Origin of the sequence: Pseudobutyrivibrio sp. YE44, assembly GCF_900104335.1 — a bacterium.
Classification (GTDB): Bacteria; Bacillota; Clostridia; order Lachnospirales; family Lachnospiraceae; genus Pseudobutyrivibrio.
On the sequence record NZ_FMXT01000004.1, the window covers coordinates 57,672 to 115,342 of the forward strand.

A 57,671-nucleotide genomic window follows, 5' to 3' on the forward strand; every position below is an offset into this window, starting at 1 on the left:
ATAACCTGAATTTGACTTATGTTAAAGTCATCATCCTGTAAATCAGGAACAGTAATTTTAGCATTATATTTTCTTTTACTCTCAATAAAATCCTCTGTGCTTCCGCCAAAATACAGTTTTTTCACATTTACAGCCTTAACCAAAAACTTAAGTATTTCATATTTTGCGCTCATAACATCAACCCCTTATTTCGTGCCCACCAATAAAGTCGAGCCTGAAAGTCCCATCCAAGTAGACTCCCACTTACTCATGAATATTCCATCTGTTGTGTCTATCAGCTGAACATCCTCATAGCCCATATCTTTAAGCTTCTTTTCAAAAGCCTGCATATCTCCATATTTTCCCTTAGACATGATGTCATGAATTGCAAATGTGCCACCTTTTTTCAGAGTTCTAAGAGTTTCTAAAAGAATAGCCTGTCTGTCCTTACTTGGAATGTTGTGATAAACATAATTACTTGTAACTGCGTCAAATGTCTCATTAGCAAAATCAAGCTTGCATGCGTCTCCCTGTATCATTCCCTTTGGCATCCAATTTTTGTAATCTGCTTTCATTTCAAGTCCTCCCATGTAGATATTTCCCATATCATATTAAGAGATGCCGCTCATCTCCCACATTTTTGAATATTTTCCAGCCTTTTCGATAAGCTTTTCGTGAGTTCCAAATTCAGAAATACCCTTGTTATCAATAAGGAATATCTGATTTGCATTTCTTACAGTTTTTAATCTATGTGCAATAACAATCAGCGTCTTTCCTTCAACCAGCTCATTGATTGCTTCCTGAATAGCCTTTTCGTTATCAGCATCAACTGAAGCAGTAGCCTCGTCCAAAATAACAATTGGCGAATCCTTTAAAAGACATCTGGCGATAGATATACGCTGTCTTTCTCCCCCTGAAAGTGATGCACCTCCTTCTCCTAAAACAGTGTCGAATCCGTTTGGAAGCTTTTCGATAAACTCCAAACATCTTGCCTTTCTTGCAGCCTCATATACCTCTTCCTTTGTTGCTGTAGGGCGCCCAAGTGCTATGTTGTTATAAACAGTATCCTGGAACAGATATACTCTTTGGAAAACTACGCTAATATGTTTCATTAAATCCGATATAGGCACATCTCTGATATCCACCCCTCTGATTTTGATGCTGCCTGATTTTACGTCCCATAGTCTTGCAAGAAGGCTGGCAATTGTAGATTTTCCTCCACCTGATGGACCAACTAAAGCTATCATTTCATCCTTCTTAACAGAGAACGAAATATTCTCAATTACATCTTTTTCGTCATAAGCAAAAGTAACATTATCGTATTCAATCTCGTTACCATCATAGTTTTCAGGAATTGTTTTTGTACCATCATCAGCCATTTCCAGCTCGTCAAAAATAGCATCCATTCTGTCTAACGCTGCACTTGTTATTGTTATTCTGGCAATCTGTGCATAGAAAGATTTCATGGCAACAAGTACGTCAAACATAAACATGATGACGCCGAGAAGATATACTCCTGTAAGACTTCCCTGAAGATACAAATAACTTGCCAAACCAAGTATGGCCGTAGTTCCAATTCCATAAGCCAACGCGCATGATAAATCCCATGGAGCATAATCATATTCAAACTTTATGTTCTCTTCGCAACTCTTATCAAAGCTTAAGGAAAGGTCTTTAGATTTTTCCCCGAGCATGTTATATGACTTGATGATTCCAATTCCTTCAGCAAAATCTATTACTGCTTTAGTCTGAGCCTCTACACATTCCTGTCTTACTACCGAATGATCTAGAGTATTTTTTAGCATCCTTCTGCCGATAAAAATCTGAATTGCAACAAAGATTACTGTTAGTATTCCAATCCTGTAATCTATGTAAAACATCATAGCTGTCATAACTGCCTGGGAAACAAGAAATGCCACAAGTTCTCCCATTACAGTCATGCAGTTTTCTTCGATGAAACACATATCAGTAGCTAGAACAGAACTAATCTTTCCAATATTACCTTCCGTAAAATATCCCATTGGAAGCTTTCTTAAATGCTCGCCCAGTTCCAAACGTTTATCCGCAAATACCTTATAACCTGCTGCTGATTGCAGGACATTTGTAATGTGCTCAAATAATGCCTGAAGTAAAACACAAGCTAATATCGCTCCACCAAGCATATAGCACTTTCTTTCATCCATTTTTCCTTCCATAAAGAAATCAATGGTTACGAAACAAATAAACATAGGCAATCGCATAAGTATGCCTTTTATTAATGATGTTAAATATGACCATCGAATTCGTGTTTTATATTTTCCGGTTGATTCAATGAGTCTATGCATTATTTCTATCATGCGATACCTCCAATCTTCCATGAACTTGCAGATACTGATGCCTCCCAAAGCTTTGTGTACTCTGGACAGCTTTCCAGCAATTTCTCGTGCTTGTCTGCTGCAATACATCTGCCTTCTTTCATAACGCAAATCTTATCTGCGTTTTTGATGGTAGATAATCTATGAGCGATTACTAAAACTGTCTTATCCTTAATTATTTCGGCGATAGCAGCATTCATTTTCTCCTCATTTTCTGGATCCATAAACGCTGTTGCCTCGTCTAAAACAATAATTGGTGCGTCCTTTAAAATTGCCCTGGCAAGTGCTATACGCTGACGCTCACCACCTGAAAGCATTTTTCCGGAATCACCAGCCTGTGAATCAAGTCCCTTTGGAAGCTTATCAATGAAATCCATGCACTGCGCCCTACGAGCTGCATCTTCAACCTGAGCTCTTGTAGCTTTAGGATTTCCAATAAGAATGTTTTCATAAAGACTTGTGTTAAATAAGAACTGTTCCTGAGCCACATATGCAACCTGATTGTTAAGTTCTTCAAGCGATATATCTGTAATATCCTGATCTCCAATTTTTATTGAACCACCATCAAGGTCATAGTAGTGAACTAAAAGCTTTGCAAGAGTTGTTTTTCCACTTCCCGACTCTCCTACAAGGGCTGTTGTTGTACCCTGCTTAAAGGAAAGATTAACTCCGTGAATTACTTCATCCTCACTGTAGCCAAAACGAACATCTTTGTATTCCACGTCAAGATTCTTTCCCTTGAATTTTCCATTTTTACTCTTTAACGGTTCGTGGCTAAGAAGTTTTTCAAGCTCATCTATCTTGTAATTTAACTCTGGGAATTTTCCTCCAAGTGTCATTGCTTTTATAATTGATGGACCAACTGCAAATGACATACATAAAACCAAAATAAATTTATCAAGAGTAAGTGTTCCATGAAGAATCATCAAAGAACCTACTGGCATGATAAACATGAAAATACATGGGAAAATACTCATGTAAAGAGCCATCCATGGCCAGCATTCTTTATACCAATCAAGTGTAAAATCTCTGTAGGAAATAACTTTATCTTTGAAGTTCATGTATGATTCGCCATCTCTGTTAAACACTTTGATGACCTCCATACCATTTACATACTCGATGATATTGTTATTCATGTCGGCTGCGGCTTTATAATACAAATCCATTTTTGCCATGCCTCGTTTCATCATCATTCCCATGGAAAGAATTCCCAAGACGATAGGTACAAAAGTGAGCAAAGCAAGTCGCCAGTCAAAAACAAACATCAAAACAAGTATTACCATTGGAATGAAAATATTAGCGATGCCTTCTGGTATTGCGTGGGCCAATAGGATTTCGATTAGTTCGATATCATCGTTGAAAACCTTTTTTATACGGCCTGTTCCAATATCCTCTATATTTCCAAGTGGCTGATTTTCAAGTTTTCCCTGAAGAGCAACCCTAATATTTTTCAATACGTGGTACGCACTGTAATGTGAAAAGCATAGTCCTTTGTTATAAAGATAGGCATATAAAATTTCACATACTAAAATGCCTAAAACCCTTGGAATAATATAGTCAGCTGTAAGTACTTCATGTCTACTGAGTGGCCCTAACAATTGATACAAGATAAAATAAGGTACCACACTTGCCAATACACCAAAGCCTGCCAAAACCGCAGCTATAATGGTGTATTTCTTGTACTCACCAATATATGGCGCTACTTTCTTAAACATAATCCTTTCTCCTTTCGGTTAAGCCATGGCTATATCTTTTTTCTCTAAATGCTTTCTTAAAATCGCATATCCCAGATATACACCAGCTACAGATAACGCAAATACGATAACTGTCGATACCACTCCCATTGCTCCAGAAGTGTATTTAATCATTTCATCCATAGCTTCTGGTGTTTGACCTCTTGAAATCCATTCTTCTCTGTAACTATCAAGGAAGAACCAAGATGGAATGATAGCTCCCCATGCCTGGCCCACATGAAATATTCCTGATGCCAAAGCAACCTTGAATACATGCTGATTGTTATCTTTTGATGCAATAAAGTCCGCTATCAATGCACCTACCATAGATGTCACTAACCAAGGAAGATAACCTGCACCCATGATTGAGAACAGCACCATACATATTGCCTGCATCAGCATGAATTGACCAAACTTTCCAATCTTTCTACTAATGAAGAAGAAAATTGAACCTGTCAAAAGTGCACATATTCCACAGCTAATGGAGTGTCCGAATGGACCAAGTGGCGCTATGATAACCATCGATAACATATAAAAAACCATGTACAGTGCAGATAGCAAAGCTATCATTATTACGTCTTTAATCTTCAACTTTTTCATTACATCTTTCCTCCTGCATATGCATAAAAATTTTATTTAAATTGGATACAGAATCCTTTGTTAGAATAAAATCCTCCTTGATGGTTCCTTCATCCAAAAATACTACCCTGTCCGCAACATGTCTTATGAATTCATAATCATGAGATATTACAAGTACTCCTGATTTTTCCTTCAGCTTTAAGATTTCACCCACAACGCTATGCATTGAATAAACATCAAGCCCACTGGTTGGTTCGTCAAATATTATTAACGGCTTTTCACAAAGTGTAGCCATAGCTATCTGCAATCTTTGCTTCTGTCCACCACTTAAATCAAATGGATGTTTATGTCGATATGGAAGCAAGCCCAAATTTCTAAGACAACTTTTTATGCTGTCCAAATCATTTTTCACAAGTGTTAATTCATTAATTACAGAGGTTCCAAAAAGCTGATAGTCGGGATCTTGCATTATAAAAAATGGTAATTCATTCGTATCAACAACACCCTGTGTAGGCTTATATGTTTTACACAATAGCTTTGCGAGGGTTGTTTTTCCTGCGCCATTGGATCCCACAAGAACAGTTACTTCCCCTTTATGAAATTCAAGATTTATATCTTTCAAAATATCTTTAAAGCTGACATTCTTCAGACTGGCAATGACTTTTTCGTGATTAATGATTTTCCTGCAAGGTATATCAAGTGAGAAAATATCAAAGCTTCTTGTATCATAGTTACAGCTTTTAAACTCGTCCTCCGAATCATATTGCTTTAATTTGCCGTTATCCAAAAACAAGACTCTGTCAATCATCCCATTAAGATAGAAAAATCTGTGGTCTGCCACGATTATCGTATATCCGTTATTCTTCATCTCCTTAATGATTTGCCCTAAAAGCATCGCATTACCATAATCAAGGTTTGCCGATGGCTCATCAAACAGCAGAATCTTTTGATTCATGGTAACTGCTGAAGCTAAGGCTATCATTTGGCGTTCACCACTTGAAAGAGTATAAATATTTCTATTCATAAGCTGATGGATACCAAAAGTTTCCTTTAACTCATCTAAACGTTTTTGCATATCAACTTTTTTGTATCCGTAATTCTCCATTGGAAATACAAGCTCTGCCGTGGTGTTTTCAGTAAAGAACTGGGATCTTGGATTTTGAAAAACAGAACCCATTATTTTGTTAATCTGATGCATCCTTAATTCTGAATAACTGGTTCCAGTAATTGATAGTTCTCCTGATAAATCACCTTCTGTAACAGTTGGTATTAGACCATTCAGACACTTTAATAATGTTGATTTTCCGCATCCACTATTTCCTGTAAGTAGAACAACCTCACCTTCGTTTATCGAAAAATTAATATCAGAAATACCTTCCGAACTTTCCTCATAAGTAAAGGTTAGATTATTAGCTACAAGTGCATTCTTTTCCATAAAAATCCTCCAGCCAATCCAGTCACAAATACCAGTAGCACTGCCGCATCAGACACTCTGATTCTCTCCTCGTAGTAAGAGGTTCGTTTTACAGGCACATCAATCCCCTTCACAAAGCCTGCCGCTGTAACCTCCTCGGCAAGTGCAGCACACCTAAAAAGCTGAGGAACAATAAAGTATTGAAAGCTCTTTATTGGATGCTTTAATGAAAAGCTGATTCCACGTAATCTCATTGATTCCAATATGTAACTGAATTCTCTTTTAAATGTTGGAATATATTTAAGAGTGATTGTCACAGCTATTACCAGAACTCTTGGGATATGGATTGTTTCTAGTGCTGACAACAGCTGTGCAGAATTATATTTACGAACTAAAATAGATGCCAGAGCAAGACATGGGACTGATTGTACTAAAACTATAAGAAAAAGACCTATAAACTGAAGCTTCTCTGAATTTACCGTCATGTAATATATTCCCATCATACTGAAATATATAATGAAAAGAGCAACAAGACTTTTAAACCTCTTCATCAAAATCAAAAGCATACTGGCAAAAACAAAAAGAAACGCTTGCAGATATTTTCCATTTATAAAAATATACATAGATGGTGCTATAATATTTATAAGAATTAAAACTATTGGATTTAACTTCAATGACTTCATAACTAACATAACCCCTTGCATTAGACCGGTCTATCTATCGTTAGGCAAACCTAACTTTCAGATAAAATCTACCTCATATATTTTGATTTGTCAACAAGAATTATAATGTGAACCGATTTCATTTATACAAAAGAGCGCCCTCATAAATGAGGACGCCCCGTCTTTAAGTTTTATTCTACACTCTTAAATTCTTATATCAGTTTTAAATACTTAAACGCATTGTATAATCCATCTTTATCTACATCATCTGTAATATAATCCGCAGCTGCTTTGCAATCCTCGCCGCCAGAACCCATAGCTACTGAATAACCACATGCCTCGAACATCGGAATGTCCACCTTAGCATCACCAAAAGCAATAGTATCTTCTTTTGATGCCCCAAGATGCTTTAGCAAAACATCAACTGCATGCTTTTTTGAAATTCCTTTGACTCCTAAATCGCCAAAGAGTGCTTTCTCACCCGCACCTCCCCAGGTACCAGCTGTTAAATCAGGGAATTCTTCAATTGAATCCAAATGATCCTGATACGTATTTAGGACGAAGGAAACCTTATTTACATCTGAGCGATAAAGTTCTCCGTCAAAAATCATTTCTGGGAAAATCTGGCGAACTGTTATGTTAGCGTCTCTGCCTTTACGAGTTGAATACTCCTGAAGTGCTTGCAAAGCATTCTCTTCAAAATGTTCACTTCCAAAAAGACCATTGTTACTTTCAAGATAAAAATCCAGTTTTCTAGAATGACACCAATCAACAATATGCTTACACTGTTCCGCTGTTATCAACTGATGCATAACAACTGTATTTCCATCTTTTACATAAGAACCATTTCCGCCAATCATTCCATCTAGTCCAATATCCCAGATATTTTGATATACCTCTGCCTCACTTCTGCCAGTGCATATATATACCTTGTGTCCATTTTTTCTAGCTTCTCTTATGGCAACAATAGCACTTTCTGGAAGATTATTTTCATAATCTACTAAAGTGCCGTCTACATCTAAAAATATAACTTTTTTCATATTATTCTCCATTTTATTTCTTATAGATTTTCCTCTCCCCAACGTTTTAATTCGAGGAGAATTGGAATTAATGATTTTGCTTTATCTGTAAGAGAATACTCTACCCTTACAGGCATTTCATCATACTGTACTCGGGAAATCATACCATCTCCCTCCAGCTCCTTTAGCGACTGGGCTAACATAGTGTTTGTGATACCAAAAACAGAACGTCTCAAATCACCATAGCGGACAACCTCATTATTATCAATGACACATAGAATCATAATCTTCCATTTTCCACCAACAATGTTTAAGACCTTCTTTAATCCACAGCTCTCGCCTGCTATGTCTTCACATAATGGTTCCTTCTTTTCTTTAATCATATTCTTTTCCTCGCACTGGTAAGTTTTTTCTCACCAGGTTAATTTATTTTGCGTAGTTGATATATTTTTCTTACCACATATAATAAACGTAGTTCAAAAACAAAGCAAGTATAGGAGTCTGTATGGTTAAGAAAAAAGCTAGTCCAGAAAAGGATAGATGCGTAGCCTGCGGTGTATGCGCACTACAGTGTCCGCGAAAGGCTATCAATATTTATAAGGGTTGCTACGCAGTTGTGGAGCTGAAAAAATGCGTAGGCTGTGGAATATGTTACAAAGCATGTCCTGCTAATGCAATAACAATCAATGAAATAAATCAGGAGGTAACAAATGACTAAGATTAAAGTGAAACATCATTGGTATGAGTACCTTTGGATTTGGTCAATCATATATTTCGCTTTGGGATTTTTTAATATTCTATTTGCATGGCTTGGTATGATTGATTTCATTCTTCCACTGATTTTTGCAATCGTAGGCGGAAATAAATGGTTCTGCAATCACATGTGTGGCCGTGGTCAACTCTTCTGGGTATTTAGGTAGAAATATGAAATGTTCGAGAGGTAAAGGCGCGCCAAAATGGTTATCTTCAAAATGGTTTAGATATGGCTTTTTGGCATTCTTCCTTACAATGTTTGGCACAATGATTTTCCAAACATATCTGGTATTCTCAGGAACAGGAACTCTAAGAAAAGCAATCAAACTTTTTTGGACCTTTAAGGTACCTTGGCAGTGGGCTTACAATGGAAGTATCTTCCCTGACTGGGTAGCACAATTTGGATTTGGTTTCTACAGTCTGATGTTAACCTCTACGTTAATTGGTTTGATTGTTATGGTATTATATAAAGAACGTACTTGGTGTACATTCTGTCCAATGGGGACAATGACGCAAGGAATCTGCAAATTAAAAAATAATAATAAATAGGAGTCTAAAATGGAAAGAAAAGAATTAGCGGTAGAACTTAAGCACAATGGTTACAATTGCTGTCAGGCTGTGCTTTGTTCATTCAAGGATGAGCTTTCTTGCTCTGAAGATGATTTGAAGAAAATAGGAGCTGCATTTGGTGTAGGTATGGGGTGCATGGAAGCTACCTGCGGTGCCCTTTGCGGAGCTCAGATGGTACTTGGCATGAAGAAATATGAAGGTGCACCTATCCTTAGGGACGCTGCAGCTATAGCAAAGGCATTTGAAGGTAAATGCGGTGCTACAATCTGCAAGGACCTTAAGGGGATTGAAACTGGCATCGTTAAATGCGAATGTGATGACTGCGTAAGAAATGCAGTAGAAGTATTAGAACAAGCCTAAGACATTGAGAGCCAGCCAATAAGGCTGGCTCGTTTTTTAGACAACGTTCATCGATAGCTCAATCTCAATCTCATCCTCATCTACCTCTCCCGTCTCTTGAAACCCTAGATTACGGTACAAAGACAAAGCAGACATATTATCTTTGTTGCAGGTCAAGGTAACTCTATTAGAATCCCCGAAAGGTTTTGTGCCTATGTATGACAGAACCAACCATTTCCTCATCATTATAGATTCCAAATGGTTGACACTGGTCTCTGTAAACATAAGCTTGAGCTAAGCTTCGAATTGGATGAGATACAAATTTATCCTGACCTTCTCCAAGCTTAAGATTAAAAGCATCAATAAAATTTTCTTCTGTAATTTTTCTAAGATTAATCATATGATTCCTCCATAAAATGTAATTGCTTAATTAGTAACAAAAGGCTTGTATGAATATCTTAGAAGAATTGGCAAAAAAATACCGTGGCTTAATAAACCACGGTACAATGTAATACTTATTAAACGTATGCCGAGGTCTTCAACAGATATTCAGATGTTTTATTCATTCTTCTATTCATCATAATTGAACACCTCTCTTTCTTTGTAATCTTTGTGTTTATCATACATTTTAGGAACCATTTATGCAATATCTTTATGAATGTGATGCAATCTTCCTTTAAACATATGCAGTACCATTGAAATAGCAATTGCATAAAACACTGTCAGAATTGCTACAGCAAGCTTAGGGCCGAGTTTTTCCAGGTTTCCAATTGTACCAATAGACAACACGATTCCTATAATGCTTGAAAGAGCGCCACTATATAGGGTGGCTTTTATACCATATGTAATGGCATATTCAGATTTTTCTAATTCCTCTGAGTCAGCTTGTAGTTGTTTCCCAAAAGCCAATTTAATACCATTTAAATAATATCCAAACTGCTTAGAAATCCCAAGAATAATGTATTTGATTCCTATAACTGCAAGTAAAGAAGGGATATCAAGAAACCATCCAATCTGCCCTCTACCAAATAGAATAATGGCCATCACAAATGTAATTAGAATAATAATCCCAATAATCATTCCGATTGAAGACAGTTTCTCGTTCTTTCGATAATTTTCATTATTCTTCATAAGCTCTACCATATTCTTTTCCGCCTTTCCATCGTAATCTTCTGCGGATAAGTGTTCGCCTGATAGAAGCTCATTTATATTTATTTCAAGTATTCTACAAAGTTCTGGCATTATAGATGTATCTGGTAGGCCTCTTCCTGTTTCCCATCGAGAAATAGCTTTATCACTTACACCAATGGAATCAGCAAGTTGTTTCTGGGTATATCCTTTTTCTTTTCTGATACTTGAAACAAATTCACCAATTTTCTTCTGATCAAGCATACTTTACACCCTCCACAGTTTTCCTGTTACATTTATACGTTATAATGCCTATGAAAATATTGTAACCTATGAATGCAAGAATTAGGTATGTTTTTGTAAAACCAAACTATATGCATCGTAGAGATGAAACATTCCCATGTATTATTGCTTTGATATTATCCAATAATTGTTATACAAGTAGTGGTCCATTGTGCCTTCAAGCAAAGACTCGCTCTTTTCAAATCCATAACTTGTGAAAGCATCCATACGCTCTATGGCATAAACTGGAACCTTTGAGATTATTTCAGTGCAATCAAACAAGTCATATGCCGGTGGAATAATGATTGAAAGCAATTCATTTATTATTTCAGATTTTTCATAATCACTTCTAACATCCAACCTAAGAACTCCAGCATGATTAAAGTCATCTTCAGCAATTCTATGGAATAGCTCTATTGTCCCAATAACTTCTTCTGTCTTCTTATCTATTATTGCCCAACGAACAAAGAATTTCTGATTGTAGGAATAGAGCCAAAAATCTATGGCATTATCCATTCTTTCTTTGGTAGGATAATAGAAATTGTCACCATGGCAATTATCACTATTGAAAAATGGCAAGGCGTTTTTATCACTATATAATTTCAATAAGTCAGCAAAATCTTCTTTAGTTACAAACCTCAGTAAAAACTTATCATTTTCAAGAATTGGACATTCTTCATATACATTATTCATTTTCTAATCCCCCAAGTATTTTTCATTATTCTACAATATATCAAATGTGGTAATTGTGCAATCGAAGATTTATAGAGCGGATGGCGGGACTTGAACAGTTCTGTCAGTCCAGAAACCCGCTAAGAAAGGAGGTTCTGACACCGTCTCCCGAAAGGGACCCCTAAAGGGACCCCCTCAATCAATCTGAATTTGCTCTAATTAATCATTTCAGCAAATACTTTTCAAATGCTTTATGTGCATCTAGGTGTGTATCTTTAAAAAACAGAAAGCACCAAATGAAAAAGGTCGGAATAGCCATGTAAGGTGATAAAACATATGAAAGAATCGTCCCGCCTAACATTATAGCTGACCATATAAAACATTGATTTCTTATATCGCGAGAAATAGCTGCTTTATCATAAATGGCCTGTTCTTCATCAGGAAAAGAATTAAATCCGGCAACAAATTTTGTTGCTTTTTCTTTGAATATTCCAAACAACAATCCTACTATTGCAAATGGTATAACCAATACTCCACACATATAAGCTCCAATATTCATCATATCCTCCCTACAAATTTGAAGTTGTCTATTTCTTTTTCTTTGGTTCTGGAAGCTCATCATACATAGCATCCAAAAGTTCTTTTAAAAATTCTCTATTATCAACTTCATCCACCAAAAGCATTTCTTTTGCCCCTTCATAAGGGAGTTCCAACGAACCATCTGGCATCATTTCTTTTGCCGCTTTGGCATTCTTCACAAGGAAGCGATCATCATAAATGCCGCCAACAATCTTCCCCTTATAATAAATGATATACTCCCCCATCATTGCTTTATATGATATATCATCCAAATCTGAAAGTTGTTCTAAAATAAAATCTAAGTATTCTTTGCTTGATGCCATATCAATCCCCTCTGCAACCTTGAATTTGCGCGATTAACTTCCGATATTATGCACCAACTCCCTGGCAGATGGAGCGTTTTACTGTAATATATTTTCCCTATTATCTTTTATCGTACTCATGGCAGATGCCTCAATTTCCTCAGTATATTAATCTCCGCAGATGTTACAGGTATATGTACACTATCCAAGGACCAGCTCCGATAAATCTCCGGTTCCCACAACTAAGGCATCGTTCATGTTTGCAGCCGCAATCTGAATAATATGGTTTTCATGCTTCATTTAGTCTCCATTCCTCGCTTCATTCCGGAATTAGCTGCAAAGAAATACATGAAACGCGGAAATTTATATGCACTGGTGTAAATATCTGAAGAATTATCAGATTTGTTTATCCTTTCTCCGAGTGTTACAAGGCTGTCATATACATTCTTTCCCGGGCCATTGCTACCATACTTGATCACAGAACCCATCATTCCGCCACCACCAATGGCAACACCACCACAATATTCTATACCACATGCTTTGCACCAGTCCTTAACCATGCTCATAAGATTTGCAAGCTGCCTGCTTTCATAAAAGCCCATATTTGAAACAACATAGACTTTCTTGTCATAAACGCAATGCTTTTCAAAAAGCTCCATAAGTCTGACCACCTGAGATGGAAGACCGTCGACATATAAGGGCATTCCGAAAACAAGCTTCTCTCCTGTCATCAGAATATCAACAAGCTCGTCTAGCTTATTTTCGTACGAGGTCAAATTAATAATGGTCGCATCATCCACCAGTTGTCCCGCGATCACATCCAAGAACTTTTTAGAATTAGCATTCTCACCGCGAAGACTGCAGTTTATGAGAATTGTCTTTCCCACAACCACTGACTCTTTTTCTTGCCCAACAACTTTCTCCGCCTGACATTCCTCGAAGCTGACATCTTCAGGCTTTGTATTAAGGTTTTTTGCTACGGCCTCCACGTACTTGCAGGCCTTCGCCTTATCTTCCACGGTAAGATCTGCCCCTCTGAACACAAATCGGATTTTCTTATGCTCTTTATATCTGGGTTTGTGATGCATTTCACCTTTATAAATGCGGAAAAAAGGTAGCAAATAGCCGATACTTCTATCCATAACATTCTTTATAAATCCGCTAAATCCACCATAGGTATATTTACTGATAATAAGAACTTCATCAGCCTCATGGATGAGTTTACCCATCTGGTCATAGCCATCCTTGATAACACACTGACCAGGAGTTTTGAGCCAGCATCCAAAACATCCAATGCAAGGCCTTATATTCCCATCATCTGAAATGATTTTCCATCCCTCATAATTAGTTGCTACTTTACTCCATTCTTCATTGTTATAATCATGAATTAAAAGTTTCATTATACTTCCCCATTTTTTTCTCCATAATAAGCTCTACATAGTGCATTTTACTGAAATATAATTTGCCTCTAAAAATTTCGATTTGTTTACATTATTATGCCCTTATAAATGTCTATACATTGTTTTGCTACTATAAAAGAATACAATAATATACTCAAAAATCCAAATATGACTTTTATTTAGGCATATTATATGTTCAAAAAAGAGAGCATCTCATGCTGAGTGCTCTCTAATAAACCTAATCTATTATACTTATAGAAAATAGTTTATGCCGTTAATCAAAAGTATAGCTCGTAGTTTCTCGTAAAATCTTTTGCCAATCGCGTTCGTGCCGCAAAACCCTAACGACATATACTTTCTCCTCCTCATCATCCACAAAATAGAAGATGATTGAAGGTTTGAATACTTTCTTTAAAATGAGCTTCTTTCTATAAAAGATACCAGTTCCACGATTAGATTTAAATTTCCAACTTAAACTAGAAATCACATCATCAATTTCATCATTGAACTGATCAGCTCTTTCTGTACCAAATCGTAGTTCAATATAATCAGAAATGTCAGCCACGTCATAAACAGACTCGCGTGACCATATTACTTCATAGTTATCCATTTGCTGCAACTCCTATATTTACTTTTGCAGCACGGCGTTCTTTTCTAATACGTCTTACTTCTTCCATGGCCTGAGTATGAGTTAGTGTTCTTCCTGCCTCAATATCTTCAAGACCTCTATCTAGCATTCGAAGCAGATTAGGATCAACTTCAGACGCATCCTGAATGGTAATATTTTTATCTATCATTCTACTGCCTCCTTATAATCTATCTTGTATGCATATTATATCAAAAAATCTTGTTTTAGTCATCTGCCGATATATTAAATATATTTCAATTATTCACATCATCCCTGAACAGGTACCTTTGTTAGTTGGTATTTATGAATAATATTGCTATCATTTTAGATATTTTTAACAGTCGTAAAGTAATAGAGGCACAAAGAGTGTCCTTGAATGTACAGCTTTCTTTAGGTATTATAGACGCTGACGGTGTCAGTAAAGAACTAAACTTGATATCAAAGAAAGATAAAATTTTACGCGACAGGCTCGTATTTATGAGCCACACCACAAATGATGGCAAACCAAGATCAATAAGTCATCATGAACCAACACCAAGTAATCCCAAAGATTATTACATCACCAAAATGCCAGATGGTAAAAAGATTAAAGCAACAACCTATGAAGGATTATTAGAAAAGCTTTACGACTATTATACTACTGGCTTGAAGGATTACTCTCTAGAATCGGTTTTCAATGCTGCTCTTCATGAAAAAGCAGTTACTGAGAATCCAAAGGAAAATACTCTTGCTAAAAATAGGGTAGATTTCAAGCACTACATTTCGAAGGAACTTGCGACGAAGGATATTAGAAAGATAACTGATATTTACCTGAAGCAGTACACTCAGGAATGGGTAAACAGAGATCATCCAAAGCAAAAAGCATTTTTTAGCTATAAGGGTGTCCTTAACCTTATATTTGGCTACGCATACGCTCATAAGATTATTCCTACTAATCCTGTGTCTATGATTAAGAATAAGCCTTATATGAAATCCTGCGATACAAGAAAAGCTAAACCAGAAGAAAAAATTCTTTCTCCAGATGAGATTGAAATCATCAAACAAGAAGTCAGATATCGAATGACTAAGAAGAAATGGGGAAGCTATTACATCAATGGCTATGCTGTACTTTTCGCTATTGAGACAGGTGTCCGTGTTGGTGAGCTCTGCGCTGTTAAGTGGGAAGATGTATCAGAAGATTCTATTCACTTCCACGCACAACAGCTTTCAAAAAGAGTTAATGGCAAGAAGGTTTATTACTATGACACATGTACAAAGAATGAGAAGGGCATTTCTCAGGATGATAGAGAGTTTCCGCTTACTAAGAAAATCAAGAGCCTACTTCTTGAAATAAAATATAAGCAGGATGCTCTTGGAATTGATTCAGAATTTATTTTCTGCCATGAAGATGGTGACTGGATTAAAAAGGATGCATACGAGACTTTCCTTAGACGATTATGTAAGTCAAAAGGTTTCCATGTAACCAATAACCATGCTCTTAGAATGTCGCTTAATTCAAATGTACTATTACCAATGGGGATTTCTGTTGCAGATAGAGCAGCAATGTTAGGTCATTCAATTCAGACCAATTTGCAGTTCTACAGCTTTGCAAAGAAAGACTACTTAGAAAATGTTAGAGATATACTGGACTCACAGGACGATAGCAGTGAGGGAACCTTAGGGAACCTCTCAAAATCATCCCTTTTTCCAAAAAAAGAAAGCCCAGAAGCATTGATTTCTCAATGTTTCTAGGCCTCTTAATACAATGCGGAAGGCGGGACTTGAACCCGCACGCTCGCAATGAGCACAAGATCCTTAGTCTTGCTCGTCTGCCAGTTCCGACACTTCCGCAAGAACTTATTAAGTTCTGTTTGTCTCAACGACAAGACATAATATATCAGAGAAACCGGCATGCGTCAACGGTTTTTGACCAATTAAAGCGTCGAACTTTAGCGCGGTAAATCAGAAAATTCTGACAGCTTATTAAGACTATCAAAATCATAATAAACTGTCAGAAAACCACCTACTCTACTATGGCATTATACAGTAAATATTGATGCCATGGTTCGTAACATGAGCCCTTCAAATGAACACCATCCCCTGATAAGGATGCATCAAGATTTCCTTCCCCATCATCAATTGCATCATTGATATTTAAGAAGAAAACATGCTGACCGTCTGCAAGTGGAACCACCTCCATGTTTCTCACATTAATGCTTCCATTATTGTATATAGGGTCACCCTCACTCTTCTCCTTAGTTACAAACATGATGCTATTTATATAAATAATCGCATCAGGATTAATTGCTCGTATCCTATCGATTACATCTTTATAGGCCGCTGCATAGCTTTCGTTGGTACCTCGACCAAGCTCGTTAATTCCAACCTCCATATAGACCTTGGAGAACTGGACCTCAGAAAGAGCATCAAATATAGTAAGCTTCCTGCCGTCCTCCATCTCTACCCACTCCTTCTCTTGGATGTCATAGATTGAAAGGGACTTCTTAGCAAAGAAAGTAGCTCTGGAATCAAGGGCTTCACAATACATTGAAAGACCAAGCATTCTTGAATCACCAATAAACACAGCATCGTTAAAGTAATCATCTGTAACTTGAGTAAAGCTTTTAGGCCTAGGTACTTCTGGTGTCTCTTCCTTTGAATCTCCTTGAGCTTCCTCCGAAGCATTATCCTCTTTTTTCTCATCTTTACTAGCAGACTTTGTTGCTTCCTTTACCTCTGGTGCCTTGTACTCTGACCAAGGATACACCCCCGAAGCTGCCGCCTTTAAAAGTGGTGCAACCATAGGTTCTTTTACAACACTAGTGGAGTAATCCGCATACTTAGTCGGCCTAAACCAAAAGCTGCATACTGATAATCCTATTGCACTTATTAATATCAATATCAAAAATAGAAGATGTCTAAATTTCATATTCCATCCCTCTAAAAACGTAAATACATAAATGGATTTCCTGCTGAATTTGCAAGACTAAATACAGCAAACCAAAACATTGCAAATAAGATAATAGTTGTAATCACATTATCCTTGTGCTTTCTATATAAAGTCTGGATTCCAGGAATCACTAAAATCAATCCTAAAATAAGATATGGTAAATAAGCTGGCACAAAAAGGAAAACGTCTTTATTGTTTACAGCGATACCATTATTTATAACTGGAAACAGTCGTAGGAAATAAGTTCCAATTTTTCTAACTGAATGTGTAGCAAAAATAACCCAGGTACAAGGAATAATCACAAGAACATTTATCCTACCAACAATCTTGTATAAAGGCTGGCACTTTGAAATGAGAAATTTCTCCAAAGCAATAATGAAGAAAATCACCATAGCCCAAATTATATAATTAAAATTTGCACCGTGCCAAAAGCCAGTTACAAGCCAAACCACCAAAAGATTTAGAAAGGTTCTAAAGCCACCCTTTCTGCTACCTCCAAGCGGAATGTAAATATAATCCTTAAACCAGCTTCCAAGAGTTGCATGCCAACGTCTGTAAAAATCTGAAATAGATACAGCATTATATGGCTGAATAAAGTTTTCAATGAAAGGAAAACCAAGCATAACACCAACACCTGCAGCCATAAGTGAATAGCCCCAGAAATCGAAGTACAAATTCATTGAATAGGTGTATGCACCAATCCATGCCATTGGAGTGGAAATACTTTCATATCCAATAGTTTTAAGCTCTTCCCAAAGAACCGCTAAATGATCAGCTATGATAACCTTCATAAAAAGACCAATTGCAAAATATTTTAAACCATCTCCTACATGGCTGAAAACATTATAAAGCTTAGAGCCTATTGATGGTGCCTGAATAACAGATGCACTACCTTCCTCTCCACCTTCTGATTTTACAGAAGTCTCAGTTGCATTTTCCAGATTAGCAATTTCTTGATTTACTTGTGATATATCAGATTTTAATTTTTCAACTAATTCTTCATCATCTTTCTCATCTGAAACAAACTCGACACTTATTGGATGTTTCTCCCACATTTGGTTTGCTGTAACAAAATCATATCGACTGATAGGTCCAGAGATAATCTGTGGAAACATAGTGAAATAAGTGGACATCTTTATGAAGTTCACCTGAGAGATCTTTCCTTTGTATAAATCAACCTGATATGAAATCATTTTGAAAACATAGAAGCTCAATCCAAGTGGAAGCAATATGCTGCTATCTAGACGGCCTGCTATTTTGAAGTCAATAAGCATACCTGCATCAAGGATGATAGCGGCAACCAGAGCAGCTCTGCTCTTCTTTGCAACAGACTTGGCCAAAAAGTAATTAATTATAGAAGCTGCTACCAAAACAGGAAGCATCATATAATCATTTACGGCATAAAAAACAAGGCTTGCCAATAATAGCAAACATGGTCTGCACTTAGCTGGAAAAATATAATATATAATTAAAAAAAGGGGTAACGCCCTGAATATAAAGTTTAAATCAGATAAAGTCATCCTATTCTCCCTATTATTATTTCAGCATAAGTATAACCTATTTAGGCGGTCCATCAAAGACCGCCTTAAGAATATTTTAGCTTTATTTCAAACTTTTTTGATATTTATCGATGACTTGGTACAATTTTTCGTTAGGATCATCCACCATTTTTATTGTAGTATCAAGCTGAAGAAGCTGTTTCTGATTAGCTGAGCGCATTTTCCATTCTGGTAATCCCTCTCCATTTGGATTACCTGTCTTCGCAAAATTAACCCAATACTGTTGCATTATTTCGGAAAGGGCATAATCCTCCTCATCATATAAACCAGGATGACGCCATAGATTTCCATATGCATATGGCAACTCACCTGCATGATAGTTAGACAAGACATTATTGGTCTTTGTAAAGTAGTATTCATAGGTAGGAACCTTCTGTTCAATCAAATAATTATTCCACAGATAATGAGAATAGCTAAACCAAATGGCTGAATAAGCTGTATTCAATGCCCCCTTTGCATCCCCCAAAGCATCAACTATAAAGTGTTGATCACGCTGTGGACTATCTGCCGGAACAAGCTTTGCCATCTCTGCAGCCTCATCCCCTATGGCTTCCGCCAATTTGCTTTCATAGTTTTCCGCAGTAGCCTTTGTGGTGAGCAGAAATGCATCTGCTTCCTTTACGTTAAAACCGTTAAGCAAAGCTTTCTCGTGATTTTCACCTTTTTCATAAGTTAAATATGGTTGTTCAACAATTGCATACCCATCAACTGTCATAGCAGTTTGCTCTGAATCATTTTTCAGAAGCTCCTCGGCTGAAAGATTTCTTAATTCTGCCGAAGACTTCACTCCAAATTGTTTTCTAACTTTCTCCCCTTCTTCTATTGCCTCTTCGTATTTACGAAATGTATGAAAGGGTTCGATTGGAGTGATTCCACTTGATGCTGCAATGGCGTAATTGAACTTGTCCTTTGTAAGAGGTGAAACACAAAAGGCATTAACAGAAGACGCACCAGCAGACTCTCCTGCTATGGTGATTTGGTTAGGGTCACCACCAAAGCTAGCTATGTTATCTCTTACCCAGTTGAGAGCAGCAATCTGATCTAACAGACCATAATTTCCAGTAGTTCCATTAGGTGACTCTTCCTTCAAATCTTCCGCTGCATAATATCCAAATACGTTTAGACGATATGCAAAGTTTACGAAGATAACTCCACGCTTAGCCAAATCCTCCCCTCGATATTCTGTATAGGATGATTGCCCAGTGGAGAGACTTCCACCATGGATATAAAAGATTACCGGCAATGGCTCATCACCTGCATCAGCAGGAGCAAACACATTAAGGTATAAGCAATCCTCACTCATAGCTTCAACATACTCATCCCCAAACTTCACCTGATAATCATGCCAACCTAAGATATGAGATACACTGTCAACTAAAGGATTATTTCTGACCTGCATTGCCATTGGGCCAAACTTGTCACAAGCTCTTATCCCTTCCCAACTTTCAGGATCCGCAGGCTCTTTAAATCTATGTTCGCCCACTGGGGGAGCTGCATAAGGAATTCCAGCATAGACCTTTACAGATTTATCTGCATTATACACACCTGTTAAATCGCCTTGAGCTACATGAACCACTTCTGTCATTTCTGGATTCTTGTTGTCTACAGCAGGAACATTTTTGTATGGTGGTGCGGTTAAAATATAATTCAAAATCAAGATAATCAAAAAGGCGCACCAAAGTATAAGGGGCTTCTTTATTCTTGAATGAGCAAAAAACATTCCAGCCATAGCTATAAGTGCAACGCCCCACCCCAATAATATATTTTTTGATAATTCCAAAAGGATTATATATAGAATTGTTACGATAACTAGAAGGATTGAAAAAGCCATTTGTTCTACCTCGTCTTTCGATTGAAAGCTACTTATTCAAGGATAATATTTCACCTCAAATGGGTTATATATCATCTTACAAAAAAAATATGAAAAAAATGTAATTTAGGTGTTGACTCTAAGTAGATACTCTGATATTATACTTCTTGTCGTCAAGACAAGGAACTACAAGTTCTGAGCGGAAGTGTCGGAACTGGCAGACGAGCAAGACTAAGGATCTTGTGCTCATTGCGAGCGTGCGGGTTCAAGTCCCGCCTTCCGCATCTTTTAAAAGAGAGTAACCAAGTAATTGGTTGCTCTTTTTTGTTATATAAGACTTTAGATTCATTATTTTTTCACAATGATATCCCTATTGCTTCATAATTTAGACATAGAAAATGATGTATACTTCTAGTTACACACCACCTAGGAGGTGCATGGATTCATTTTTGGGAGATTAATGTTTTTCTTTTTGAATAGCTTATATAGGAGGTATTGCTATGAATGAAGAAGGCATTAAGAGAATGGAATCAAAACTTGCTAGAGCTTATAAGGAAGGTCATTATCGTGAGAGTTTAGAGCAGATGCTGGATGAGAAGCCAACGATAATACAAAGTATATCTGAGACATTACATAATATTTTTAGTTAATGAAAATGCTACCCTTTTGGGGTAGCATTTTTTCTGAAGCCTATTAGCATATTTCATTTGAATCTAAGATTATGGTAAATGGTCCGTCGTTCTGAAGGGATACCTTCATATCGGCGCCAAACTCTCCTGTCTCCACTGGAAAGCCTGCTTCGCGACAGCTAGAAATGATGTATTCATACATTTCATTTGCCATATCAGGAGCACCAGCGTCTGTAAAGGATGGTCGATATCCCTTTTTGCAATTTGCATAGAGAGTAAACTGAGAAATCAAAAGCAACGAGCCACCAACGTCTGTAAGCGACAAATTAATCTTGTCATTTTCATCGTCAAAGATGCGCAAGCCCAAAAGCTTCTTAACCATCTTGTCAGCAATTTCTTTTGTATCATCATCTGAAACACCGATTAAAACAAGAAAGCCTTTTCCAATTTGGCCTATTACTTTCCCGTCTACTGCAACTGATGCTTCATTAACACGTTGAATTACGAATTTCATTATTCTTTCTCCTTTGGATTTACAGCTCCATACTTTTCAAGGTTCTCATTCTGACGATCTATTTCAGCCTGATATCTTTCGGAAACACCCTTCCAATATTCATCAAGCTCTTCTTCTCCTCTTCTATCAGGAACTACGTAGTCAGTAACAAGAATCTCACCAAAGAACTTGGACATTTTCTCTGCACCTGAGAGATTTAAATGAAGACCGCCGTCATAAGTATCCTTGCTCCAATCCAATCCCATCTCATCCTGATAATTTAGGAAATTATAGTATGGCAAAGCATTATCCTTAGCATATTTTACAATTTGTTCATCCCACTCAGGATACCAATATGGATACAAGCTAGGGGCTTTAACCAGAATTAACTGAACATCATTATCCTTACAAAGCTTTGTAAGCTTGTCTAAATAGTTGTAGGCATTGTCACCAAAATTGTAATCTGTAAGTGGTCTTCCCTCTGGCACATCCTCTGCTGGCTTTACATCCACACGCAGGTAATAACCGTTGAAGGAAACCTTATCTCTATGGAAAAGATATTTAAAATCATCAGAGTTTAAATCGCTCCAACGACGATGATAGCGTAACAACGGAAATACGTAGTCAACAAAATGCTCTTCCTCTGTCATTGAGGCTTTGATATTGTTCACCTTACTTGAAGACCATTTCATGCCATCAATAGACATACGATTGTATGCCTCACTTTGTGGCTCGTTGTATTTCATGGAAAGAACATTGAAGACAATTATATCAGGATGCTCTCTCTTTACAGTCTCTTCTGCCAAATAATAAGATTGCCAGATAAGCTGCTGGGCACTACCTCGTATATAGGAATTAATTCCATAGTTTTCCCAAAGATAAACTGGAGAAATATTTTCGTATAACTCACAGTCTCCAATGAATACCACGTTATGATCTGTTGGGTCATCGTAGTATTCCTCTATCATTGCACCTTCTAAAACGCCGTTCATGTATTTGGGCTCAAGGAGCTGGTTCGCAAAAGCCAGGCCGGAGATGGCAATGACTATGGATAATAAAATTGATATATATTTTTTCATTTGATTTACACCTCATCCGCCCCTTCGGGGCACCTTCTCCTCAAGGAGAAGGCTTGGATTAGAATTGATTATAAATAAACTGGCTTGCTGAATACCCGATTCCGTAAGCACCAAATATTAAAGTCACCATAAACAGGCCATACCACAGGATAAAACGTACTGGTGCGGCCTTTTCTGCTATCTTAGCTCGAACTGAGCCAGAGCGCTGTATCAAGCTGACAGCAACAAGTAGAAGCATAGCTACAAACACAACTGCGTAGTCATACTCTGTGATTCCCATACCGATAAAGGCATCCCCGTTAAGCTGTGACAAATGTGACTTAGTGAAGATACTTCCAAACATCTTGAAGGTAAGTGGCACATCTCTGTAGCAGTCAAACATACGAAGGCTGGACATGATAAGCACTGTTCTCACAACTCTGAAAAGCTTCCAGCCAAAGGTATCTTCCACCTTAACCTTACTGTGGAACCAGCGATAAAATGGCTCAAGCTCCTGAGAAATCATAATAACAACAAAGTTGCCAAGTCCCCAGACAATGAAATTCCAGCTTGCTCCATGCCAAATACCTGTTGTAAACCAAACAATAAAGCTTGAAAGATATACTGGTACTCTCTTACCAAGGTTGTTACCAAGACGAGCACGGCTTTTCTTTGAAAGCTTCATCATAAACTGGCTGGCACTGATTGGATAGAAAATATAGTCAGTAAACCATGTTCCCATGGTGATATGCCATCTGTTCCAGTATTCTTTGATGTTCTTTGAGAAGTATGGACGAATAAAGTTTTCAGTAACCTTAATTCCCATAGTCTCAGCCACACCAATAGTGATATCAATTCCACCTGTGAAATCCGCATAAAGCTCTAAGGCGTAAAACATTGCACCAGCAAAGGCGTAAAATCCATTGTAGGTATCTGGGTCGCCAATGATTGCCTGAACGGCCACAAGAATTCTATCTGCAATAACAAGCTTCTTGAAAAATCCCCAAAGGATTCTCTGTAAGCCGAAGGATACAGTACGCCACTGGAATCTATGCTCTTCGAATAGAGTCTGGCTCAAATCAGCATAGCGGCTGATTGGTCCCTGCACCAGCTGTGGGAAGAAGGATACAAAAAGTGCAAACTTGAAAAGATTATTCTGTGCCTTAAATTTCCCGTTGTAAACATCAATCAGATATCCCATAGACTGGAAGGTATAAAAAGAAATACCCATAGGAATAATCACATCAACAAAAGAGATTGTGCCCTTATTTCCAATAGCACCTAAAATATTGTTGACATTGGATATAGTGAAGTTAGTGTACTTAGTCACTGCAAGAATGCCCAAGTTACACAACAGGCAAGCTAGAAAAATTTTCTTTTCTACAGCATGCTCCTTAGCCTTCAAGGCCTTGCGCTCATCCTTTTCGTATTCTTTTTTATGCTCTTTGAACCACAGCTCAAAGGCTTCCTTTTTATCTGATATTTCCTTTGCAGCAAAAAATGTGGTAACTGTTGTGATAAAAATAAAGATAAGATATCTAGGATCTGCTATAAAATAAAAAGTGTAACTTGCAAGAAGCAGGAAGGGCCACTGAGCCCTTCCTGGCAATAGATAATACACTATAAATACTATGAGCAAAAATCCTAGGAATTCATAGCTTGTAAATAGCATTTAATTAATCCTCATCGTCTAATTTTGCTTTGATAAGTGCATAGATTGTCTCTGCTGAATCGAAATTCTCTGGTGTAAGCTCTGCAGCACCAATGGTAACATCAAATTCCTCGTTAATCTCTGAGATAAGAGAAACAATATCAAAGGAATCAAGGATGCCGCCTGTTACGAGGCCTTTCTCCGTAGTAAAGTCAACTTCAGGGTGTAAATCCTTAAGTATTTCAATTAATTCATTCATGATTATATCCTCCTTATTTATATGAGCTGATAGGCTACAAATAAATATACTGTTTTTTGAGAGTATAGTGAAAACGATGAAAAAAACAGTATTATTTGTTTGTAGCCGTAACCAGCGGATTATCTATTGGTATACATCTTGGATAATGTTACACGGTCAATTTTTCCATTTGCTGTGAAAGGCATCTCGTCCAGGCGGTTCACCTTATTCGGCAACATGTAGCGTGGAAGCTTTGTTTTTAATGCCTTGATTAGGTCGCCTTCTGTAATGTCGCCTACGTAGTAAAGAACGATTTTGCCCTGTTCCTTGGCATAGATACATCCGGAAAGCTTTATCTCTGGTACGAGATTCACGTTTGCTTCGATTTCTCCAAGCTCAATTCGGTGTCCCATATGCTTGATTTGGAAATCTTTTCTTGAATGGAACACAAGCTCACCGTGTTCATTAATATGACCAATATCGCCTGTTCGATATATGATTTCAGGATAAGCTGTATTCAATGGATTCTGAACATATGCTTCGCTGGTCTTTTCTGGGTTGTTGTAGTAGCCAAGTGTAACAGAGGTTCCTCGGATACAAATCTCTCCCTGTTCTCCATCCTTTGCTAAGGTGTTGTCTTCCTTTAACAATAGAATCTCGGTGTTTTTAAATGGGAAGCCTACAGGGATAACCTCATCATCTGCAAACTCACGCTCAACAGGATAATAACAGCACATTCCTGTGCCCTCTGTTGGACCATAAAGATTGAAGAACTTAGCCTCAGGCACTGCTGCTCTCCAAAGCCTAAACTGCTTGATAGGGAAAACCTCGCTACCGAAAGCGATAGTTCGTAAGGTATGAGGCACTACCGTATCAAAGGTCGCAAAAGCACTAATCATTGTAAGTGCTGAAACCACCCAACAAACAGTGTTGATATTGTGCTCATTTATATATTCCACCAGCTTGATTGGGAACATAAAATATGAATGTGGAATCAGGTAGGTGGTGGCACCAAACTTTAATGTTGGATAAAGTTCCTTAAGGCAGGCGTCAAAATAAAGTGGTGTCTGGTTTCCAAATATTGTGTCTTCGTTGAAACCAAGTGTTTCTGAAAGCTGCTCAATATAATCGATTACCGAGCGGTGACAAGCGCAAACCCCCTTTGGAACTCCTGTGGAACCTGATGTAAATACGATATAGATTGGATCTGTATCTATGGCTTTCTTTCGAACCTGCGCCAGTGCATCCTCATCAGCCTTTGTATTTGATATATCTGAAAACAAGACTATGTCTGCCTTATAATCAAAGCCTTCCGCAATAGCCTTTGTGCTATCATCACAAATAATCACTCTTGGCTTGCAGTTATCAAGAATCAGATTTATACGTGTGGCAGGCATCTCGCTATCAATAGGAACATAATAGCAGCCTGCATTAATTACACCAAAGAAAGTAGCTATGGTGTTTGGACTCTTTTTCATGAACACAATAACTGGCTCACGATGACAACTTCTGTTTAAAAGGCCTGTTCCTACAGAGTCCATTATTCTTTTTACATCTGCAAAGGTAAGTTGAACTTCATCATCTGCATATGCGATTTGGTCGGGAACCCTAGAAAGGCTCCCATCTAAATAATCTAGTACATTGTTTTGCATTTTACACCTCATCCGGCCTTTCAGGCCACCTTCTCCTCAAGGAGAAGGCTTATATTGTAATCAAATTCTCGCATTCTATTCGTGGCTTTGCGCATTTTTTTACGCAATCCGCGGCCAAAACATCAACTATATCAAGGACCTTTGGGCCCACCTGATAATCTCGTTTTACAATTGAAAGCTCTGTGCATCCTAGAATAACTACCTGAGCACCTTCGTCTAGAAGCTGCTGCTTCACTTCCATGAAAGCATCCATATTCACAGGCTTTCCAGCCTTAACATCATCATAAATAATGCTCATAACCTTTTTCTGCCCTATCTCATTAGGATAGATGCAAGCTATATCATGATTCATAAGAACGGAATCAAAAAGATGCATGGAAGCTGTGCCATCTGTAGCCATAATTCCAACTTTTTTGATGCCACGCTCCTTAAGATACTCTGCCGCCTCCTTTATTCCATTGCTAACAGGAATAAATACATTTTCTGCAAGCTGATCGTGAAAATAGTGAGCAGTAATGCATGGCATTGCTATGTAATCCACATTCTGTCTTTCCAAGGATTGAGCCAGCTCTAAAATCTTTGGAAACGGACTTTCCTGACTCTGCCCTAAAATAAAACCTGTTCTATCAGGAATAGATGGACAGTTGTATATAATCATTTCGATATTTTCTTGGTCTGTTTTTGCATCGGTGAGTTCAATAATTCTGCGCATAAAATACGCAGTAGCCATAGGCCCTAACCCACCAATTATACCTAGTTTTTTAATCATATTCCTATTCTCCACTAGTTAAAATAGGTGTATTTTTCGCGATCGTAGTTGTGAGAACGATAATGCTCGTTTGAATAAGCCATTAAGTCCTCATCTGTAATATAAAATCCCTTAAAGCTTTTGTCATGACGTGGTGTGCAGTCAAAGTGACGCCATCCCTCTCCACAGTCAATAACACTCCAGAAATGATGTCTAGTTGCTGTAGGAATTATTTCTATATCCTCGTTTTTAATACCGGCTCTGGTAAGAAGAGCCTTTCCAACTGCAAAATAGTTGTAGCAATCACCGTGACGATTTGTAAGGCCATCATATGCACCCTTTAACCAATCATCTCTGTCGGTGCTTTCACTATATCCGATATTTCCCTGAATCCAAACATATATAGCGTGAGCCTTGTCATAATCAGACATATCCGGCTTAATAATATCTGCTAGGATTTCGTCAGCTAAGGCATAAACCTGATCCTCAGTGTAAAGCTGCTCAATAACGGTAATTTTACCTTCTGCCAAATCCATGTTTCCCATTGAATCTTCCGCAGTATAAATAACCGTGTATTCACCTGGAGTATTTAAATCCACATGGCTACTGTCTACCTGAACCTGAATATCTGAATCAACATTGTCTGTAACCACTACCCCAGACTTAAAGCTAGCGCTCTGGCCAACATATACTATCTTATCCAGCTGACCTTCTATAACTGGAGGGATGATATCGTATTCCTCCACAAGATTCAAAGTGGCATTCTTTACTGTTTTGTTTCCAGAACCATCTTCTGCCACAATTTCCACAGGAATCTTTCCATAATTGTCAAAACTAAGAGCAGTCTGGAAATATACTGTCACATCTCCAGAGGCATCACTTACTTCTTCCACAAAGTCCTTTGCTCCAGGGATTTCTTCCTTGGTGCGAGTAAGATCTTTAACTGTAAGCTCAGGGGCAATAGTATCATCCACCTCTAAGTTGCACTCATAAGTGAAGGGCTCTGAAACAACCCCCACCTTATAGGTTCCAGCATATTCTGTGGTAATGACAGTATCTGGTGTAAATACAGCTTTTTTAGAAGCATCCCTAAGAAAATCTGTAGCCTTTACATCTCCACCAAGCTCAACCACGCAAGTGCTGTAAACTCTGTGTGAATAGTCATGATAAAAGTAGGCCCCCACACCGGCGCAAGCTAAAAAAATAGCCACTGCCCCTATAGTGAAAAGCCTACTTGTTCTTTTACGTTTATATTTACTTTTATGCCTTTTACGTCTGACGTCTCTATCCATGATTTTATTCTCCCGAGTGCAAAATCACACTCGAAACTAATTTTAACAATCATGAGGGTTGACGTCAAATTTTCAGATATATTTTTCTACTTTAAAAGGGTGTTAAGCAAGCCTCTAAATAGCTGAGCTCCCGTGTTACCTCCGAGAGTTTGTCCGAACTTGCCTCCCAACTGCTTTCCAACCTTTTTACCAACCTCTCGGCCAACAGTTCCGGCCACAGTGGTTCCCACGGATTTAGCAGCACGTTTCTTACGGTTAGCTTCCTTTTCAGCCTCACGCTGAGCTGCCTTTGCTGCAGCTGCTTCTTCCTTGGCCTGCTGCTTTGCTGCGGCTGCCTCCTCCTTGGCTGTAGCCTCAGCCACTGCCTCTTCCTGGTTCTTTCTATCAAGCATTTCATATGCAGAGTCAGGATCAACTGCCACCGCATACTTCGAATACAACATGCTGGATTTTACGGCAGTATCTCGAACTGCATCATCAATACCACCCATCTTTGACTGAGGAGGAAGTATAAACACCTTTTCAACAACGCTAGGTGTACCATCCTCCTGAAGGAAGGATGCAACAGCCTCTCCTGTTCCAAGAGACTCTATTACATCAGCTGTTTTAAAAGCTGGGTTTTCTCTGAAGGATTCTGCTGCTGCTTTGACAGCCTTTTGATCTGATGGTGTATATGCATGAAGAGCATGTTGAACTTTATTGCCAAGCTGTGCCAACACTCCATCTGGAATATCACGAGGATTTTGAGTTACAAAGTAAATGCCAATTCCCTTTGAGCGAATAAGCTTCACTACCTGCTCAATCTTCTCAAGCAATGGCTTTGGAGTGTCTTTGAAAAGAAGATGTGCTTCATCAAAGAAGAATACCATCTTTGGCTTTTCCAAATCACCAACCTCAGGCATGGTTTCAAAAAGCTCTGAAAGCATCCAAAGTAGGAAAGTTGAGTACAAGGTTCCATTATTAATAAGGCTCTGGCTATCGAGAATATGAATCATCCCTTTGCCGCTTGCATCCACGGTAAGCCAATCTCTAATGTCAAGCTCTGGCATACCAAAAAACTGGTCACCACCAGCAATTTCCAATGCCACAACAGCCCTTTGAATAGCTCCAACACTTTGCTTACTAATACTTCCATATTCCGCTGCATAATCTTTGTTGTTTTCAGCGAGTTCATTAAGCATTGCCTTTAAATCCTTGGTATCATACAGATACCATCCGTTGTCATCAGCAATTTTGAAGGCTATAGTGAGAATATCACTTTGAAGCTCATTTAAATCTAAAATACGACTTAGGAGCAATGGGCCCATATCAGAAATTGAAGTTCTCACCTGAATGCCCTTCTTTCCAAACACATCCCAAAGAGTGGTTGGATATCTGTGGTATTCAAAGCCATGCTCAGCAAGGCCAAATCTTTTTATACGCTCTTGCATGTTTTCACTGTCAACACCGGCTTCAAGCATACCGGCAATATCGCCCTTAACATCTGCCAGAAAAACTGGAACTCCCATATCTGAAAAAGACTCTGCTAATACCTTAAGGGTAACTGTTTTTCCAGTGCCTGTTGCACCTGCTATCAATCCGTGACGATTTGACATCTTTGGTAGCATGTACACTGGCTCTCCTGCCTCAGTGTTTGCAATCCAAATCTTACCATCTCTTAACATAATCAATCCTCCTCCATTTTAGTTTTGGAACATTCTAATCTTTCTAGCAAAATCCAAACCATCCTCTGAACGAGAAGCTATGAGAAGTGGTCTGGTTCCCTTAATATTCATAATGTGCTGTAGCACCTTTAATCGAAGGTTATCGTCCATACCTTCAAAAGGCTCATCCAACACAATAAAATCCGCTGGTACAAAAAAAGCTCTAACAATTTCCACCAAACGTTTTTCCACTTCATTAAGCTCAGAAACAGGAATCTCCTGTCTATCTTCTGGTAAAAATCTATTAAGCTCTTCAATGGCACGACCTTTGCTAGCCCATCTATGAGCCTTCTTTACATTCCATATTGCATTCTTTTTGGGATTCAACTGACCTGCCTGAGAAACATAGGCAGACTGAAGGGTTGGATACTTGTAATCTCCCATTCTGCTGACTTTTCCCTGATCAGGCTTCTCCAGTCCCATAAAAATTTTAAGAGCTGTAGTCTTTCCTGAATCCTTAGGGCCAACAAAGGCATAGGATTTTCCATCCTCTATTTCCACATTAAGATTATCAATGACCTTTTTTCCATCGTAAGACTTGCTAATATTTTCTAGTATGATTGTCATTATCTATTCCCCCTCACCTAATAGAGATAGTATAACATAAAAAGGACTAGCTGTTTCAAATAACAGCTAGTCCAATTAATTTTTATTTAGTAAGAATAGTCTTCATAGGTCATACCCGAATCAGCAAGGTGCTCTAGCATATCCTCTAATGGCATTGGCTTTCCAAAGTAGTATCCCTGGCATTTATCACAACCAATTTCCTTTAGAAATTGATAATGCTCTTCACATTCTACACCCTCGCATAATGGTTTGACTCCAAGCTCATTTGCTCCTTGAATCACGTAATTCATAAGAGTCCTTGTCTTTTGATTTTGGAAGCTCTTTAAGAAAACTAAATCTAGTTTTAATACATCAAAATCATACTCTGCTATGGTATTTAAAGATGAGAATCCACTTCCGAAATCATCTACCCAGATTTCAAAGCCAGCTTCTCTGATTTTCTTCACTTCCTCTCGAATGAGACCTGTGTTGTCGTTGAAGGCACTCTCTGTGATTTCTACTTCCATCATATCAATTGGCACATCATAAATCTCGCAGAAATCAGATAAAAGCTTCAAAACACTACATACATCAAAGTCTAGTCTTGAAATATTAACAGATACAGGCACTGTAGGAAGGTCATTATCCAAAAGATACCTGTAATCCTGACATACCTTCTTTACCATAAATTCATCCACCAGATGAATTAAATGGAAGTGCTCCAAGGTCTCAATGAAATCTAGTGGCGACATCATGCCAATGGAAGGATCAACCCAACGTACCAAAGCCTCCATGCCACAAACCTCTTTTGTAGCAACGCGAATAATAGGCTGATAGTAAACCTTTATATAGTCCATTGCGATGGCTTCGTCAATGTGGTCCACTACATACTGCTGTCGACGAAGCTTGTCACGAAGCATTTCATCATAGATACAGTAATTAAGATCATGTCTATTCTTAATGCTGTTGCAAGCAAGTCTGGCATGGTCACAGGCCAAACCTACCTCAGCCCTCTGATCATCCAAGAAATAAATTCCAGCTTTAATTCTTACCTTTTTATTTACATCATCAGAAAGAAGCATCCGTTTATAGACTTCTTCTACTGACTCTATTACTCCTTCCCTTGGAGTACTGGTAAATACAACAAAATGATCATCAGAAAATCTTGCAACTATACCATCAGTAAAAACATCCTTTATAGTGTTGGCCAAATCAACTAGAAGCTCATCTCCCATTTTGAAGCCATGACGTTCATTGTAAAGCTTGAAATTTGGAACATCAAAATGTACAAAGGCTGCCTCGTCCCTCCAATTTTCAGCGCTATTAATCTGAAGCTGAACCCTATGATAGAAGAACGACATAGTAAACAAACCAGTCAATGAATCCACTTCCCGGTTAGCTACCAACACCTCAGCTTCAGCAAAGGAGTTACGACTGGTATTCAAATATTCATTTTGATCCACATCCACAATAAATACGTAGAAGAAGCTTTTACCATTCATCCAGTGAAGCAAATGGCCAAAGTCCTCTAAATATTTAATTGTGCCCTTCTTTGTCTGAATACGATAGCGCACATAATCGTGTCGCTTTTCGCCCAAGAAGGTTTGTGCTTGAATCTGGTTCTCAATTCTGTACAGGTCTTCCTTATAAACCATTCCCTTAAAAGAACCACCAACATATTCCTTTAATTCCTCAAAGGTTTCACAATCAAACATATTGATGACATTAGAATCTGCAAATAAAAGATTCTCCTCACCATCAGCTTCATAGATAAAGAAACCTCCTGGTAGCCCTAGTGGAACTATACCTGCACCAGTATCAAGATATTCTTCCTTTGCCATAGTCGCCCTCCATGTGCCTTAAGCAAAGCGGCTTATGCCTCATCTGAATCAATCTTAAACTTAGCTAACTCATCATTAATAGCAAGAGCAGAATCTGATACAGAATTTGCAACTGTTTCTACGCCTTGGCTTTCTGATGCAATCTGATTTGCACTTTCTGTCAAAGTATAGATTGTAGCTGTAATTTCCTCTGAGCTTGCGGACTGCTCCTCTGAAATAGCAGCAACAGAAGATGCAATATCATTTACCTCGCCCATCATCTGAATCATATTCTTCATCGTATCAGCTGCTGTATTAAGATCATCGTAAATCTTGTTAAAGCTTGTACCAGCTTTTTCTACAGCCTCACCACTTTCGTTAATAGAATCAGTGTTGCGCTGTGATTTCTCAGCCAAATCAGAAATAAGACCTGTAATCTGTTTGATAATATCTCCGATTTCCTTAGCTGCATCCTGAGAATTCTGTGCAAGCTTTCCGATTTCGTCAGCAACTACCGCAAAGCCCTTACCTGCCTCACCTGCACGAGCTGCCTCAATTGAAGCATTTAGTGAAAGAAGGTTTGTCTGCTCTGCAATAGAATCAATCATCTGAACAATATCTGTAATCTGCTGAGCTGAGTCACCAACTGTTGTAACTACCTGGTTCATCTCGCCCATAGACTCAGTAATTCTTTCCATGTTATGCTGCACTGCAGTCATATCTTCCTGGCCAATCTTTGCCTGGTCAACAAGTGCAAGCATTACATCATTGGTTGTATTTCCGTTGTCTGTCAAATCTGAAACAGCATGAGCAAGATGTGTTGCATTTTCTGCAAGCTCTCCTACAGCATTTGAAATATCATCCATAGTCTCTTGAATCTGGCCCATTGATACTGACTGATCTCCAGCCTCAGAACTCATCTTAGATGATGCAGTCTTCGAAGTCTCAGAGTCTTCCTGTAGCTGTTCAGCCTTTCCTTGGATTGAACTGATAGCTCCATTCATAACCCCAACAAACTGATCCATCTGTCTACTGATAAGACCAATCTCATCACCATTATCCTTTGGCATCTTTGTTGTAAAGTCACCACCAGAGATTTTAAGGATACTTGCTGATAAGCCGTTAACAGGCTTTGTAATAACCATATTTACAACTAAAAGGATTACAGCAACAATGACAATAACAAGTAATACCATGGCAATTAAAGATACAGTCATGAAACTATTTGCTTCCTTCATTACGTCATCCACTGATACAGAAGAAATAAGAGTCCATGGTGTACCTGGAATAGCTGCCGTACATACATAATAATCTATACCTGTAGTAGGCTGGTTAATAATAGTAACATCAGAAGCCCCACTATCAATATATGATTTACAATCAATTAAGAATTGACTGCCAGACTCAGAAATGGCCATACCATTTTTGTCAGTTTCAAAATACGAAACAATATATGTATCATCAAGAACGATAGACCCACCAGTTTTCATAGGTGTAAGCTCAGCTACTTGATTTTGTAACTCTGATAGGAAAACATCCACACCACAAACACCAAATTCACCATTTTTAAAATCTACAGCTCTAACGTAGGTAACACACATCTCATTTGTACCTGCATCTATGTAAGGGTCAGTAGCTACAAAGGTCTGATTCTCTTTACCAAGGGCATACCAACCACGTTCTGTTGGCTTCCATGAAGCATCCTGCTTAGTTCCATTTGCAAAGAAATAACTATTATCAGAAAAGCCCACATAAATACCGGTGTTGGCAACTGGCTGATAATCAACAGATGGCTTGCAATATTCAAGATATGCATCATGACCATCCATAGGAACCTGCTCCATGGTGTCACAATACTCGCCAAATTTTGCAGTTAGCATCTTAAAGCCTGAGCCCAATGTCTGAGCATTATCACTACATTCAGCCTGCAAATCCATCAGAGAAACTTCTGTGATAATAGATCTTGCATTAAAGGAAATAAAGATAATAATACCCACAGTACCTAAAACGATAATAGGTACCAAACATAGAAGCAAGGTTACACCTATACTTCTCTTAACCTTCATGTTAGATTCAACCTTCTCTTTCTTTTCTTTTGCCATGTTGCACCCCCATAATAAAAATATCATGTGAACTAAAGTTTATATACCTAGTCACATGATATTTTACAACATTATTTGAGATGAGTCGGAAAATTCACAGATTTTTCCGCAAATTAACAGATTATTCACCAGTGCATAAAAATCCCTTGCCTATTATAAGCAAGGGATTTCTAAACTAATTAGATTTCTTTGATACTATTCTATAAACAAAGGTAAACACAACGCCAACTATTGAGATGCTGGCTGCAATAAGGAAAGCCTGGGTGTATGCACCTGTAGAAGCCTTTGTATTTGCCATAATCTGTGGACCAAAATAGCCTGCAAGCGCGAAACCAATGAACATAATACCATAGTTTACAGAGTTGTTCTTTGGACCAAACTGATCAGCTGTAAATCCTGGGTATACGCCCATAAACGAACCAAAGCTTACGCCTACTACTGAAAGACCTATGAAGAACTGAGTTGTAGAACCTTCACCTGTGAAATATAAGCAAAGAAGACCTGCTGCACCAAGTACGCATGCAAGGCAAAGTGTATTAATTCTACCAATCTTATCTGAAAGTGTACCTGCGACAATTCGTCCAAAGGCATTGAAAAGAGCAAGTACTGAAACTGCTAGAGCAGCTGAAGCTTCACCAATAATCATTATAGCTACCGGCTTAGCCTGCGAGATAACCATCATTCCCGAGAATGCTCCACAAGTAAGAAGAAGGAGCATCACGTAAAATACAGGTGTCGAAAGCATTCCCTTCCAATCAAGATTTTTAGGTGCTGCACCGCCTGCTGCAACTGACGGCTCCCAGCCTGCTGGCTTGTATCCTTCTGGACACTGTTCAAGGAAGATGCAAGAAACAGCAATAAGAACGAGGAATACGATACCTACTACCTTGAAAGCGAAAGTAACGTCTGAACTCTTCATGATAGCTGTAACTATTGGAGGAAGGATAACTGAGCTTAAACCATAAACTGCAGTTGTGATACCACCAATAAGGCCTCTCTTGTCTGGGAAGAACTTAACACAAGTTGAAATTGTGCTACCGTAAGCCATTCCAAGTCCAAGACCACCTATGATACCGTAAGCGAAGATTAAGAAACCAACGCTTGTAGCAAAGCCTGAAAGGAACATTCCAAGGCCCCACATAATACCACCCACAAGGATAACCTTCTTTGGGCCAATCTTGTCATTGAACCAACCACCAGAAATCATTGTGATTGGACCAACTGAATTGGCGATAGTGTATACAATCGCAAGGTCACCAGGTGTAAGCTCCTTACCAGTTAAAGTACTAAGGTGTGCTGCCATCTCCGGTGAAAATACGCTCCATGCATAAATAGAGCCAAGACAGATGTTAATAAAACATGCTGCAATTAAGATAATCCATCTTTTCTTATCTAAATTCATTTTTTCTCTCCTTTTATATATCCAAAGCTGCGTGATATCCCCAGTATACTGCGTTTGTGATTGTTGATACCTTGGCAGCATCTCCGATAACACGTACAAATGGAGCTGCGTCGCGAAGAGCCTCAACAACATCGCTGCGTGAACGCTGTCCAAGAGCACAAATTACGCTTGCGCCTTCAACCATAACTTCCTTGCCATCTTTATCCTCACATACAACACCGTCAGCTGTAACCTTAACAGCTTTGAGTCCTGTGTGGACATCAACGTACTTGTCGATTTCCTTAAGAAGAAGTGGACGATGTCTTACGTTAGCATCTGGAGCAAGAGCATCTCTCATTTCAATAATAGAAACTTTCTTGCCTTCCTGTCCAAGATGTACTGCACACTCGCAACCTGCAAGTCCGCCACCCATAATTACTACGTTATCGCCTACTTTATCCTTCTCCTTATAGTAATTGTTTACGATTACTACGTTGTCTCCATCAAGGCCTGGGATAGGAGGAACAAGTGGTGTAGAGCCAACGGCGATAATAAGAGCATCAGCATTTTCTTTCTCAGCGTATTCCTTTGTAACCTCTGTGTTAAGACGAATCTCAACACCAGCCTTTCTTGCAAGCTTCTCGTATGTGCCTGTAAGCTGATACATCTCATACTTAAATGGAAGTGCCTGCTCACTCTTAAGGATACCGCCAAGCTCAGCTTCCTTCTCGCAAAGGATTACTTCGTGTCCTCTTCGAGCTGCTGTATATGCTGCATAAAGACCACCTGGACCACCACCTGCAACAAGAACCTTCTTCTTAATTGGAGCAGGGGTAACTTCATCACCTTCGATTTCACGACCGATAAGAGGATTTACTGTACAACGACGTGTAGATGTAGCTGCACGCTCTGCCATACATGTGAAGCATCTTAAGCAACGAACAATTTCGTCATCACGATTCTCTGTAACCTTCTGTGGAAGATATGGATCTGCAAGAAGCGCACGGCCCATGTATACAATATCAGCCTTGCCTGATGCAATGATCTCTTCCATCTGCTCTGGATCATTAAGACCACCAAGTGTAGCTACTGGCACCTTTACATGTTTCTTAATCTCTGCTGCAAGGAATACGTTACGTCCGTGTTCCTCAAACATAGAAGGATGTGTGATACCGAAGGTCTTCTGATATGTACCAGCAGAAACATGAAGAATATCAACATAATCCTCAAGCTGCTTTGCGATTTCGATACCATCTTCAATACCGTAACCACCCTCACAGAACTCTGAACCTGACATTCTGAATTCGATTGGGAAACGAGGACCTACCGCCTCACGAATAGCTGTAAGAATTTCCTTTGCAAGTCTGCAACGATTTTCAAGGCTTCCGCCGTACTCATCTGTTCTCTGGTTGAAAAGTGGAGAAAGGAACTGGTTGATAAGCCAACCATGACCACCGTGAACCATAATCATCTCGAAGCCTGCACGCTTTGCCATAGCAGCAACATCGCCATAAGCCTTGACGATTTCATCAATCATATCCTTTGTCATGCCCTGTACTTCTACGCCGTCAGGTCTGACTGTGTCCATAGGGCCCCACTGCTTCATAGTCTTCTGCTTTGTTTTATCTGTCATATATGTTCCTGCAAACATACCTGAGTGTGAAAGCTCAAGGGATGGCATACCACCGTGACGTCTGATGGCATCAGCTGTGTATGTTGCACATGCAAGAGAGTTTAAGATTGCAGGATTAAGTCTATAAGCATGGCTTCCGTCTGATTCGTGAACCATGCACTCTGATACTGTAACAGCACCAGCCCCGCCCTTTGAACGAAGTTCATAAAAGGCTGTAGACTTTGGTCCGATACAACCATCGTTTGTGATATCTGTTCCACCCATAGGTGCTGAGAACATTCTATTTCTGAATGTTACGCCTGCAACTGTGATTGGACTGGTAAGATTAGGATACTTTCTAACCATTTTTTAATTTCCTCCTTTTACGTGAGTGTGTTAAAAAAATAACGTTCTCATTTGTTAACAGTTTAACAGTATTGAAATACTGCTTCTATCAACAAAAAAATGGTGGGTATAAACAAATCGTTTGTACCCACCAGATGTCACATCTGTTATATATAGTAACTTTTCTTTGTGTCTAAAATGTTATCGCGTTTTTTCCCTCGGTTTTGAAGATTTTATTTACCACATAGATCATAGTAATAAAGCAAGCCATACCGCCCACCACATTGCTAATAGGCTCTGCTGCAAACACGCCGTTTATACCCATGTTAAATAGATATGGCAACATATAGGTCAATGGCACAACAATCACAACCTTTCTGAACAAGGAGAAGAATATGGCATGTCCTTTTCGACCTAAAGACTTAAAAACTATTTGACCCACGTATTGGAAAACCATAAATACAAAGGTTGAGAAATATAAATTAAATGCTGGAACTGCATCCTTCAGTATAGTCTTATCATTTGTGAAAATAGCAATTATTGTCTCTGGGGCAAATCGAATGATAAGCCACATACAAATAGTGTAAGCCATCTCCAGTGTAAACATGATTACTATGGATTTCTTTATCTTGTCAAATTTATAAGCTCCATAATTGTAACTGATAATTGGTGAAGTTCCCTCTGAAATAGCTATAATTGGAGTTTCAAGCATCTGACGTGCAGAATTAACAATTGTCATTACAGATACATATACATCCCCGCCAACATGTGCAAGAACGCTGTTGCATGAAATCTGGACCACTGCATTTGTAAAATAAGTCATAAAGCCTGCGGTACCAAGAGCAATTATTTTTGTTGCTCTAAAACCACATGTCTTTATTTCCTCTACACTGAGAAGTTTCAGCTGAAACTCACATTTCTTGCCAAATAAAAATCTAATAACATATGCTGCTGAAAAAGACTGAGATATAATGGTGGCTACTGCTGCCCCCTGGACACCCATATGAAGAGCAAAGATGAATAATGGATCAAGGAGAATATTTGCAGCCGCCCCCACAATAACTGTGGTCATACCAACTGTAGAAAATCCCTGAGCCGTAATAAATGGATTCATGCCTGTGGCCACCATAGAAAAGATGGTGCCAAGAAGATATATTCGTAAATACGGAAGAGCATATACCATAGCAGCATCAGAGGCGCCGAACACTGACAATACTGGTCTTCCGAAAATTTCACCAAATATTATTAGTACTATAGCAGTTACTATGATTAAGAAAAAAGAAGTGTTCTGAATTCCTTGAGCTTCTTCCCTATCACCACGGCCTCTTGCAATGGAAAAAAGAGGCGCACCACCACTTCCATACATGTTCGTAAAGGCGGTAATAAGAATAACAATTGGAAAACAAAGACCAACTGCTCCAAGAGCAACTGTTCCAATCTTTGGGATTCTGGCAATATAAATTCTGTCTACAATGTTGTAGAGCAGATTTAGTATTTGTGCCACCAACATTGGAATCGCAGTCTTGAAAATATTTGTAAGTGTTCTTCCATGCTCAAAATCTACTTGTTTCATCTATATTCTCCCATCACTTCTGTAACCAAAACTAGTTTATACCCATTATAGATGCACGAACACACAAATATTAATTATTTTGATATTAATATTTTTACAAATTGCTGTAACTTCTTATCATCTTCTTTGGATTTTTCATAAGCAATATACACATTCCAAGAAATGCCATCCTCTATTGGAATCAACTTTATATCCTTCGAAATAGCTTCCTTGTTATGAATATCAACATCTATTCCAATTCCAAGACCTTCCCTTACAAACTCATAAATCATTGCAGCTTCCATAGTTTTGATACGAACATCTGGGTAAAAGCCTTCTCGCTCGCAAGAGTTTATAAGATTAGCGTAGGATTGATATTTCTCATTGAGACTAATAAGAGCTTCATCTTTCAAATCTGAAATACTAAGGCTCTCTCTTGCAAAAAACTTATGTCCATCGGAAACTACTGCACACATAGATTTGCTATCGATTTCCTGTTCAATAAAGCCTGTAGCCGCAACTCGTCCAATAACCAGGGCTACATCAAACTGGCCATTTATAAGCTTTTCTTTTATATCAGGATTGGAGCCCTCCTCAAGAACAAGCTCGGTTCTTCCTAAAAACTTCTGATACTGCTCAATCTTCTTCATTGGAAGCATTCTTATCAATCCACAGGAATAACCAACTTTAAAAATATCATTTTTCTTTCTAATGGATTCTAAGCCCTGTTCCAGCTCCTGAGTTTCAGCCAAGAGCTTCAAGCCCTTTTCATAGAAAAACACACCAGCTTCAGTAGGAACAAGTCCCTGCTTGGTTCTCTCAAACAGCTTAACCTGCATTTCATGCTCTAATCTGTCTAAGATTTTTCCTAACCCCTGAGGCGTAATGAACAGGCTTCTTGCAGCTTTATTTATGCTTCTTGTTTCATAACACTCCATGAAGGAGCGAACATCTTTAATATCCATGGATTTACCTACTTTTCCAGTTTTTCCAAGTGCGACTTTATAGTTGTAACCAAAGTAGTCTCACTATCAAAAACGTGAACATATCCCTGTAGGGATTTTGCCTTCTGCATCAGGTTCTTAGAATTTGCCCAAACGAAAATAGCTGATTGTCCCTTTCCGTTCTTTGCCTCCTGAATAAGGTTGCCAGCTGCGCTATTTCCATCAAAAGCTATAACAATGGAAGGGCGTCGCTCAAAAATCTCGTAGTTAAAGCTCTTATATATACCCATTGCCTGAGCTTCTGTAGACACTCGAACCTTAGCCTCAGACTTTTTGATTTTGTCAGCCTCACTTTTGCTAAGTACAGCTGGCACAAAGGAATAAATTCTGAAGCCCTTATCATTATGGTCTAGAAGATATTTCTCATATCCAGAAAGCTTATGTCCAATAACAAAGCAGACTTCCTCAGGATCAAAGTATTCAAGCATATCATCTATCTGCTGGGTAGCGTTGCTGCTAAGTTTTGTAGATCTGCTCTCCGTATTAAAGCTTCCACCAATAATAACTACAGGAAGTCTATCCCAGGTAATCTCTGAAATCTGCTCCTTCAACTCGGTATTGGCATCTAACGGAGCCTTACCCTTTGAAGCTCTACCACTTGAAATCTTTACAGTCTGCATCTTTTCAAGAAGCACCTCTTCCAAATCTCTGTCACCAATAAGCTTTTCAAAGGCAGCCTTCTTCTGGGAATATGCCTTTTGACTTTCTTCGATGATTTTCGTTTCAGCATCCTTCATGAGCTGAAGCTCTGCATCTGTAAGACCTAGCATCTTCTCTAAAGAAAGCTGTTCATCTATAGCATTGGTTCCATAAAGAGCAGCACCATCAGTACCCTGAACGCAGGCAATTCCTTGCTTTAAATACTGTTTTAATGGGTGCTTATCGAGAGTATTTAAATTGTTCAAACGAACATTACTTGTAATTTGAAATTCCAGGGTGACATTGTTGTCCTTAAGCTGCTTTAAAGCCTCTTTACCTTTTTTACTACTGAGACTATAAGTATAAAGACCATGGCCCAATCTCATTTTTGGCATAGGCTGACCTTTTTCAAGAGAGTCACGCACACACTCTATAGAATGGGCAATATTATCCTTTTGGCTGTCGTTCTCACCAGCATGAACACGAATCACAAAGCTTGGATCAGCCTTTGCAATCTTTACAATCTCCTTAAAGGCTGGCTTTAAAGTGATAATATCGTTAATCTCCTCACCAACAAAATCACAGCCTGCCACATATGGATCAAGAGCTGTTGCCTTAAGCACCTCAAGATTCTGTTCCAAATAGTTTTCAGGTGTAACTGCATCCTTAATGATTGTAAGAGGAATACGACGCATAGCGGCAAGGAATCGAATCATTACGCCTGTCTCCTGATAGATACTTGGCATAACGGCATGAATTTGGCGTAGCATCTCCAACGATTCGTATTTTTTAACTAAAGTAGTATCACTAATCTCCGCATAATATATTCCCTGCTTCTTGTAGCTTCTGGCAATCCAAAGAAGCTTATCCTGGAAGATAGTATTGCCGCAATATGCAGGATTCTCTTTATCTCTAATCATTTGTAATAGAGCATTTCTAACATCCTCATCAGGAATCATCTCTACCTTGTTAGAAAGATTAATAGGCTCTTCATGCTCTACTGCTTTACAAAAAACATAGCGGTAGAGATATACCTTCTCAAGGTTGGTAAATACAGCCTGTCCATCCTTGATAACCGCAAGGGACCCACGAATTTTAACAATATTATCCTCTGCATTATCCATATTATTAAGGATTAAATCTGCGAAATTTATAAAGGTGTTATCATTGATTCGTCTATCAAGATATTTACCCTGCAAACCAGAAGATACAAATTGTCTTGCAACCTTTTCACGCTGCTCATTAAGCTTTGCCCACTGAACATCGGTAAGCTTCAAATCAAGCTTTTTAACATAATAAAGGGGATATCTAATTTGATGTGAAATGCCAAGAGCTATAAGCACATCACCTGAAAGATTTCCATTCATATGAGTGTGCAAATCTGCTCTGAATTTAAGTTCTCTACGAATATAGGTTTTAAAGATGTTTTTTTCCACAGGTAAATCAAAATCCTTGGTCTGACTCATTAAGGTTTTGGCTATTGCAGGAATAGACGCCCTCATATCAACAGTACCATCAGAATATATGCTTGCTACCTTTGTATCTCTAAGCTTAAAGATATAGCTTTCTTTATTATTTCCGTCTATAAAACAAGGGACCTCACCCTTGATAACAAGCATATCGTTGTCGTCTTTGGATAAGGTCAACTTACATATTTTAGCTATGTTTCTAATTAAATTACCGGTAGAATGATTAGGAGTTTTAAGGACGTAATACATCCTATCCAAGTCCTTGTAAAGATTAACGATAATATCCTTTTCATTATCTAGGAAAAAACATGTAAAATAAGTCATTTCATCCTCCGGGCTAAAATAAAATCATTAATTAACTAATAAAGAAATGATTTTACTATCAAACAGCCAATTAATCAACAGTATAATTCTTCTACTAAGAAATATAATTTATAAACTGCTGAGCAGTTCTTCCAGATAAACCACCCTGTTCCATCTCAAATATCTTTGCCTTGGCAACAATATCTTCATCAGACATATTTATAGCTGCTCTGTGCGCGAGGGCTAGAACTATGTCCAAATATTCTTTCTGTGAAGGCTTGCTATAGCTAATAGTAACACCAAAGCGATGTACCAAAGACAACTTCTCTTCCACTGTATCTGAATGATGTCTGTCGTCCTGATTACTTTGGTCATTTCTATCGTTCCAAGTTTCTTTAATCAAATGACGACGATTTGATGTAGCATAAATCAAAATATTATCTGGGCGAGTTTCCACTCCACCTTCAATAACCGCCTTTAGAAACTTATACTCAATCTCGTGCTCTTCAAAAGAAAGGTCATCCATATAGATAATATATTTATAATTTCGATTCTTAATGCTGGCAATAATCTTTGAAAGATATTTAAACTGATGCTTATATATCTCTATCATACGAAGGCCACTGTCATAATACTGATTTACGATGGCCTTGATACTTGTTGATTTGCCTGTACCACTATCACCAAAAAGAAGCACATTATTAGCCTTTTTACCTTGAACAAAAGCCTCTGTGTTATCTATAAGCTGTTGTTTCTGATATTCATAGCCAATAAGGTCGTCAAGAACCACCTCTTCCATATTATTGATAGGTACAAACTTTATGTCATTTTCCCCGATTTCTTCTATACGAAAGGCCTTGTTAAGACCAAACATACCAACACCATAGGATTTGTAAAAATTCGTAATTACGTTAAAGAAATCCTTTTCATCTGGTGCATTCTCCAACGCCTTCGACAGCCTTCTAACCTTCTCACTTACATTGCGGTTGTACATCTGCTTATTCTTATCCACGGCAGAATAATTGGTAAACACTGAAAAGCTTTGTATTCCAAGCTCTTGTTCCAAATTAGAAAAATCATAATCAAAGATTTCTTTAAGAAGCTTAAAGTCGTTTTCCACCAAATGATTCACTGAACCTGGCTTAACTTCAGTCTTTTCTGTCACAAGAGAAAAAGGATTTTCATTTGTGATAATGTAATAGGCTATATAGTTATGCCAAAGATTGTCGTCAAAGCCATAATCTGTAGCAAGCATAAGCAGATTTTTGCTTATGGCATTAATCTCCCTAGTGGCCTCGCGCTTGTTGTAATCTCCAGATTGTACCGAATCTATAACTCGTCCCAATCTGTAAAGAATACTGTCTTCAGTTAAATCACCATACATTAATAGTCTTGAAATCTTGTCGTACATATTCTGCCTCTTTTCCATTGTTCCAAATTGCATCCTATTTGGTGCCCATTCCCTTAAACTTAAGCACCAAAACTGCTATCAATGATAATACAAAGAAACTTGATAAAGCAACCATTGCATTTCTAAGTCCGAATTGTTGCCCCAAAATACCTGTAAGGGCTGTAAATACCACTCCACCAATACCTGTAGCTGTGGTAATCATGCCTGTTGCAGTGGCCTTGTGTTCTCCTGCAAGTGGCATGGCGATATTTAATACATTTGGATAAATCGCTCCACAGGCAAATCCTAAAGGTATACAAAGGATTAGCATTGGAACGTCTGTAGTCAGCTGTGAAATAATTATAGTTATAACAGGGATAGCCACAATTGCTGTAACAAGCAGCTTATAAGCATGCTTTGACAGGTATCCCACCAAAATTCTGGATGGAATCATCACTATCCAAAAGATACTAAGTGCATATTTTCCTATTGAAGAATTAAGCTCCTCAGAAAACAGTGTATCTACAAAGAAGGCATAGCCATTTTCAAAACCAACATAAATACACATAACCACACAAAGCATGAGAATTCCAAGTAAAACAAATGGCCCTGTACTGCTAACTTCATTTTCATCACCAATAAGTGGCTCAGGGTTTGAATCCTTATTCAAAATCAAACCAAGTATAGCAATAGCACTTGTAGCTGTCAGAAGCATAAATAAGGTTCTCCAGCTTAATCCTGCCTTTAGGTATGCAGATACCACAAGAGGAGCCACAAAGGCCCCTAAGGCATACATGGATGTTAAAAATCCTATTTTCTTTTTACAGCTTACAGGATAATAATCTGTCAAAGCTGCTATTGTAATAAACTGAAGTGCACTTGTAGTAAGCCCAAGGAAGAACACTCCTCCTATGAAAACCTTTTGTGAGGTAAATATAGCAATCAATATAGCTGCTAAAACCTGAATAGCAAGAAGCTTTGTAAGGCATTTTAGCTTATTATTCTTATCCGCCCATGCTCCAAGAATAATTGGAGCAAGCATGGTAGCAAAAAGCTCCACCGATGCAAAGATGCCCTTAGAGGCAGTAGATAACTCGTAGGTTTCTCCAATGTTAAGCAAGCTAGCCTGATAGCCACCTGCCTCAAAGCCATTAACAAAGACAATTAAAAAGAATACTAGCCACAAATACTGATTTTTCATTTTCCCCGTCATATCGAACTCCCCATCTGTTCTTAAATTGACTGTTATATTTTCGCTTGTGACATAGATAGCCAGCAAGCTTATATTTTATCCCCGACCACACAATTCCCAAAAGGTTACAGCACTGGCTGCTGCTACATTCAAGGAATCAACATCATGGTGCATTGGGATTATTGTCACATAATCACTTTTTGCTATGGTTTCATCCTTGATGCCTGTACTTTCTGTTCCAAAGATTATGGCAAGCTTAGTATGCTCTTTAAGCTCTGGCGCTGAAAGTGGAATAGCGTTTTCCTTTAGGGCCATTGAAACCACCTTATACCCTTCACTATGAAGCTGTGACACATAATCGCTTCCCTTATCAAAATAAGTCCACGGTACCTGAAAAGAGGTACCCATGGCAACCCTGGCTGCTCTTCTATAAAATGGATCAGCACTATCATGTGTAAGAAAAATAGCATCTACACCAAGAGCTGCTGCCGAGCGAAAAATCGCGCCAACATTTGTAGGATTCATTACATCCTCTAAAATCGCCACCTTGTTAGAGCTCATTAACAAATCTCTAACCTGTTGTAAGGTTGGTCGTTTAAAAACTGCAAGTACACCTCTAGTTAAGTTAAAACCGGTAATTTTGTTAATAACCTCAAGCCTTGCTACAAAAACCTCTAATTCCGAATCAAAATCCACATAGGCGTCTTCCGCTTCCTTTAAAAGTTCAGTTACAACCTGGCTTTCATACGCCTTTTCCTCCACTAAAAACGCCATAGGCTCACAGCCTCTGGCTAAGGCTCTACTAATTACGTTTGGCGTTTCAGCAATAAACACTCCACCGTTAGGTTCAAAGTAATGATATAGCTGAGCCTCGTTGTATTCTGTAAAAATAGACACTCTCTTATCAGTAATGTCCTCTATTATTGTCTTTTTCATGTAACTATTCCTTCTGGGACTATAGCTCTAAAAGTGTTATTTCCACTTCATCTGGTCCTATTATTTTTATCATTCTGTGATTTGTATATGGGTCTGTTTGAAAATCCTCAAAGGGTAAATCTTCCTTTTGAAGCTTAGCCTTAATTACATCCAAGTTTTCATAGGATAATGTAAAAGCCTGTTTTGGAAGCTTGATACTCTTATCATTTAAACAGAATATTTCAAGCTGAGTCCTTCCTAAGCCAAACAGGAATCGACACTCTTTTGAATCCTCTGGCACCAAAAACTTATTAAGCTGGAAGCCTAAATCCTTTGCATAGAATTTCCAAATTTCTTCCTCATCGGTAGCCTTTATTGTAACTCTTCTAACATTAAGCTTTCGTACAAAGGGATACATTATTCCATTCTTAGCAAGCTTCTTCCATCTTCTATAGTTTCTATAATCCTTCTTCCACTCCGGATTTGTCAATGTGTAGGCTCGCATAATGAACAAAGCAATTCCAATGGCTCCACCAAGAGTATTTGATATTACATCTGCTGTATCATAGGAACCACGCTTTGTTATAAGCTGGATGTTTTCGATGGTTACAGATGCCAAGAAACAAAAAATCAATGGTCGCCTAAGGGCATGTATTCTAAACCATCTAAAAAGATAAGGCAGCATATATCCCATTGGAATAAATATCATTACGTTCAAATAGAACTCGATAAATTCCTCCGCGGGTAAATCTATGCCTTTGGCGGTCATGGTAAAAAGACTGAACCCAGCGTTTCTCACTACATAGTCAGGATTCTCTTTTCTAACCAACAGCACTAAAAAAATCAAAAGGACAATATATAAGCAGAATGCTCCGAATAGAATTCCTCTTCGAACCCATTTAAAAAGACTGGCTCTTCTTCCTCTACTAACGCCACCTTGAAGGTTTAAGCCCACTTTTTCACATATATTGTAATCAACAATTGGTAAAAGCCTTGCCAACAGAAATGCAATAGCAGTGGCTCCAATCATCAATACCAGATTCGTTATCCAATTGTTTGCATACAAATCGTAAAAGCTATTTAGCTCCATACTCTCTCCCAATAAATGTATTAAAAAAGAGGATATCTAAAAATATCCTCTTTTATACCTTTATTCTATTATAGGATTTAAAGGCTGCTAAGAAAAGCAGCAGTTTGATTTTCACTGTGTTTTAACAAAAACTACATAGAAATGAATCCTAATACATTTAAAATAGCACTCACAAGAATAACAACTACAAAGAGTGGACAAAGGAACTTAATCATAAATCCGAAAATCCACTTTCTCTTAAATGGATGATTGTCCTGCTCTACCTCAGCCTCAAGCTTTTCAACTGTCATGAACTTTGTAATCAGGACGCAAGTTGCTAAGGCTGCAATTGGCATCATTACTGAATTTGTAATGAAATCAAAGAAATCTAAAAACTGCATTCCAATGATTCTTACATCTGCAAGTGGTCCATTTCCTAAGGATGAAAGGCTACCAAGAACAAGCATAACTGCTGCCATGATATTTACACCCTTTTTTCGGCTCCAATGGAACTCATCAGAGAAGGTAGAAACTGCACTTTCTGTCAAAGCAATTGCACTGGTAACGGCTGCAAAAAGTACAAGTGCAAAGAATACAATACCAATGATTCTACCAAAGCCCATGCTAGCGAAAATCTTTGGCATTGTAATAAACATAAGTGAAGGTCCTGCCTTAAGCATGCTTTCATCACCATGTGAAAAAGCAAATACTGCTGGGATAATCATAAGGCTGGCCATAATAGCAATGGCTGTATCGAAAATCTCAACCTGCTTTGTTGATTCCTCAATACTAACCTCTTTCTTAACGTATGAGCCAAAAGTAATAAGAATACCCATGGCAATTGAAAGAGAATAAAACATCTGTCCCATAGCTGTAACAACAGTCATAATTGAGAAGTGCTTAAAGTTTGGTACAAATAAATACTTAACACCTGCTAAAGCACCTGGTCTTGTTACTGAGTAAACACAGATGATAGCTGCAAGGACTACAAGAATTGGCATTACGAATTTTGACACACGCTCAATTCCGTTTTCAACACCCATGTAAATTACAACAAGAACTAAAATTGCAAATATAATAAACCAAATTTCCGAATCTGCCCCGTTTGTGATGAAGTCTGTAAAGAAGGTATCTGTAGCAATGGACTTCGCATCGTTTCTAATATATTCAAACAGATACTTGCACACCCAGCCTCCAATTACAGAATAATATGGAACAATAAGAATTGGAATAATTGCATTAATCCAACCGCCAAGTCCCATAATCTTGTGATTCTTGCTAATATCACGATATGCTCCTACTGGACTCTTCTGAGTGTGACGTCCAATAGCAGTCTCTGCAACAATCATAGTGTAACCAAAAGTAAGGGCTAAAAGTACATATACAATTAAAAAGATTCCCCCTCCATATTTAGCACATAGATATGGGAATCTCCAAATATTACCAAGACCTACTGAAGCTCCCGCGGCTGAGAGCACGAAACCAATCTTACCTGAAAAGCTACCGCGATTTTCCTTATTCAATTAAAATTCCTCCAAACTACTTTCTTTAGCAGTTTAACCTTTTAACTCTTTAATCTGTTAAACCGCCTTTTAATTTTATAATTATTTTAAGCATTTGTCTAGAGGAAATTAAAGGAAGAAATAAGAATTACCTTGGTATATAAAAAAGCTCCAAGGAAGCAAGCTTCCTGGAGCATTTTTGTAGTTGCATAATTTGCAACAATCCTTATCTCTTTGATAACGATTAATGATTCGAAAGTGCCGTATTTTAGGCATTTTCAAATCAAGTTGCTGTTTACCTGTTGTGTACGGTAGAAAGCTCAGGACTACTGTACACAACTGGTGGCAACTTTATATCTGTTTTTTCCAATACCATTCGTCTTTACAAACCGAAATTGTCGTACTCATTTATATTCCGATATTACATACAATCTTCTGCTCTTCAAAGCCGCTCTGAGCCCTCCGGAACCCACTGGCTCATTTCATTTCTCAGATTACGGAACTCCCCGTCAGCAAAGAATGTACCGTCACCATTTGCATGGATCACTCTTCGCTCTTCTTTATCCAAATTCTCCCAAAGTTGAACCCCTTTAAAGACCAGTATCCCATGTTGTTCGATATAGTCCTCAAGCTTACATTCTATGGCTGCCAGACAATTCGTTATAACCGGTGCTTTCACCTTCTTTGCTTTTGCTCTGTCAAGCCCGAAGGAACTGAACTTATCACACTCGGACCCGTGAACCGTACCAACACCCACAACCGTTTCAACCATATCGAAAGACGGTACATTAAGACAGCACTCTTTCGTTTTCAGTATCGTTTCAAACGACTCATTCCAATCTCCCGTCGTGATTGCGATATGAGGCGAAAAATCCATGACCATCTGCCATGAAATTGTCATCACATTATCCATTTCGCCATCATTCGTGGTAACAAGCAGCACAGAACCTGATTCAAGATATGTAAATGCCCTTCTGATATCTCCCTTAACCATGTTTCTTCCTTTTCTTTGCCGTCAGCCGCTTTATTTCGCTTCCAATACACATAAATGTGCAAAACATCAACGCATTTAGCAAATACACTACCCACGATGAAACCGATGGAATGAAAGCGAACTCATTCAAGAGAAACAATCTCTCATAAAACCTACATACCACAAAAGCTGCAATTCCTCCTGCTGCAGCGATATACAAAACTATGTTTCTCTTTTCCATTTTTATATGCATCCCAAAGTGAATTCCGCTCAGTAAAAACAGCCATGCCGTTCCTGCGAAATGTATCCTTCTGCCCCAGGTTGCACCTTGAAGTTCAAGAAAAGAAAATACATATCCTGATATCACCATAGCGCTTACCGCTATCATCAGGATCAACACAATCAGCATGATATCCGTTACAGTAATAAGGATCCTGTTGGTATTATACTTTCCTCTGAATACTCCAATAAACCACTTCCTGTTCCATACCAGATGAACGATAACCAAGGCAAACAACAGGATCCCGCACCATTCATGAAGAAGGCTTTCTGTCCTGCTGAAAGAAAGCCCACTTCCACATAAGAATATCAGAAGTATGATCATCACATAGTGTAAAGCTCTTCTCATTCGTATAATCCCATCCCCTGAAGCCAGGGAATTATATCATCATTGCTCTTAACCAGAAGTCCATCCTTAACATCTGCATCCGGTATCTCGCTTTTGATGTCACTAATGCTCTGACCTATTCCGGTCCCGCCGCTTGTTGCATAAGGCACCACGGTCTTCCCGGAGAAATCGTAGGACTCCAGAAGGGTATTGATGATCATCGGCGTAGTTCCCCACCAGATCGGATATCCGAGATAAATAACTTCATAGGAATCGAAATGCTCTATCTCATTTGCAATCTCAGGTCTGGCATTATCCCTCTGCTCCTGTTTTGCTGGATCAAGTGCATCGGAATACCCTTCCGGATAAGGATTCACAGGTTCTATCTCGATCAGATCGCCACCAACCAATTCATGAAGGTATTCTGAAACACCTTTTGTTGTCCCGGTATGGGAAAAGTAGACGACAAGCACGTTGTTGTATTCTTCCATTTCCCCGGATACTGGAGATGCTTCTGTCGCTTCAACATTTTCAGAGACCGGCTCGTCGATTTTTTCTTTATTTGAAGTTGCAGACTGTTCCGTAACATTCCCGGTACTCTGGGTATTCTGTGTTGGTGCCAGAGCCGAGGTATCATCCGTTGTCTTTCCACACGCACTCAGGGCAAACATAAGGCAAAGACATAATGAAAAGATGAACGGCAATCGTACTTTTTTTGCTTGTATCCTCATGGCAGGACACCTCCTATCTTAGTATTTACATGAGATCCATCTTATCCCAGAGAATATTTCCCTTCTCATCAAGATATTCCTCATCCACATGAACCGCTTCTACCTTTCCGATGAACAACTCATGCGTTCCCGGCATTGTGCTTTCGATCACACTGCACTCGATGCTTACCGGACAGTCCGTCATGATCGGCGCATTGACATACTCCGCATCCTTCCACTGGATGTTCATCTTTTCAAACTTGTCCTCATCGCGGCCGGACTTTGAACCGAGATAGTTATACTCTTTTTCATAGCCTTTCTTTGGAAGATTGATAACAAAACATCCGCTTTCCTTTACCATATGGTGTGAATACCTGGAAGGAACGATTCCTACCATCACCATTACGGGATCAAGACTCACATTTGCTGCAAATCCAACTACAAGAGCATTGTTTCTTCCGTCCTTATCCCTGCAGGATACAATAGTCTTAGGTACAGGCTGCATACATAATACAGTGTTCTTCGCTAATTTCTTCATGGTATATTCCTCCGTTTTCGGTTTATGTTCTTTCTTTAGGCGATTTTCCGCGGTTTATCGCCACCCTTCGATTGTTATGATACCCTGCATGAAGGAAATGTGTAACGCTAAATCTTAATGATCATAGTGGTATATTCTAATATTTCATGTTACTATCTATGAAAGTAACAGCTGCGGAGGAACTTCAATGAACAAACTTCTTTCTCTTGCAATCAATAAGCTCGGTCATGACTGGTCCCACCTGAACTGGGATTTTCGTGATTTCAAACTAGTAGACGGAACTCCCGATAAAATGTCCCAGTGGCAGGGTGACCCACAGGATGATATCATGGTTGTCGTTTTCAAAGGAAGACATATCAGCGAGCCATTTCACAGGCAGGATTTCTTCTTTATCGATTATGCCTATCACCTTGACTACAACGCACTCAGCGCCAAATTTGATAATCTCGTCACAATACGTGAGGGAGACTGTTACATCGGACAACCGTTTTCCGGGTATGCCTTAAAAGGTAACAGCACGGACGATGATATCATTATGATTGGTGTGCATATCAAGAAGGAAGCCTTTTTCCGCGAATATCTTCCGGCTCTTTCGCAGGATCCGGATATGTTCCGTTTCTTCCTCGACCCTCAGACAGATAAGTTTTCTGATGAGTTTATTCATCTCTCCTTTGAAAAGACTTCACCTGTCCGTGCTCTGCTTGAGATGATGGTCATCGAATATGCTGACAGAAAAGAGGATACGCAGCTTATCCTAAAACCAATGGTCCTTGCACTGTTCATGCATATCGCAAGAAGATACAGGCTTGAAAAAGCAGATGTCAAAGCTTCCACCCTTTCTGAATGCATTGTGGGCTATATTAACTCCCACCCGGAGTCTGTTACCCTGAAAGACATTTCCGCGCATTTTTCCTATCACCCGAATTATATTTCATCTCTGCTCCATAAAGAGCTTGGAAAAACCTTCTCGGAAATCGTTCTGGAAAAAAGAATGGACAGAGCCGTTGTCCTGCTTAGAGGCACAACTCTATCCATTGAAGAAATATCTGCCATGCTTGGATACACCAATACCAGCAATTTTTATAAGGCTTTCCGCTCTTACTACGGAAAAACTCCAAGAGAATATATTGGATAATTCGTCTTGCAATGAGCTGAAACTAAAAAAAGCGGATAGATAACTCAAAGTCATCCATCCGCTTAGTATTATTTTGCGATTTAAGTGCCATTACATATACCTGGCAGGGATTTCATTCGATGCTCGCACCGAGCGTTCTCGCTTCGTCTTCTTTTCCTACGCCGAACACATTGCCAAGGTTCTTCCAACCGAGGAAACGAGTAAAAATCGAGAAGAAATCCTCCGTCATTTCATACATATTGCCTCGGGCTGTCATAATCACAACAAATTGTTTCATTTTAGGCGATCCGAACAGAACTGCATACAAACGGTCAATGACAATCTTGAGTTGTCCGGTTATCGTCCCCCAATATTGTGGAGAAGCAAATACAACCACGTCCGCCCAGAGGAAATCCTCGCTCACAATTTGCATGTCATCCTTTTGAACACAGGTGCCACCGTTGCTCTGACAGCCTTCACAAGCAAGGCATCCTCCGATGTTCATTCCCTGCAAGTACAGTTCCTTGACTTCATTCCCTACAGACTCTGCTCCTTCAATAAAAGCTTTCACAAGAGAGGCTGTCTTACCGTTTTTTCTTGGTGATCCATTCAATATCAGTATTTTTGCCATAGTCTCTTACCTCGAAAAATCAAATATTTTGTTTCTTAGTAATACTGCAAGATATTCCTACAGCTCATGGTAGTAAGGGCAGATATTTTCATAATGTCCGTCCTTCATTCTGAATCCCCCTGGTATAGTACCAAGCTGTGTAAATCCAAGTCGTTCATACAGATGCCTTGCGTGAACATTACTCTCTACGACAGCATTGAACTGAAGCACTCGAAATCCCAACTCTTTTCCCTTCTTCAGGCAATCCGTCACAAGCTGTTCTCCGATATGCTTTCCTCTTGCATCTCTTGATACGGCATAGCTGGCGTTGCAGATATGTCCGCATCTTCCGACATTGTTGGGATGAAGGATATAAAGACCGAAAATCTTCCCATTCTCCTCCGCAACACCTGTATGACTCTGGGAAGCAAAGAACTCCGCACCACCATCCAAATCAAGCATCTCTTCCTGCGGAAAAGCGATGCCATCCTCAACAACCTCATTCCATATTCTTATAATCTCAGGCAAGTCCTGACTTTTGTACTCTCTAACAATCATTTTCCTTTATCTCCATCGTGCGATAAACTGAAACATAATTGTTTTATCAAATTGCGATTTACCTGTATAAGCCTTACGCAATACCCAACATTTTAGATTATACGTGTTTTCTCTATCCTCTTCAATATTCTTACACATAGAACAAGGGCGTTTTCACGCCCCTGCTCTATCTTTTGAAGATTTATCTCTCCATTCCCAAGTCCGTTCTGTGTGGCTTTGAAATCTGCTGTTCGTTGTGCTGATCAGCTCTAACCCTAGCTTCCCTTAGCTGTTCCAGGATACTCGTTCTAGCCTTTTCGGTTACCTCAGGCTTTCTAGTTCTATCCCACCATTCCTTGAATTTCTTGAATGCTCCGGATACGAGTTTTCCAAGTGTAGTCTTAGGATTCTCAAGTGATGCATATCTCATAAATTCTTTTTTCATCTCTGAATTGACCACTGCATCAACGTATTGCTGTTCCGTTGCTTTAATATCCTGTTTGATGACCTTGGCAGTATCATCAAGGATATCTATCTGCTCCTCTTTGGCTTGACACTTGATTTCAAGCTCCTCATACTCCTTTTGCTTGACCTTCAGGTAAAACTCCTTTGAGAAGTCACTATTTCTTCCCTTCTCTTTAGGTTTTAGAGTCTCACCTTCAAAGATCTCAGGATGTTCACTCATCTGTTTTGATACAAATTCGTGCATCTTATCCTGAATGATCTCAAGTCGTTCCTGATCAAAAACTTTGGTCTTGGCAACCTGTTTGCTTAACCCTCTCTTGTATCCTGTAGCCACCGGAACTCCTATCACATGCATATGAGGTGAATTCTCGTCCATGTGTATTACCGCTGAAGCTATCTTAAACTCCGGAACAATCTCTTTAACAAATTCTAGCTGTTCCTTTAACAGAGGTTTCATTGCTTCCCACTGTTCCGGAGACTTATCTGACCAGAATTCCATATCTCCGGTTTGTATTATAACCTCTACTGCCACATCATTCTTTTTGCTTTCGGATACATATTCCAGGTAATCGGATATCTGCCTGTCGTTCCTTTTACCTTTGTTGTATTCCTCCAGAGCCTCCGTAAATTCCTTGTCGTAAATCTCTTTTACATCATCAAGGATATTTACCTCGCTGCCCTCAACCACTTCAATCATTTCTTCGCTATATTCTGTACTCTGATATTGCCTTAGATTGTGTTTGCTGACAGAAACTACATCACGCACTTTTGCTATAGAATGCTTTTTGCATGATATATGAAAAGTTTGTGTTATCAAAGTAAACCCTCCTTTCGCGATAAAATCAAATTAGCAAAGCCGCCGGCAGGCCCCTCGGAGAGCCCCCGGATAATGATGTGTAATGTCATTATCCATAGGGGGTTACCCATAACGACACGTTATGGGGAAGCTCGCTCCGCTCGCCGCCAAACTTTACCTTTCCTTGTCTAATATTAACTGGAGCGTGGCACGCTCCTGTCCATATCCACCAAGGAAGAAATCACCATCTGAAATCCTGATGCATACCGACCATATCCAGGTATTCCTGACGAGCTTTTTCTTTCTCTTCTTCAGAAGAAGCTGTCTTGGATTTCGAATAGATTTCATGCCTTGCTAATCGTTCCATCTTATCCTCCAATCCTTTCTTGATAAGATCCGCATCCTCATCCATATCGAATAAATGAAATCTTATCAGTCTAATAAATAACTCTTGTGGTATTTGAATGTTCTTCATAATCGTCCTTTCTGTAAGGTTGCAACAATGCAATGTGTTTATCTTTTTACAACCTTGCAACCTTAAGGCTGTAAGTCCATAAACCTTGCATTGTTGCGTTCTTAACCTTTATTCCAAATCCGTTAATGGCCAATACCAGATATTGTTGATTCTCTTAGCTTTGATACCAAGTTCTCTCTTGGCAATTTCCATGGTTCTTTTGGAAATATCCTCTTCCTTGGCCATCTCGAAGACTTCAGTGCTTGGAATCATGTTATGATCTTCAGCCAGCTCTTTCAGAAGAGATATTGCTTTCTCCTGCTTATTGGCTCTCGGTGCTATTCCTCCCAGCACCTCGTCCGCTGTAATCTCATAATCACCTATCCACTCAAATCCATCTTCCGTTAGGCTGAATGCCTTAGAGTGTCCAAAAGCCGCCAGGTTGTTCTTTATTTGGACAACCGCCCTTAGGTCTGGCTCTCCTTCAATCCTTCCAACCAAGAGCACGCTCCTTGCTACCGCATAGAAGTCTATCGATCCCATACCTCGATATGCCGCCTTATTTCCGGCTGCTTTATTCATGTGACCGATTAGGAGTATGGCACATTTGTGCTTCTCTGCCAGAGCTGCTAGTCGCTTTGTCATATCCCTTGCTTCATTCGCTCTGTTCATATCCATTCCGCCTCCAAGATATGCCTGTATGGGATCAAGGATAAGAAGCTTAGCTTTTGTCCTTATCAATGCCTGCTCTATCCTCTCATCAACCATGGATAAAGACTTATCACTCTCATCTATCACGTGGATTCTAGTGCAATCCGCTCCGGCGCTTTCAAGTCTTGGCTTTACTGTATCTGCCAATCCATCCTCAGCCGTTTGATAGATGATGTCTATTGGTTCTTCACACTGCATCCCTTCATCCATCGGAACTCCTTTTGATAACTTTGCTGCAATGTTTAGTACCAAGGTTGTCTTGCCATCGCCGGGATCTCCCTGCACAATGGTCAGCTTCCCGTATGGTATGAATGGATACCACAACCAGGAAACTTGTTCAGATTCAATGTCTGACATCTGAATAATGTTTAATTCTGCATTACATGCATCCACTGAAATCACCTCCAATTCTTAATAGTGGATTGAATTCAGCCGGAACCACTGCTATACTTAAATCAACCGAATTAACAATAGCTCCGGCTATTTGCTTACTCTCTTGTTACCAGCAAGAGAGTTTTTTTCTTTCCTACACTGCTTCCGGACTGAAGTAACCAATTTCTTCCCATACCTTTCTGTCCGGACAATAGTAGTTGTACTCACTGGAATTTTCTTTCTTCATGGCATATCCAAACTTGAATATCCCCTGTTGAATCCCTATTCGTACGAACTGTGCATCCTTGTGCATAGCTTCTGCAACCTCAGATATGGGTACATTTCTACCGGTAAACCTTGGTAGTTCAACATAGAGCTTCTTGTCTTCCATACTTCTCACCTCCCTTCTGTAAAATACGAATTATCAGTTCGTATTTTGATAATACGACATAATAATTCGTTTGTCAAACTTTATTATGTATATTTAATTCGTATTACGCTCTTGTAATTCGTATTACCACGTGTTACAATTCAGGAAAAGGAGGTTGTCATAATGGAAGACATCGGAAATAGAATCAAGACAGCACGAAAAGCTTTACATATGAGCCAAACAGATCTCGCCGATAAGCTTGGCAAAACCATGAGAACCGTACAAAAATACGAAAGTGGAGAGATAGAGCCTTCTATTGCCATTATCAATGAAATAGCAAGGATACTTCAGATATCACCGGCTGAGCTTATAGGCTATCAGAAGCAAAACATCCGGTTAGAAACACTATCTGATGTTC

At 38.8% G+C, this 57,671-nt stretch carries 57 protein-coding genes, 2 tRNA genes and 1 pseudogene (2 of these 60 cut by a window edge); 8 read left to right on the top strand and 52 right to left on the bottom strand.

The annotated features are described in order from the left end of the window. The 9 genes from BLR54_RS08020 to BLR54_RS08060 all read right to left on the bottom strand — a co-directional run. Positions 1-173: the 5' end (the start) of an alpha/beta hydrolase gene (locus tag BLR54_RS08020; RefSeq protein WP_090419299.1), read on the bottom strand. Its footprint begins 736 nt before the window's first position; 173 of the gene's 909 nt are visible here — the first part of the coding sequence; it begins with the start codon at positions 171-173; its stop codon lies off the left edge, out of view. A 12-nt stretch (positions 174-185) separates the two neighbouring features. Continuing rightward, on the bottom strand, positions 186-554 hold the full coding sequence (locus tag BLR54_RS08025) for a class I SAM-dependent methyltransferase (protein ID WP_330388163.1): 369 nt from the start codon (positions 552-554) through the stop codon (positions 186-188). A 36-nt stretch (positions 555-590) separates the two neighbouring features. Continuing rightward, entirely contained in the window at positions 591-2,315 is a 1,725-nt protein-coding gene (locus tag BLR54_RS08030) for an ABC transporter ATP-binding protein (RefSeq protein ID WP_090419302.1), read from the bottom strand. Further along, complete coding sequence (locus BLR54_RS08035; protein ID WP_090419305.1) at positions 2,312-4,048, bottom strand: ABC transporter ATP-binding protein; 1,737 nt, start codon at positions 4,046-4,048, stop codon at positions 2,312-2,314. The genes BLR54_RS08030 and BLR54_RS08035 overlap by 4 nt, the downstream gene beginning before the upstream one ends. An 18-nt stretch (positions 4,049-4,066) precedes the next feature. Then, positions 4,067-4,666 carry an MptD family putative ECF transporter S component gene (locus BLR54_RS08040; protein WP_090419308.1) on the bottom strand — a complete coding sequence of 200 codons (600 nt, stop codon included), beginning with the start codon at positions 4,664-4,666 and terminating at the stop codon, positions 4,067-4,069. Continuing rightward, positions 4,647-6,080 (bottom strand): ABC transporter ATP-binding protein, encoded by a 1,434-nt coding sequence (locus BLR54_RS08045; RefSeq protein WP_090419311.1) that lies wholly within the window; start codon positions 6,078-6,080, stop codon positions 4,647-4,649. Before BLR54_RS08045 ends, BLR54_RS08040 begins: the two co-directional genes overlap by 20 nt. Beyond that, a complete protein-coding gene (locus tag BLR54_RS08050) occupies positions 6,059-6,742 on the bottom strand; it encodes an energy-coupling factor transporter transmembrane component T family protein (protein WP_176761894.1) in 684 nt (227 codons plus the stop codon). The genes BLR54_RS08045 and BLR54_RS08050 overlap by 22 nt, the downstream gene beginning before the upstream one ends. Before the next feature lie 191 nt (positions 6,743-6,933). Beyond that, on the bottom strand, positions 6,934-7,761 hold the full coding sequence (locus BLR54_RS08055; RefSeq protein WP_207645279.1) for a Cof-type HAD-IIB family hydrolase: 828 nt from the start codon (positions 7,759-7,761) through the stop codon (positions 6,934-6,936). A gap of 20 nt (positions 7,762-7,781) precedes the next feature. Then, positions 7,782-8,123, bottom strand: a complete 342-nt coding sequence (locus BLR54_RS08060; RefSeq protein ID WP_090419322.1) for a winged helix-turn-helix transcriptional regulator — start codon at positions 8,121-8,123, stop codon at positions 7,782-7,784. 122 nt (positions 8,124-8,245) lie between these two features. Between BLR54_RS08060 and BLR54_RS08065 the strand changes: the two genes are divergently transcribed. The 3 genes and pseudogenes from BLR54_RS08065 to BLR54_RS08075 all read left to right on the top strand — a co-directional run bounded on the left by BLR54_RS08065 (position 8,246) and on the right by BLR54_RS08075 (position 9,423). Then, positions 8,246-8,458, top strand: a complete 213-nt coding sequence (locus tag BLR54_RS08065; protein ID WP_090419325.1) for a 4Fe-4S binding protein — start codon at positions 8,246-8,248, stop codon at positions 8,456-8,458. Then, positions 8,451-9,042 (top strand): annotated as a pseudogene (locus tag BLR54_RS15255) (4Fe-4S binding protein). Before BLR54_RS08065 ends, BLR54_RS15255 begins: the two are co-directional and overlap by 8 nt. 9 nt (positions 9,043-9,051) lie before the next feature. After that, positions 9,052-9,423 carry a C-GCAxxG-C-C family protein gene (locus tag BLR54_RS08075; protein ID WP_090419327.1) on the top strand — a complete coding sequence of 124 codons (372 nt, stop codon included), beginning with the start codon at positions 9,052-9,054 and terminating at the stop codon, positions 9,421-9,423. A gap of 166 nt (positions 9,424-9,589) precedes the next feature. Here the strand turns inward: BLR54_RS08075 and BLR54_RS15095 are convergent, their stop codons facing one another. The 8 genes from BLR54_RS15095 to BLR54_RS08115 form a co-directional block, all read right to left on the bottom strand. Beyond that, a complete protein-coding gene (locus BLR54_RS15095) occupies positions 9,590-9,802 on the bottom strand; it encodes a hypothetical protein (RefSeq protein ID WP_242871219.1) in 213 nt (70 codons plus the stop codon). A 239-nt stretch (positions 9,803-10,041) separates the two neighbouring features. Next, on the bottom strand, positions 10,042-10,794 hold the full coding sequence (locus BLR54_RS08085; protein ID WP_090419330.1) for a helix-turn-helix domain-containing protein: 753 nt from the start codon (positions 10,792-10,794) through the stop codon (positions 10,042-10,044). A 141-nt stretch (positions 10,795-10,935) separates the two neighbouring features. Beyond that, positions 10,936-11,505, bottom strand: a complete 570-nt coding sequence (locus BLR54_RS08090; protein ID WP_090419333.1) for a GNAT family N-acetyltransferase — start codon at positions 11,503-11,505, stop codon at positions 10,936-10,938. A 202-nt stretch (positions 11,506-11,707) separates the two neighbouring features. Further along, positions 11,708-12,046, bottom strand: a complete 339-nt coding sequence (locus BLR54_RS08095) for a DUF3784 domain-containing protein (RefSeq protein WP_242871220.1) — start codon at positions 12,044-12,046, stop codon at positions 11,708-11,710. Between the two features lie 25 nt (positions 12,047-12,071). Continuing rightward, on the bottom strand, positions 12,072-12,386 hold the full coding sequence (locus BLR54_RS08100; protein WP_090419341.1) for a TfoX/Sxy family protein: 315 nt from the start codon (positions 12,384-12,386) through the stop codon (positions 12,072-12,074). Between the two features lie 275 nt (positions 12,387-12,661). Next, the gene (locus BLR54_RS14945) at positions 12,662-13,765 is read right to left on the bottom strand and encodes a flavodoxin family protein (RefSeq protein ID WP_176761895.1); all 1,104 of its coding nucleotides are present in this window, start codon (positions 13,763-13,765) and stop codon (positions 12,662-12,664) included. A 274-nt stretch (positions 13,766-14,039) separates the two neighbouring features. Continuing rightward, positions 14,040-14,375 carry a type II toxin-antitoxin system RelE/ParE family toxin gene (locus BLR54_RS08110; protein ID WP_090419344.1) on the bottom strand — a complete coding sequence of 112 codons (336 nt, stop codon included), beginning with the start codon at positions 14,373-14,375 and terminating at the stop codon, positions 14,040-14,042. Beyond that, positions 14,368-14,562 (bottom strand): hypothetical protein, encoded by a 195-nt coding sequence (locus BLR54_RS08115; RefSeq protein WP_090419347.1) that lies wholly within the window; start codon positions 14,560-14,562, stop codon positions 14,368-14,370. Before BLR54_RS08115 ends, BLR54_RS08110 begins: the two co-directional genes overlap by 8 nt. A gap of 134 nt (positions 14,563-14,696) precedes the next feature. Here BLR54_RS08115 and BLR54_RS08120 point away from each other — a divergent pair, with 134 nt between their 5' ends. Next, on the top strand, positions 14,697-16,124 hold the full coding sequence (locus BLR54_RS08120; protein ID WP_090419350.1) for a tyrosine-type recombinase/integrase: 1,428 nt from the start codon (positions 14,697-14,699) through the stop codon (positions 16,122-16,124). Positions 16,125-16,138: 14 nt separating this feature from the next. Here BLR54_RS08120 and BLR54_RS08125 read toward each other — a convergent pair. The 4 genes from BLR54_RS08125 to BLR54_RS08140 form a co-directional block, all read right to left on the bottom strand. Further along, positions 16,139-16,223, bottom strand: a tRNA-Leu gene (locus BLR54_RS08125). A 172-nt stretch (positions 16,224-16,395) separates the two neighbouring features. Further along, positions 16,396-17,301 (bottom strand): GDSL-type esterase/lipase family protein, encoded by a 906-nt coding sequence (locus BLR54_RS08130; protein ID WP_090419353.1) that lies wholly within the window; start codon positions 17,299-17,301, stop codon positions 16,396-16,398. Positions 17,302-17,312: 11 nt separating this feature from the next. Then, positions 17,313-18,752 (bottom strand): MBOAT family O-acyltransferase, encoded by a 1,440-nt coding sequence (locus BLR54_RS08135; RefSeq protein WP_176761896.1) that lies wholly within the window; start codon positions 18,750-18,752, stop codon positions 17,313-17,315. Between the two features lie 172 nt (positions 18,753-18,924). Further along, on the bottom strand, positions 18,925-20,712 hold the full coding sequence (locus tag BLR54_RS08140) for a carboxylesterase/lipase family protein (RefSeq protein WP_090419357.1): 1,788 nt from the start codon (positions 20,710-20,712) through the stop codon (positions 18,925-18,927). 178 nt (positions 20,713-20,890) lie between these two features. Here BLR54_RS08140 and BLR54_RS08145 point away from each other — a divergent pair. Together BLR54_RS08145 and BLR54_RS14950 are read left to right on the top strand one after the other, a co-directional pair. Beyond that, positions 20,891-20,975 (top strand) — tRNA-Leu (locus tag BLR54_RS08145). 216 nt (positions 20,976-21,191) lie between these two features. Continuing rightward, entirely contained in the window at positions 21,192-21,341 is a 150-nt protein-coding gene (locus BLR54_RS14950) for a hypothetical protein (protein ID WP_176761897.1), read from the top strand. 43 nt (positions 21,342-21,384) lie between these two features. On the opposite strand, the gene dtd is transcribed toward BLR54_RS14950, so the two are convergent. The 25 genes from dtd to BLR54_RS08270 form a co-directional block, all read right to left on the bottom strand. Further along, positions 21,385-21,834 carry a D-aminoacyl-tRNA deacylase gene (dtd, locus tag BLR54_RS08150; RefSeq protein WP_090419360.1) on the bottom strand — a complete coding sequence of 150 codons (450 nt, stop codon included), beginning with the start codon at positions 21,832-21,834 and terminating at the stop codon, positions 21,385-21,387. Next, positions 21,834-22,892, bottom strand: a complete 1,059-nt coding sequence (locus BLR54_RS08155; RefSeq protein WP_242871221.1) for an SGNH/GDSL hydrolase family protein — start codon at positions 22,890-22,892, stop codon at positions 21,834-21,836. The genes dtd and BLR54_RS08155 overlap by 1 nt, the downstream gene beginning before the upstream one ends. 58 nt (positions 22,893-22,950) lie before the next feature. Continuing rightward, on the bottom strand, positions 22,951-24,543 hold the full coding sequence (locus BLR54_RS08160) for an MBOAT family O-acyltransferase (RefSeq protein ID WP_090419362.1): 1,593 nt from the start codon (positions 24,541-24,543) through the stop codon (positions 22,951-22,953). Positions 24,544-24,547: 4 nt separating this feature from the next. Then, positions 24,548-24,781 (bottom strand): acyl carrier protein, encoded by a 234-nt coding sequence (locus BLR54_RS08165; RefSeq protein ID WP_090419365.1) that lies wholly within the window; start codon positions 24,779-24,781, stop codon positions 24,548-24,550. A gap of 119 nt (positions 24,782-24,900) precedes the next feature. After that, positions 24,901-26,412 (bottom strand): amino acid adenylation domain-containing protein, encoded by a 1,512-nt coding sequence (locus BLR54_RS08170; RefSeq protein ID WP_090419367.1) that lies wholly within the window; start codon positions 26,410-26,412, stop codon positions 24,901-24,903. A 49-nt stretch (positions 26,413-26,461) separates the two neighbouring features. Then, entirely contained in the window at positions 26,462-27,181 is a 720-nt protein-coding gene (locus BLR54_RS08175; protein WP_090419370.1) for a cysteate racemase, read from the bottom strand. A 14-nt stretch (positions 27,182-27,195) separates the two neighbouring features. After that, the gene (locus BLR54_RS08180) at positions 27,196-28,452 is read right to left on the bottom strand and encodes a transglutaminase-like domain-containing protein (RefSeq protein WP_090419373.1); all 1,257 of its coding nucleotides are present in this window, start codon (positions 28,450-28,452) and stop codon (positions 27,196-27,198) included. Between the two features lie 86 nt (positions 28,453-28,538). Continuing rightward, on the bottom strand, positions 28,539-30,116 hold the full coding sequence (locus tag BLR54_RS08185; protein WP_090419376.1) for a helicase HerA-like domain-containing protein: 1,578 nt from the start codon (positions 30,114-30,116) through the stop codon (positions 28,539-28,541). Between the two features lie 18 nt (positions 30,117-30,134). After that, entirely contained in the window at positions 30,135-30,722 is a 588-nt protein-coding gene (locus tag BLR54_RS08190) for an ATP-binding cassette domain-containing protein (protein ID WP_090419379.1), read from the bottom strand. An 86-nt stretch (positions 30,723-30,808) separates the two neighbouring features. Continuing rightward, entirely contained in the window at positions 30,809-32,542 is a 1,734-nt protein-coding gene (locus BLR54_RS08195; RefSeq protein ID WP_090419382.1) for a bifunctional diguanylate cyclase/phosphodiesterase, read from the bottom strand. A gap of 32 nt (positions 32,543-32,574) precedes the next feature. Beyond that, the gene (locus tag BLR54_RS08200; protein ID WP_176761898.1) at positions 32,575-34,623 is read right to left on the bottom strand and encodes a methyl-accepting chemotaxis protein; all 2,049 of its coding nucleotides are present in this window, start codon (positions 34,621-34,623) and stop codon (positions 32,575-32,577) included. A 175-nt stretch (positions 34,624-34,798) separates the two neighbouring features. Continuing rightward, positions 34,799-36,025 (bottom strand): L-lactate MFS transporter, encoded by a 1,227-nt coding sequence (locus BLR54_RS08205; RefSeq protein ID WP_090419388.1) that lies wholly within the window; start codon positions 36,023-36,025, stop codon positions 34,799-34,801. Between the two features lie 13 nt (positions 36,026-36,038). Beyond that, the gene (locus BLR54_RS08210) at positions 36,039-37,982 is read right to left on the bottom strand and encodes an oxidoreductase (protein WP_090419391.1); all 1,944 of its coding nucleotides are present in this window, start codon (positions 37,980-37,982) and stop codon (positions 36,039-36,041) included. Positions 37,983-38,154: 172 nt separating this feature from the next. After that, entirely contained in the window at positions 38,155-39,534 is a 1,380-nt protein-coding gene (locus BLR54_RS08215) for an MATE family efflux transporter (RefSeq protein WP_090419394.1), read from the bottom strand. Positions 39,535-39,608: 74 nt separating this feature from the next. Continuing rightward, a complete protein-coding gene (locus BLR54_RS08220; protein ID WP_090419397.1) occupies positions 39,609-40,478 on the bottom strand; it encodes a LysR family transcriptional regulator in 870 nt (289 codons plus the stop codon). Between the two features lie 8 nt (positions 40,479-40,486). Further along, positions 40,487-42,949 (bottom strand): amidohydrolase family protein, encoded by a 2,463-nt coding sequence (locus BLR54_RS08225; protein ID WP_090419401.1) that lies wholly within the window; start codon positions 42,947-42,949, stop codon positions 40,487-40,489. A 94-nt stretch (positions 42,950-43,043) separates the two neighbouring features. Beyond that, the gene (locus tag BLR54_RS08230; RefSeq protein WP_090419404.1) at positions 43,044-44,339 is read right to left on the bottom strand and encodes an ATP-binding protein; all 1,296 of its coding nucleotides are present in this window, start codon (positions 44,337-44,339) and stop codon (positions 43,044-43,046) included. A gap of 34 nt (positions 44,340-44,373) precedes the next feature. Further along, a complete protein-coding gene (locus BLR54_RS08235) occupies positions 44,374-45,519 on the bottom strand; it encodes an MFS transporter (protein ID WP_176761899.1) in 1,146 nt (381 codons plus the stop codon). A gap of 87 nt (positions 45,520-45,606) precedes the next feature. Then, positions 45,607-46,446 carry a TrmH family RNA methyltransferase gene (locus tag BLR54_RS08240; RefSeq protein WP_090419410.1) on the bottom strand — a complete coding sequence of 280 codons (840 nt, stop codon included), beginning with the start codon at positions 46,444-46,446 and terminating at the stop codon, positions 45,607-45,609. Positions 46,447-46,465: 19 nt separating this feature from the next. Then, a complete protein-coding gene (locus BLR54_RS08245; RefSeq protein ID WP_090419414.1) occupies positions 46,466-47,515 on the bottom strand; it encodes a VanZ family protein in 1,050 nt (349 codons plus the stop codon). 131 nt (positions 47,516-47,646) lie between these two features. Further along, on the bottom strand, positions 47,647-49,017 hold the full coding sequence (locus BLR54_RS08250) for a sodium-dependent transporter (RefSeq protein WP_090419417.1): 1,371 nt from the start codon (positions 49,015-49,017) through the stop codon (positions 47,647-47,649). A 421-nt stretch (positions 49,018-49,438) separates the two neighbouring features. Beyond that, the gene (locus BLR54_RS08255) at positions 49,439-49,990 is read right to left on the bottom strand and encodes a flavin reductase family protein (protein WP_090419419.1); all 552 of its coding nucleotides are present in this window, start codon (positions 49,988-49,990) and stop codon (positions 49,439-49,441) included. After that, entirely contained in the window at positions 49,983-50,597 is a 615-nt protein-coding gene (locus BLR54_RS08260; protein WP_090419422.1) for a cytochrome b/b6 domain-containing protein, read from the bottom strand. The genes BLR54_RS08255 and BLR54_RS08260 overlap by 8 nt, the downstream gene beginning before the upstream one ends. Next, positions 50,594-51,307: a flavodoxin gene (locus BLR54_RS08265; protein ID WP_090419425.1), complete on the bottom strand. Its 714-nt coding sequence runs from the start codon at positions 51,305-51,307 to the stop codon at positions 50,594-50,596. The genes BLR54_RS08260 and BLR54_RS08265 overlap by 4 nt, the downstream gene beginning before the upstream one ends. Before the next feature lie 25 nt (positions 51,308-51,332). After that, a complete protein-coding gene (locus BLR54_RS08270) occupies positions 51,333-51,824 on the bottom strand; it encodes a flavin reductase family protein (protein ID WP_090419428.1) in 492 nt (163 codons plus the stop codon). Positions 51,825-52,011: 187 nt separating this feature from the next. On the opposite strand from BLR54_RS08270, the gene BLR54_RS08275 reads away from it, so the two are divergent. After that, complete coding sequence (locus BLR54_RS08275; protein WP_090419431.1) at positions 52,012-52,959, top strand: helix-turn-helix transcriptional regulator; 948 nt, start codon at positions 52,012-52,014, stop codon at positions 52,957-52,959. A gap of 112 nt (positions 52,960-53,071) precedes the next feature. On the opposite strand, the gene BLR54_RS08280 is transcribed toward BLR54_RS08275, so the two are convergent. From BLR54_RS08280 to BLR54_RS08305, 6 genes are all read right to left on the bottom strand, one after another. Then, positions 53,072-53,569 carry a flavodoxin family protein gene (locus BLR54_RS08280; RefSeq protein ID WP_090419434.1) on the bottom strand — a complete coding sequence of 166 codons (498 nt, stop codon included), beginning with the start codon at positions 53,567-53,569 and terminating at the stop codon, positions 53,072-53,074. 57 nt (positions 53,570-53,626) lie between these two features. Further along, complete coding sequence (locus tag BLR54_RS08285) at positions 53,627-54,106, bottom strand: GNAT family N-acetyltransferase (protein ID WP_090419438.1); 480 nt, start codon at positions 54,104-54,106, stop codon at positions 53,627-53,629. Positions 54,107-54,287: 181 nt separating this feature from the next. Further along, on the bottom strand, positions 54,288-55,367 hold the full coding sequence (locus tag BLR54_RS08290; RefSeq protein WP_090419441.1) for a plasmid recombination protein: 1,080 nt from the start codon (positions 55,365-55,367) through the stop codon (positions 54,288-54,290). Positions 55,368-55,587: 220 nt separating this feature from the next. Further along, positions 55,588-55,821 (bottom strand): hypothetical protein, encoded by a 234-nt coding sequence (locus tag BLR54_RS08295; protein ID WP_028247703.1) that lies wholly within the window; start codon positions 55,819-55,821, stop codon positions 55,588-55,590. 108 nt (positions 55,822-55,929) lie between these two features. Then, positions 55,930-56,868, bottom strand: a complete 939-nt coding sequence (locus BLR54_RS08300) for an AAA family ATPase (protein WP_090419700.1) — start codon at positions 56,866-56,868, stop codon at positions 55,930-55,932. A 169-nt stretch (positions 56,869-57,037) separates the two neighbouring features. After that, complete coding sequence (locus BLR54_RS08305) at positions 57,038-57,274, bottom strand: hypothetical protein (RefSeq protein WP_028247701.1); 237 nt, start codon at positions 57,272-57,274, stop codon at positions 57,038-57,040. A gap of 162 nt (positions 57,275-57,436) precedes the next feature. On the opposite strand from BLR54_RS08305, the gene BLR54_RS08310 reads away from it, so the two are divergent. After that, a protein-coding gene (locus BLR54_RS08310) for a helix-turn-helix domain-containing protein (RefSeq protein WP_090419443.1) crosses the window boundary here: on the top strand, positions 57,437-57,671 show its beginning. It continues 281 nt past the right edge of the window; 235 of the gene's 516 nt are visible here — the first part of the coding sequence; its start codon is at positions 57,437-57,439; its stop codon lies beyond the right edge, outside the window.

What these genes read in the sequence shown, in the direction of transcription:
- BLR54_RS08025 (WP_330388163.1), bottom strand. Translation starts at nt 554, where the DNA reads ATGAAAGCAGATTACAAAAATTGGATGCCAAAGGGAATGATACAGGGA.
- BLR54_RS08030 (WP_090419302.1), bottom strand. Translation starts at nt 2,315, where the DNA reads ATGATAGAAATAATGCATAGACTCATTGAATCAACCGGAAAATATAAA.
- BLR54_RS08035 (WP_090419305.1), bottom strand. Translation starts at nt 4,048, where the DNA reads ATGTTTAAGAAAGTAGCGCCATATATTGGTGAGTACAAGAAATACACC.
- BLR54_RS08040 (WP_090419308.1), bottom strand. Translation starts at nt 4,666, where the DNA reads ATGAAAAAGTTGAAGATTAAAGACGTAATAATGATAGCTTTGCTATCT.
- BLR54_RS08045 (WP_090419311.1), bottom strand. Translation starts at nt 6,080, where the DNA reads ATGGAAAAGAATGCACTTGTAGCTAATAATCTAACCTTTACTTATGAG.
- BLR54_RS08050 (WP_176761894.1), bottom strand. Translation starts at nt 6,742, where the DNA reads ATGAAGTCATTGAAGTTAAATCCAATAGTTTTAATTCTTATAAATATT.
- BLR54_RS08055 (WP_207645279.1), bottom strand. Translation starts at nt 7,761, where the DNA reads ATGAAAAAAGTTATATTTTTAGATGTAGACGGCACTTTAGTAGATTAT.
- BLR54_RS08060 (WP_090419322.1), bottom strand. Translation starts at nt 8,123, where the DNA reads ATGATTAAAGAAAAGAAGGAACCATTATGTGAAGACATAGCAGGCGAG.
- BLR54_RS08065 (WP_090419325.1), top strand. Translation starts at nt 8,246, where the DNA reads ATGGTTAAGAAAAAAGCTAGTCCAGAAAAGGATAGATGCGTAGCCTGC.
- BLR54_RS08075 (WP_090419327.1), top strand. Translation starts at nt 9,052, where the DNA reads ATGGAAAGAAAAGAATTAGCGGTAGAACTTAAGCACAATGGTTACAAT.
- BLR54_RS15095 (WP_242871219.1), bottom strand. Translation starts at nt 9,802, where the DNA reads ATGATTAATCTTAGAAAAATTACAGAAGAAAATTTTATTGATGCTTTT.
- BLR54_RS08085 (WP_090419330.1), bottom strand. Translation starts at nt 10,794, where the DNA reads ATGCTTGATCAGAAGAAAATTGGTGAATTTGTTTCAAGTATCAGAAAA.
- BLR54_RS08090 (WP_090419333.1), bottom strand. Translation starts at nt 11,505, where the DNA reads ATGAATAATGTATATGAAGAATGTCCAATTCTTGAAAATGATAAGTTT.
- BLR54_RS08095 (WP_242871220.1), bottom strand. Translation starts at nt 12,046, where the DNA reads ATGATGAATATTGGAGCTTATATGTGTGGAGTATTGGTTATACCATTT.
- BLR54_RS08100 (WP_090419341.1), bottom strand. Translation starts at nt 12,386, where the DNA reads ATGGCATCAAGCAAAGAATACTTAGATTTTATTTTAGAACAACTTTCA.
- BLR54_RS14945 (WP_176761895.1), bottom strand. Translation starts at nt 13,765, where the DNA reads ATGAAACTTTTAATTCATGATTATAACAATGAAGAATGGAGTAAAGTA.
- BLR54_RS08110 (WP_090419344.1), bottom strand. Translation starts at nt 14,375, where the DNA reads ATGGATAACTATGAAGTAATATGGTCACGCGAGTCTGTTTATGACGTG.
- BLR54_RS08115 (WP_090419347.1), bottom strand. Translation starts at nt 14,562, where the DNA reads ATGATAGATAAAAATATTACCATTCAGGATGCGTCTGAAGTTGATCCT.
- BLR54_RS08120 (WP_090419350.1), top strand. Translation starts at nt 14,697, where the DNA reads ATGAATAATATTGCTATCATTTTAGATATTTTTAACAGTCGTAAAGTA.
- BLR54_RS08130 (WP_090419353.1), bottom strand. Translation starts at nt 17,301, where the DNA reads ATGAAATTTAGACATCTTCTATTTTTGATATTGATATTAATAAGTGCA.
- BLR54_RS08140 (WP_090419357.1), bottom strand. Translation starts at nt 20,712, where the DNA reads ATGGCTTTTTCAATCCTTCTAGTTATCGTAACAATTCTATATATAATC.
- BLR54_RS14950 (WP_176761897.1), top strand. Translation starts at nt 21,192, where the DNA reads ATGAATGAAGAAGGCATTAAGAGAATGGAATCAAAACTTGCTAGAGCT.
- dtd (WP_090419360.1), bottom strand. Translation starts at nt 21,834, where the DNA reads ATGAAATTCGTAATTCAACGTGTTAATGAAGCATCAGTTGCAGTAGAC.
- BLR54_RS08155 (WP_242871221.1), bottom strand. Translation starts at nt 22,892, where the DNA reads ATGAAAAAATATATATCAATTTTATTATCCATAGTCATTGCCATCTCC.
- BLR54_RS08160 (WP_090419362.1), bottom strand. Translation starts at nt 24,543, where the DNA reads ATGCTATTTACAAGCTATGAATTCCTAGGATTTTTGCTCATAGTATTT.
- BLR54_RS08165 (WP_090419365.1), bottom strand. Translation starts at nt 24,781, where the DNA reads ATGAATGAATTAATTGAAATACTTAAGGATTTACACCCTGAAGTTGAC.
- BLR54_RS08170 (WP_090419367.1), bottom strand. Translation starts at nt 26,412, where the DNA reads ATGCAAAACAATGTACTAGATTATTTAGATGGGAGCCTTTCTAGGGTT.
- BLR54_RS08175 (WP_090419370.1), bottom strand. Translation starts at nt 27,181, where the DNA reads ATGATTAAAAAACTAGGTATAATTGGTGGGTTAGGGCCTATGGCTACT.
- BLR54_RS08180 (WP_090419373.1), bottom strand. Translation starts at nt 28,452, where the DNA reads ATGGATAGAGACGTCAGACGTAAAAGGCATAAAAGTAAATATAAACGT.
- BLR54_RS08185 (WP_090419376.1), bottom strand. Translation starts at nt 30,116, where the DNA reads ATGTTAAGAGATGGTAAGATTTGGATTGCAAACACTGAGGCAGGAGAG.
- BLR54_RS08190 (WP_090419379.1), bottom strand. Translation starts at nt 30,722, where the DNA reads ATGACAATCATACTAGAAAATATTAGCAAGTCTTACGATGGAAAAAAG.
- BLR54_RS08195 (WP_090419382.1), bottom strand. Translation starts at nt 32,542, where the DNA reads ATGGCAAAGGAAGAATATCTTGATACTGGTGCAGGTATAGTTCCACTA.
- BLR54_RS08200 (WP_176761898.1), bottom strand. Translation starts at nt 34,623, where the DNA reads ATGGCAAAAGAAAAGAAAGAGAAGGTTGAATCTAACATGAAGGTTAAG.
- BLR54_RS08205 (WP_090419388.1), bottom strand. Translation starts at nt 36,025, where the DNA reads ATGAATTTAGATAAGAAAAGATGGATTATCTTAATTGCAGCATGTTTT.
- BLR54_RS08210 (WP_090419391.1), bottom strand. Translation starts at nt 37,982, where the DNA reads ATGGTTAGAAAGTATCCTAATCTTACCAGTCCAATCACAGTTGCAGGC.
- BLR54_RS08215 (WP_090419394.1), bottom strand. Translation starts at nt 39,534, where the DNA reads ATGAAACAAGTAGATTTTGAGCATGGAAGAACACTTACAAATATTTTC.
- BLR54_RS08220 (WP_090419397.1), bottom strand. Translation starts at nt 40,478, where the DNA reads ATGGATATTAAAGATGTTCGCTCCTTCATGGAGTGTTATGAAACAAGA.
- BLR54_RS08225 (WP_090419401.1), bottom strand. Translation starts at nt 42,949, where the DNA reads ATGACTTATTTTACATGTTTTTTCCTAGATAATGAAAAGGATATTATC.
- BLR54_RS08230 (WP_090419404.1), bottom strand. Translation starts at nt 44,339, where the DNA reads ATGTACGACAAGATTTCAAGACTATTAATGTATGGTGATTTAACTGAA.
- BLR54_RS08235 (WP_176761899.1), bottom strand. Translation starts at nt 45,519, where the DNA reads ATGAAAAATCAGTATTTGTGGCTAGTATTCTTTTTAATTGTCTTTGTT.
- BLR54_RS08240 (WP_090419410.1), bottom strand. Translation starts at nt 46,446, where the DNA reads ATGAAAAAGACAATAATAGAGGACATTACTGATAAGAGAGTGTCTATT.
- BLR54_RS08245 (WP_090419414.1), bottom strand. Translation starts at nt 47,515, where the DNA reads ATGGAGCTAAATAGCTTTTACGATTTGTATGCAAACAATTGGATAACG.
- BLR54_RS08255 (WP_090419419.1), bottom strand. Translation starts at nt 49,990, where the DNA reads ATGGTTAAGGGAGATATCAGAAGGGCATTTACATATCTTGAATCAGGT.
- BLR54_RS08260 (WP_090419422.1), bottom strand. Translation starts at nt 50,597, where the DNA reads ATGAGAAGAGCTTTACACTATGTGATGATCATACTTCTGATATTCTTA.
- BLR54_RS08265 (WP_090419425.1), bottom strand. Translation starts at nt 51,307, where the DNA reads ATGAGGATACAAGCAAAAAAAGTACGATTGCCGTTCATCTTTTCATTA.
- BLR54_RS08270 (WP_090419428.1), bottom strand. Translation starts at nt 51,824, where the DNA reads ATGAAGAAATTAGCGAAGAACACTGTATTATGTATGCAGCCTGTACCT.
- BLR54_RS08275 (WP_090419431.1), top strand. Translation starts at nt 52,012, where the DNA reads ATGAACAAACTTCTTTCTCTTGCAATCAATAAGCTCGGTCATGACTGG.
- BLR54_RS08280 (WP_090419434.1), bottom strand. Translation starts at nt 53,569, where the DNA reads ATGGCAAAAATACTGATATTGAATGGATCACCAAGAAAAAACGGTAAG.
- BLR54_RS08285 (WP_090419438.1), bottom strand. Translation starts at nt 54,106, where the DNA reads ATGATTGTTAGAGAGTACAAAAGTCAGGACTTGCCTGAGATTATAAGA.
- BLR54_RS08295 (WP_028247703.1), bottom strand. Translation starts at nt 55,821, where the DNA reads ATGAAGAACATTCAAATACCACAAGAGTTATTTATTAGACTGATAAGA.
- BLR54_RS08300 (WP_090419700.1), bottom strand. Translation starts at nt 56,868, where the DNA reads ATGTCAGACATTGAATCTGAACAAGTTTCCTGGTTGTGGTATCCATTC.
- BLR54_RS08305 (WP_028247701.1), bottom strand. Translation starts at nt 57,274, where the DNA reads ATGGAAGACAAGAAGCTCTATGTTGAACTACCAAGGTTTACCGGTAGA.